The organism is Methylobacterium sp. WL69, from assembly GCF_008039485.1.
Taxonomy (GTDB): Bacteria; Pseudomonadota; Alphaproteobacteria; order Rhizobiales; family Beijerinckiaceae; genus Methylobacterium.
Genome location: NZ_VRUZ01000013.1, coordinates 1 through 55,455, shown reverse-complemented (window position 1 = coordinate 55,455; position 55,455 = coordinate 1). Strand labels below are relative to the sequence as shown.

60 protein-coding genes (1 of these 60 only partly in view) are annotated in these 55,455 nt (G+C 70.0%); 25 read left to right on the top strand and 35 right to left on the bottom strand.

Going from position 1 to position 55,455, the window contains the following annotated elements; translation table 11 throughout:
• From FV218_RS06390 to FV218_RS06345, 10 genes are all read right to left on the bottom strand, one after another.
• A protein-coding gene (locus FV218_RS06390; protein WP_147709110.1) for a DUF1186 domain-containing protein crosses the window boundary here: on the bottom strand, positions 1-232 show its 5' end (the start). The gene continues 608 nt to the left of window position 1, outside the view; 232 of the gene's 840 nt are visible here — the first part of the coding sequence; its start codon is at positions 230-232; its stop codon lies beyond the left edge, outside the window.
• A 23-nt stretch (positions 233-255) separates the two neighbouring features.
• Positions 256-2,679 (bottom strand): phenylalanine--tRNA ligase subunit beta, encoded by a 2,424-nt coding sequence (pheT, locus tag FV218_RS06385; protein ID WP_147709109.1) that lies wholly within the window; start codon positions 2,677-2,679, stop codon positions 256-258.
• Between the two features lie 18 nt (positions 2,680-2,697).
• A complete protein-coding gene (locus FV218_RS06380; protein ID WP_147709108.1) occupies positions 2,698-3,183 on the bottom strand; it encodes a hypothetical protein in 486 nt (161 codons plus the stop codon).
• On the bottom strand, positions 3,183-3,491 hold the full coding sequence (locus tag FV218_RS06375) for a hypothetical protein (protein ID WP_147709107.1): 309 nt from the start codon (positions 3,489-3,491) through the stop codon (positions 3,183-3,185). Before FV218_RS06375 ends, FV218_RS06380 begins: the two co-directional genes overlap by 1 nt.
• A gap of 9 nt (positions 3,492-3,500) precedes the next feature.
• Positions 3,501-4,583: a phenylalanine--tRNA ligase subunit alpha gene (gene pheS / locus FV218_RS06370; RefSeq protein WP_147709106.1), complete on the bottom strand. Its 1,083-nt coding sequence runs from the start codon at positions 4,581-4,583 to the stop codon at positions 3,501-3,503.
• A gap of 211 nt (positions 4,584-4,794) precedes the next feature.
• Positions 4,795-5,169, bottom strand: a complete 375-nt coding sequence (rplT, locus tag FV218_RS06365) for a 50S ribosomal protein L20 (RefSeq protein ID WP_147709105.1) — start codon at positions 5,167-5,169, stop codon at positions 4,795-4,797.
• A gap of 48 nt (positions 5,170-5,217) precedes the next feature.
• Positions 5,218-5,421 carry a 50S ribosomal protein L35 gene (gene rpmI / locus FV218_RS06360; protein ID WP_018044555.1) on the bottom strand — a complete coding sequence of 68 codons (204 nt, stop codon included), beginning with the start codon at positions 5,419-5,421 and terminating at the stop codon, positions 5,218-5,220.
• 175 nt (positions 5,422-5,596) lie between these two features.
• A complete protein-coding gene (locus FV218_RS06355; RefSeq protein WP_246685015.1) occupies positions 5,597-5,905 on the bottom strand; it encodes a hypothetical protein in 309 nt (102 codons plus the stop codon).
• Positions 5,871-6,878 carry a WD40 repeat domain-containing protein gene (locus tag FV218_RS06350; protein WP_147709103.1) on the bottom strand — a complete coding sequence of 336 codons (1,008 nt, stop codon included), beginning with the start codon at positions 6,876-6,878 and terminating at the stop codon, positions 5,871-5,873. Before FV218_RS06350 ends, FV218_RS06355 begins: the two co-directional genes overlap by 35 nt.
• Positions 6,879-6,930: 52 nt before the next feature.
• The gene (locus FV218_RS06345) at positions 6,931-7,599 is read right to left on the bottom strand and encodes a YoaK family protein (RefSeq protein ID WP_147709102.1); all 669 of its coding nucleotides are present in this window, start codon (positions 7,597-7,599) and stop codon (positions 6,931-6,933) included.
• 168 nt (positions 7,600-7,767) lie between these two features.
• On the opposite strand from FV218_RS06345, the gene FV218_RS06340 reads away from it, so the two are divergent.
• The 3 genes from FV218_RS06340 (at position 7,768) to FV218_RS06330 (ending at position 9,819) form a co-directional block, all read left to right on the top strand.
• Positions 7,768-8,211: a response regulator gene (locus FV218_RS06340; protein WP_147709101.1), complete on the top strand. Its 444-nt coding sequence runs from the start codon at positions 7,768-7,770 to the stop codon at positions 8,209-8,211.
• Positions 8,212-8,235: 24 nt separating this feature from the next.
• Positions 8,236-8,598, top strand: a complete 363-nt coding sequence (locus FV218_RS06335; protein ID WP_056087048.1) for a hypothetical protein — start codon at positions 8,236-8,238, stop codon at positions 8,596-8,598.
• 141 nt (positions 8,599-8,739) lie between these two features.
• A complete protein-coding gene (locus FV218_RS06330; RefSeq protein WP_147709100.1) occupies positions 8,740-9,819 on the top strand; it encodes an ROK family protein in 1,080 nt (359 codons plus the stop codon).
• Here FV218_RS06330 and FV218_RS06325 read toward each other — a convergent pair.
• From FV218_RS06325 to FV218_RS06245, 17 genes are all read right to left on the bottom strand, one after another.
• Positions 9,816-10,472, bottom strand: coding sequence for a DUF2939 domain-containing protein (locus FV218_RS06325; protein ID WP_147709099.1), 657 nt, complete (start codon positions 10,470-10,472; stop codon positions 9,816-9,818). The genes FV218_RS06330 and FV218_RS06325 overlap by 4 nt on opposite strands.
• Before the next feature lie 41 nt (positions 10,473-10,513).
• The gene (locus FV218_RS06320) at positions 10,514-11,071 is read right to left on the bottom strand and encodes an RNA pyrophosphohydrolase (RefSeq protein WP_147709098.1); all 558 of its coding nucleotides are present in this window, start codon (positions 11,069-11,071) and stop codon (positions 10,514-10,516) included.
• Between the two features lie 67 nt (positions 11,072-11,138).
• The gene (locus FV218_RS06315) at positions 11,139-12,347 is read right to left on the bottom strand and encodes a divergent polysaccharide deacetylase family protein (protein ID WP_147709097.1); all 1,209 of its coding nucleotides are present in this window, start codon (positions 12,345-12,347) and stop codon (positions 11,139-11,141) included.
• Positions 12,348-12,478: 131 nt separating this feature from the next.
• Positions 12,479-13,798, bottom strand: coding sequence for a S41 family peptidase (locus FV218_RS06310; protein ID WP_056087059.1), 1,320 nt, complete (start codon positions 13,796-13,798; stop codon positions 12,479-12,481).
• On the bottom strand, positions 13,798-15,078 hold the full coding sequence (locus FV218_RS06305; RefSeq protein ID WP_246685016.1) for a peptidoglycan DD-metalloendopeptidase family protein: 1,281 nt from the start codon (positions 15,076-15,078) through the stop codon (positions 13,798-13,800). Before FV218_RS06305 ends, FV218_RS06310 begins: the two co-directional genes overlap by 1 nt.
• Before the next feature lie 89 nt (positions 15,079-15,167).
• Positions 15,168-15,665 (bottom strand): 23S rRNA (pseudouridine(1915)-N(3))-methyltransferase RlmH, encoded by a 498-nt coding sequence (gene rlmH / locus FV218_RS06300; RefSeq protein ID WP_147709095.1) that lies wholly within the window; start codon positions 15,663-15,665, stop codon positions 15,168-15,170.
• Between the two features lie 21 nt (positions 15,666-15,686).
• Complete coding sequence (gene rsfS, locus FV218_RS06295; protein WP_082475944.1) at positions 15,687-16,130, bottom strand: ribosome silencing factor; 444 nt, start codon at positions 16,128-16,130, stop codon at positions 15,687-15,689.
• Between the two features lie 100 nt (positions 16,131-16,230).
• Positions 16,231-16,842 carry a nicotinate-nucleotide adenylyltransferase gene (locus FV218_RS06290; RefSeq protein ID WP_147709094.1) on the bottom strand — a complete coding sequence of 204 codons (612 nt, stop codon included), beginning with the start codon at positions 16,840-16,842 and terminating at the stop codon, positions 16,231-16,233.
• Positions 16,843-16,878: 36 nt separating this feature from the next.
• Complete coding sequence (locus FV218_RS06285; RefSeq protein WP_147709093.1) at positions 16,879-18,174, bottom strand: glutamate-5-semialdehyde dehydrogenase; 1,296 nt, start codon at positions 18,172-18,174, stop codon at positions 16,879-16,881.
• Between the two features lie 108 nt (positions 18,175-18,282).
• Positions 18,283-19,404 (bottom strand): glutamate 5-kinase, encoded by a 1,122-nt coding sequence (gene proB / locus FV218_RS06280; protein ID WP_056091079.1) that lies wholly within the window; start codon positions 19,402-19,404, stop codon positions 18,283-18,285.
• Positions 19,404-19,805, bottom strand: a complete 402-nt coding sequence (locus FV218_RS06275) for a type II toxin-antitoxin system VapC family toxin (protein WP_056087067.1) — start codon at positions 19,803-19,805, stop codon at positions 19,404-19,406. Before FV218_RS06275 ends, proB begins: the two co-directional genes overlap by 1 nt.
• A complete protein-coding gene (locus FV218_RS06270) occupies positions 19,802-20,071 on the bottom strand; it encodes a type II toxin-antitoxin system VapB family antitoxin (protein WP_056087070.1) in 270 nt (89 codons plus the stop codon). Before FV218_RS06270 ends, FV218_RS06275 begins: the two co-directional genes overlap by 4 nt.
• 63 nt (positions 20,072-20,134) lie before the next feature.
• Positions 20,135-21,169, bottom strand: a complete 1,035-nt coding sequence (gene obgE, locus FV218_RS06265) for a GTPase ObgE (RefSeq protein WP_056087071.1) — start codon at positions 21,167-21,169, stop codon at positions 20,135-20,137.
• A gap of 75 nt (positions 21,170-21,244) precedes the next feature.
• Positions 21,245-21,715, bottom strand: a complete 471-nt coding sequence (locus FV218_RS06260) for a hypothetical protein (protein ID WP_056087074.1) — start codon at positions 21,713-21,715, stop codon at positions 21,245-21,247.
• A 203-nt stretch (positions 21,716-21,918) separates the two neighbouring features.
• Entirely contained in the window at positions 21,919-22,185 is a 267-nt protein-coding gene (gene rpmA, locus FV218_RS06255; RefSeq protein WP_056087076.1) for a 50S ribosomal protein L27, read from the bottom strand.
• A gap of 38 nt (positions 22,186-22,223) precedes the next feature.
• Positions 22,224-22,538, bottom strand: coding sequence for a 50S ribosomal protein L21 (rplU, locus tag FV218_RS06250; RefSeq protein ID WP_056087079.1), 315 nt, complete (start codon positions 22,536-22,538; stop codon positions 22,224-22,226).
• A gap of 216 nt (positions 22,539-22,754) precedes the next feature.
• Positions 22,755-24,287: a helicase HerA-like domain-containing protein gene (locus FV218_RS06245; protein WP_056087081.1), complete on the bottom strand. Its 1,533-nt coding sequence runs from the start codon at positions 24,285-24,287 to the stop codon at positions 22,755-22,757.
• A gap of 182 nt (positions 24,288-24,469) precedes the next feature.
• Here FV218_RS06245 and FV218_RS06240 point away from each other — a divergent pair, with 182 nt between their 5' ends.
• The 3 genes from FV218_RS06240 to FV218_RS06230 all read left to right on the top strand — a co-directional run bounded on the left by FV218_RS06240 (position 24,470) and on the right by FV218_RS06230 (position 27,275).
• Positions 24,470-24,856: a hypothetical protein gene (locus tag FV218_RS06240; protein ID WP_056087084.1), complete on the top strand. Its 387-nt coding sequence runs from the start codon at positions 24,470-24,472 to the stop codon at positions 24,854-24,856.
• Positions 24,857-25,056: 200 nt separating this feature from the next.
• On the top strand, positions 25,057-26,085 hold the full coding sequence (locus FV218_RS06235) for a GNAT family N-acetyltransferase (RefSeq protein ID WP_147709092.1): 1,029 nt from the start codon (positions 25,057-25,059) through the stop codon (positions 26,083-26,085).
• A 71-nt stretch (positions 26,086-26,156) separates the two neighbouring features.
• On the top strand, positions 26,157-27,275 hold the full coding sequence (locus FV218_RS06230; RefSeq protein ID WP_162239969.1) for an acyltransferase: 1,119 nt from the start codon (positions 26,157-26,159) through the stop codon (positions 27,273-27,275).
• Here the strand turns inward: FV218_RS06230 and FV218_RS06225 are convergent.
• The 3 genes from FV218_RS06225 to FV218_RS06215 all read right to left on the bottom strand — a co-directional run bounded on the left by FV218_RS06225 (position 27,272) and on the right by FV218_RS06215 (position 30,040).
• The gene (locus tag FV218_RS06225) at positions 27,272-28,144 is read right to left on the bottom strand and encodes an SDR family oxidoreductase (protein ID WP_056087092.1); all 873 of its coding nucleotides are present in this window, start codon (positions 28,142-28,144) and stop codon (positions 27,272-27,274) included. The genes FV218_RS06230 and FV218_RS06225 overlap by 4 nt on opposite strands.
• 19 nt (positions 28,145-28,163) lie before the next feature.
• Entirely contained in the window at positions 28,164-29,282 is a 1,119-nt protein-coding gene (gene queG, locus FV218_RS06220) for a tRNA epoxyqueuosine(34) reductase QueG (protein ID WP_274533105.1), read from the bottom strand.
• Between the two features lie 65 nt (positions 29,283-29,347).
• Positions 29,348-30,040, bottom strand: a complete 693-nt coding sequence (locus FV218_RS06215; protein WP_056087095.1) for a glutathione S-transferase family protein — start codon at positions 30,038-30,040, stop codon at positions 29,348-29,350.
• Positions 30,041-30,287: 247 nt separating this feature from the next.
• On the opposite strand from FV218_RS06215, the gene FV218_RS06210 reads away from it, so the two are divergent.
• The 12 genes from FV218_RS06210 (at position 30,288) to FV218_RS06155 (ending at position 43,318) form a co-directional block, all read left to right on the top strand.
• Complete coding sequence (locus tag FV218_RS06210) at positions 30,288-31,091, top strand: undecaprenyl-diphosphate phosphatase (protein WP_056087097.1); 804 nt, start codon at positions 30,288-30,290, stop codon at positions 31,089-31,091.
• 171 nt (positions 31,092-31,262) lie between these two features.
• Positions 31,263-33,104, top strand: a complete 1,842-nt coding sequence (locus tag FV218_RS06205) for a methylmalonyl-CoA mutase family protein (protein ID WP_147709091.1) — start codon at positions 31,263-31,265, stop codon at positions 33,102-33,104.
• Positions 33,105-33,172: 68 nt separating this feature from the next.
• Positions 33,173-33,550, top strand: a complete 378-nt coding sequence (locus tag FV218_RS06200; RefSeq protein ID WP_056087100.1) for a hypothetical protein — start codon at positions 33,173-33,175, stop codon at positions 33,548-33,550.
• 180 nt (positions 33,551-33,730) lie between these two features.
• Positions 33,731-34,153, top strand: a complete 423-nt coding sequence (locus FV218_RS06195) for a hypothetical protein (RefSeq protein WP_147709090.1) — start codon at positions 33,731-33,733, stop codon at positions 34,151-34,153.
• A gap of 96 nt (positions 34,154-34,249) precedes the next feature.
• The gene (locus FV218_RS06190; RefSeq protein WP_246685014.1) at positions 34,250-35,734 is read left to right on the top strand and encodes a diguanylate cyclase; all 1,485 of its coding nucleotides are present in this window, start codon (positions 34,250-34,252) and stop codon (positions 35,732-35,734) included.
• A 357-nt stretch (positions 35,735-36,091) separates the two neighbouring features.
• Positions 36,092-36,730 (top strand): 2,3-bisphosphoglycerate-dependent phosphoglycerate mutase, encoded by a 639-nt coding sequence (locus FV218_RS06185; RefSeq protein WP_056278302.1) that lies wholly within the window; start codon positions 36,092-36,094, stop codon positions 36,728-36,730.
• 147 nt (positions 36,731-36,877) lie between these two features.
• Positions 36,878-37,975: a putative sulfate exporter family transporter gene (locus FV218_RS06180; RefSeq protein ID WP_200913232.1), complete on the top strand. Its 1,098-nt coding sequence runs from the start codon at positions 36,878-36,880 to the stop codon at positions 37,973-37,975.
• A 101-nt stretch (positions 37,976-38,076) separates the two neighbouring features.
• A complete protein-coding gene (locus FV218_RS06175; RefSeq protein ID WP_056217688.1) occupies positions 38,077-39,216 on the top strand; it encodes an adenylate/guanylate cyclase domain-containing protein in 1,140 nt (379 codons plus the stop codon).
• Positions 39,217-39,412: 196 nt separating this feature from the next.
• Complete coding sequence (locus tag FV218_RS06170; RefSeq protein WP_056217685.1) at positions 39,413-40,636, top strand: molybdopterin-dependent oxidoreductase; 1,224 nt, start codon at positions 39,413-39,415, stop codon at positions 40,634-40,636.
• Positions 40,637-40,647: 11 nt separating this feature from the next.
• Complete coding sequence (locus FV218_RS06165) at positions 40,648-40,986, top strand: cytochrome c (protein ID WP_056160265.1); 339 nt, start codon at positions 40,648-40,650, stop codon at positions 40,984-40,986.
• A 184-nt stretch (positions 40,987-41,170) separates the two neighbouring features.
• Complete coding sequence (locus FV218_RS06160) at positions 41,171-42,154, top strand: beta-propeller fold lactonase family protein (RefSeq protein ID WP_056160267.1); 984 nt, start codon at positions 41,171-41,173, stop codon at positions 42,152-42,154.
• A gap of 78 nt (positions 42,155-42,232) precedes the next feature.
• On the top strand, positions 42,233-43,318 hold the full coding sequence (locus FV218_RS06155; protein WP_147709089.1) for a sulfite oxidase: 1,086 nt from the start codon (positions 42,233-42,235) through the stop codon (positions 43,316-43,318).
• 3 nt (positions 43,319-43,321) lie between these two features.
• Here the strand turns inward: FV218_RS06155 and FV218_RS06150 are convergent, their stop codons facing one another.
• From FV218_RS06150 to FV218_RS06130, 5 genes are read right to left on the bottom strand one after another with little or no spacing between them, the layout of a single operon-like run.
• Positions 43,322-43,693 carry a DUF202 domain-containing protein gene (locus tag FV218_RS06150; protein ID WP_056160273.1) on the bottom strand — a complete coding sequence of 124 codons (372 nt, stop codon included), beginning with the start codon at positions 43,691-43,693 and terminating at the stop codon, positions 43,322-43,324.
• Positions 43,690-44,580: a LysR family transcriptional regulator gene (locus FV218_RS06145; RefSeq protein ID WP_056217684.1), complete on the bottom strand. Its 891-nt coding sequence runs from the start codon at positions 44,578-44,580 to the stop codon at positions 43,690-43,692. Before FV218_RS06145 ends, FV218_RS06150 begins: the two co-directional genes overlap by 4 nt.
• Positions 44,577-45,386, bottom strand: a complete 810-nt coding sequence (locus FV218_RS06140; protein ID WP_056160280.1) for an anti-sigma factor — start codon at positions 45,384-45,386, stop codon at positions 44,577-44,579. Before FV218_RS06140 ends, FV218_RS06145 begins: the two co-directional genes overlap by 4 nt.
• On the bottom strand, positions 45,383-45,892 hold the full coding sequence (locus FV218_RS06135; RefSeq protein WP_056217681.1) for an RNA polymerase sigma factor: 510 nt from the start codon (positions 45,890-45,892) through the stop codon (positions 45,383-45,385). Before FV218_RS06135 ends, FV218_RS06140 begins: the two co-directional genes overlap by 4 nt.
• Positions 45,893-45,905: 13 nt before the next feature.
• Positions 45,906-46,289, bottom strand: coding sequence for a hypothetical protein (locus FV218_RS06130; RefSeq protein ID WP_056160287.1), 384 nt, complete (start codon positions 46,287-46,289; stop codon positions 45,906-45,908).
• A 182-nt stretch (positions 46,290-46,471) separates the two neighbouring features.
• Between FV218_RS06130 and FV218_RS06125 the strand changes: the two genes are divergently transcribed.
• The 7 genes from FV218_RS06125 to FV218_RS06100 form a co-directional block, all read left to right on the top strand.
• Positions 46,472-46,927, top strand: a complete 456-nt coding sequence (locus tag FV218_RS06125; protein ID WP_056160290.1) for a DUF305 domain-containing protein — start codon at positions 46,472-46,474, stop codon at positions 46,925-46,927.
• Positions 46,924-48,360 (top strand): YncE family protein, encoded by a 1,437-nt coding sequence (locus FV218_RS06120; RefSeq protein ID WP_056217678.1) that lies wholly within the window; start codon positions 46,924-46,926, stop codon positions 48,358-48,360. Before FV218_RS06125 ends, FV218_RS06120 begins: the two co-directional genes overlap by 4 nt.
• 545 nt (positions 48,361-48,905) lie before the next feature.
• Positions 48,906-49,460 (top strand): HAD domain-containing protein, encoded by a 555-nt coding sequence (locus FV218_RS06115; RefSeq protein ID WP_147709088.1) that lies wholly within the window; start codon positions 48,906-48,908, stop codon positions 49,458-49,460.
• Positions 49,461-49,647: 187 nt separating this feature from the next.
• On the top strand, positions 49,648-50,394 hold the full coding sequence (locus FV218_RS06110; RefSeq protein ID WP_147709087.1) for a hypothetical protein: 747 nt from the start codon (positions 49,648-49,650) through the stop codon (positions 50,392-50,394).
• 268 nt (positions 50,395-50,662) lie between these two features.
• Positions 50,663-50,797: a hypothetical protein gene (locus FV218_RS23395; protein ID WP_281407800.1), complete on the top strand. Its 135-nt coding sequence runs from the start codon at positions 50,663-50,665 to the stop codon at positions 50,795-50,797.
• 551 nt (positions 50,798-51,348) lie between these two features.
• Positions 51,349-54,429 (top strand): autotransporter domain-containing protein, encoded by a 3,081-nt coding sequence (locus tag FV218_RS06105; protein WP_147709086.1) that lies wholly within the window; start codon positions 51,349-51,351, stop codon positions 54,427-54,429.
• Positions 54,430-54,542: 113 nt separating this feature from the next.
• Positions 54,543-55,455 (top strand): FAD-binding domain-containing protein (locus FV218_RS06100; protein WP_147709085.1); only part of this gene is annotated, 913 nt, incomplete at its 3' end.

The window sequence follows — 55,455 nt, the reverse complement described above, 5'->3', positions numbered from 1 at the left end:
GGCGCACCAGGGGGGCGAACGCGCGGGTGTCGCGGGCGGCGGCGAGAACGTGCAGGCCGTAGAATAACAGGTTGGCGTCGGCCTCCGACACTTCGGCGCCGTCCACGGGCCCGGCCAGCACGCGCAGGACCTCGTCGGCGATGGAGTCCGGCGCCGCGACGGCCTTGCGAAGTTCGGCGGCCGGGAGGTACTCGGCCGCCGAGAGGGCCTCGACGAGGGTGGGGTCGATCATGGCGGGGCTCCGTTGTTCCAGGATCAGGCGCGCAGGGTCGCGCCGGTCTTGCGGCCGACCTCGGCGACGATCTTGGCCGTCACCGCCTCGATCTCCGCATCCGTCAGGGTGCGCTCGACGGGCTGGAGGCGCACGGCGATGGCCACGGACTTCGAGCCCTCCGGAATGCCGACGCCCTCGTAGATGTCGAACACGTCGATGCCGGCGATGAGCTTGCGCTCGGCCGCCTGCGCCGCCTTCACCACCTCGCCCGCCGCCACGTCGCGGGGCACCACGAAGGCGAAGTCCCGCGAGACGGGCTGGAAGTCGGAGAGCGCCAGGGCCGGCTTCACTTTCGTCGGCCGGTACTTCGGCAGGGGTACGCCGTCGAGGGTGATCTCGAAGGCGACGATCTGCCCCTTGAGGTCCAGAGCCTTCATCACGCGCGGGTGGATCTCGCCGAAATACCCGACGGGATTCTTCGGCCCGAACTGCAGGGTGCCGGAGCGGCCGGGATGCAGCCAGTCCGGACCGCCGGCCACCACCTGCAGGCCGCCCGTGGGGATGCCGAAGGCGGCGAGCAGTGCCAGGGCGTCGGCCTTGGCGTCAAACGCATCCACCGGAGCGGCGGCACCATCCCAATGACGTCCGCCGCCGAGATGGCCGGCGGTGGCCCGCCGGATCGCCGTGGCACGGATGGTCTGGCCCTCGGGCTGGTCGCTCTCGAAGCACTGCCCGACCTCGAACAGGGCCGCATCGGCGAGACCGCGGTCGGCGTTGCGCTGGGCGGCGCGCAGGAGGCCGGGCACGAGGCTCGGGCGCATGTCGGACAGATCCGCCGCGATGGGATTGGCGAGAACGAGATCCGCCCGGCCGCCGCCGAACAGCACCGCGTCGTCGTGGGGAATGAACGACCACGTCACCGCCTCGACGAGGCCGCGCGCTGCCAGCGCCCGCTTGGCGAGGCGCGTGCGCTTCTGGATCACCGTCAGCACGGGCTTGCCGACCTGGGCCTCGATGCGCGGGAGGGGCTTCGGCTCGATGCGATCGAGGCCGGCGATGCGGATGATCTCCTCGACGAGGTCGGCCTTGCCCTCGACATCGGCGCGCCAGGACGGGGTGAGCACCTTCACCCGGTCGCCGCTGCCGGCGACGTGAAAGCCCAACGCCTCCAGGGTCACCTTCATCTCGGCCCGCGACAGTTCGAGACCGGCCAGACGCCGGGTCTCTGTCCAGGGGAAATCGATGACCCGCTCGGTCTCGGGCGGCTCACCGACGATGACGGGCTGGCTCGGGGTGCCGCCGCAGATCTCGAGGACGAGGCGGGTGGCGAGATCGAGGCCCGGCAGGGTGAAGGCCGGATCGACGCCGCGCTCGAAGCGGTAGCGCGCATCGGTGATGATCCCGAGGCGCCGCCCGCTCTGGGCGATGTTCACCGGGTCCCACAGGGCGGATTCGATGAGAACGTCTACGGTGCCGGCATCGCAGCCGGAGGCTTCGCCGCCGATGATGCCGCCGATGGATTCCACGCCGTTGCCGTCGGCGATGACGACGGTGTCGTCGGTGAGGGCGTAGGTCTTGCCGTCGAGCGCCTTGAGTTCCTCGCCGTCGCGGGCACGGCGCACGATGAGGCCGCCCACCACCTTGGCGGCGTCGAAGACGTGCAGGGGCCGGCCCCGGTCGAAGGTCAGGTAGTTGGTGATGTCGACGAGGGCGTTGATCGGGCGCAGGCCGATGGCGCGCAGGCGCGCCTGCATCCAGTCCGGCGACGGACCGTTCCGGACGCCGGTGACGCGGCGCAGGGTGAAGTATGGGCACAGGCCGCGATCGGCCGGCTCGAAGTCGAGGGTGACGGTCACCGGACAGGCCCCCTCCCCGCGCACGGGCGGCTGGGCCTTGTGCTTGAGGCCACCGAGGCCGGTGGCGGCGAGATCGCGGGCGATACCGTGGATCGAGGTGCAGTCGGCGCGGTTGGGCGTCAGGTTGATCTCGATGATCGGATCGTCGAGGCCGGCATAGACGGCGTAGGGCTGGCCCGTCGGCGCGTCCTCCGGCAGATCGAGGATGCCGTCGTGATCGTCGCCGAGGCCGAGTTCGGCCCCCGAGCACAGCATGCCCCGGCTCTCGACGCCGCGAATGGTACCGACCGACAGGGTGATGGCCTTGCCGGGCACGTAGGTGCCGGGCGGGGCGAACACCGTCTTCATGCCGGCCCGGGCGTTCGGCGCCCCGCAGACCACCTGTACGGGCTGTCCGTCGCCGGCATCGACGGAGCAGACGCGCAGGCGATCGGCGTTCGGGTGCTGCTCGGCCGTGAGCACGTGGGCGACCACGTAGGCCTTCAGGCTCGCCGCCTTGTCCTCGATGCCCTCGACCTCGAGGCCGATGCGCGTCAGCGTCTCGGAGATGGTGTCGAGGGAGGCCTCGGCGTCGAGGTGATCCTTGAGCCAGGAGAGGGTGAATTTCATGGGTACGACTCTTCGGCCCTAGAGCGGCCGGGTTCTGGCGATCAGGAGAACCGCAAGCTTCTTGCGGTCGAGCGTCGGGAGGGATTCGATCACCGTCACCGTCCGTTCCGCAAGTTCGATCAGGCGCAACGTCTCGTCGTGGCGGACCATCAGAGCCGGCGGCGAATAGTCGGCGGCATTTCGGGCTTCCTGCAAACTCAGGAAATTATTGCCGATATCGGTCACCGATGAGCCGATCAGGTTCGCGTCCCGACTGTTAAGACGTTTCTTTGCCGTTCCATGATCGAGAAGTCGATAGATGGGCTCCAGCACCGCATTCTCCTGGCTCCATCCGATCAGTTCGCTCGCACAGACGAAGCAGAGTGCATGGAAGACTGCGTAGTAGGACCCGCTGATGGCCCTGCGCATGGCTGCTTTACGCAGACTCACACGTCCGCGCGTGTTCGCAAGCGCGCGGGATGTCTCAATCAGATCATAGACGAGCGGATTTCCGAGTCTCGGCATCAGTGCTGGTCCGAAATCTCGTCCGAGGGATCGTCGCTCAGCACTTCGTCATCGGGGTAATCGTAGCGAATATACGGAAACCGCTCCTCGCCCTTGTCGAGGAGTCGCTTGCGCAAAGATGACAGTGCACGCGTGGAAGCCTCTCCGTTGGTTACACCAGCCTGCGGCTTGAAATGCGCCGTCACGTAGAGCGAAGGCTCGCCGTCGAAATCCGGTGCAGGCCGAACCTCGGCATGGGCGAAGCCATGGGGACCGAGCGTTTCGCGAAGAACCTCGTTGGCGATCCGATGAATTTCGTCCCCGGTCATTCCTGCCTCCTACCCAGTCAATCCAGCCACCAAGCTCGGGATATCCAGCGGCCGGAAGCCGTAATGGTCGAGCCAGCGCACGTCGGCCTCGAAGAACGGGCGCAGGTCCGGCATGCCGTATTTGAGCATGGCGATGCGGTCGATGCCCATGCCGAAGGCGAAGCCCTGGACGCTGTCGGGATCGAGGCCGCAATTCCGCAGGACGTTCGGGTGGACCATGCCGCAGCCGAGAATTTCGAGCCAGTCGGTGCCCTCGCCGAAGCGGATCTCGCCGCCTTTTCGCGAGCACTGGATGTCCACCTCCGCCGAGGGTTCGGTGAAGGGGAAGAACGACGGGCGGAAGCGCATCTTCACGGCCTCGACCTCGAAGAAGGTCCGGCAGAACTCCTCCAGCACCCACTTCAGGTTGGCGATGTTGGCCGTCTTGTCGATGACGAGGCCCTCGACCTGATGGAACATCGGCGTGTGGGTCTGGTCGGAATCATGGCGGTAGGTCCGGCCCGGGCAGATCACCCGGATCGGCGGCTGCTGGGCGCGCATGGTGCGGATCTGCACCGGTGAGGTGTGGGTGCGCAGCACCTTGCGCTGGCCGTTGCGGTCGGGGGCCAGGAAGAAGGTGTCGTGCATTTCGCGCGCCGGGTGGCCGGGCGGAAAGTTGAGGGCCGTGAAGTTGTAGTCGTCGGTCTCGATGTCCGGACCTTCGGCGACGGAAAAGCCCATATCGGCGAAGATCGCCGCGATCTCGTCCATGACCTGGCTGATGGGGTGGATGCGCCCGCGTGCCTCCGGCGCCTCGCGCACGGGCAGGGTCACGTCGATGCGCTCGGCGGACAGGCGTGCGGTGAGGGCGGCCTCGGCGAGGGCTTCGCGGCGGGTGGACAGCGCGCCCTGCACTCGATCGCGGAGGCCGTTGATGAGGGGACCGCGCGCCTTGCGCTCGTCGGGCGTCATGGCGCCCAGGGTCTTGAGCAGTTCGGAGACCGAACCCTTCTTGCCGAGCGCCGCCACGCGCACGGCGTCGAGGGAAGCCTCGTCGGACGCGGCCGCGACTTCTGCGAGAAGATCGCCTTCGAGGGTGTCGAGATCGGTCATCGGTTCAACTCACCGGCTGCGGCGCGACCCCGTGAGGGTCAGGCGGTCATGGGCGGGGGTTTTGCGGGTCGGGGCCGCCTTGGCAAGCCGTCGCCCCTCGGAAAAGACCGGGCCCATGTCAGGAAAACGACTGGAAAAACAGAAAGGCGCGGCGCCCATGCGGGGCCGCGCCTTGTCCGTAGGATTCCGACCCGAGGGCCGAACGGCTGGCTCAGGCTGCCTTGGCGACGTCCTGCAGGGAGGCCTTGGCCTTCTCGACCACGGCGGCGAAGGTCGCCGGCTCGTGGATGGCGAGCTCGGACAGGGCCTTGCGGTCGACCTCGATGCCGGACTTGGCGAGCGCGTTGATGAAGCGCGAATAGGTCAGGCCATGCTCGCGGACGGCGGCGTTGAGGCGCTGGATCCAGAGGGCGCGGAACGTGCGCTTCTTGTTCTTACGATCGCGGTAGGCATACTGCATGCCCTTCTCGACCGCCTGCTTGGCGATCCGGATCGTATTCTTGCGGCGACCGTAATAACCACGGGCGGCCTTGAGGACTTTCTTGTGCTTCGCGTGACTGGTCACGCCGCGCTTGACGCGGGCCATATGGAGTCTCCTGGATCAGAAAAAGCAGTTCGGCGGGTGAAAGAAGGCTTACCGGCTGTTCGGCAAAAAATACTTCTTCACGTTGGCGGCATCGCCCTCGAACAGGGTGGTGGTGCCGCGCAGGTTGCGGATCTGCTTCGTCGTCCGCTTGATCATCCCGTGGCGCTTGCCGGCCTGGGCGTACATGACCTTACCGGTGCCGGTGATCTTGAAGCGCTTCTTCGCGCCCGACTTGGTTTTCAGCTTGGGCATTTGGCTCTCCTGAACGCGCACGCACTCCGATCCGGGTGGGATCGAAGGTCATGCGCTCGGTTGATGCTTCTGATGGAGCAGCACGAACCGCCACGGCAGCCCGATCGGCCGGGCGGTTCAACGCGAGGCGGCGTATGACAGAAAAGCGACGCGGTTTCAATCCTGCACGGGATCGTCAATCCCGCGCGAGGGCCCGGACCACGTCGCTTTCCGTCACCTCCGCCATGGGTCTGGTGATCTTCACGGCCCGGGTCGGCCGCCCGGGGGGCATGAGCAAAAGAATCGTCTCCATGCCGGGACAGGCCGGATCGGCGCAGACGATCTCGTTGACCTTGACCACGCCGTCCGCGCCGAGGCCGGCGGCCGCGCGCGCCCAGGCGAGGATGGCCTCCCGCACCGCCCCGTCGGCCGGCAGCGGCCGGCGCCCAAATCCGAACAGGGCCACCCCGTCAGCCCGGAAGGGTGAGGAGGCCGGCGGCGCCATCGGCGCAGCCGAAGCCGAGGCGGGCGCCGCGCGCGTCCCAGGCGAGCGCCGTGACCCCGCTGCCCTTCACGGCCGGGCGTACCAGGAGTTCGGAGCCGTCGGCGAAACGCACGAGCAGGATGCAGCCGTCCTCGTAGCCGATGGCGAGCACGAGGGCCTTCGGGTGGAACGCCACCCGCGAGACCCGGGCCGGGCGCACGCCGCACTCGCGCGGGGCCTTGCCGGTGGGGCCTTCCTTGGAATCGAACGGCCAGATGATGGCGGCTTCCGCCCCCCCCGTGGCGAGCCAGTCGCCGTCGCCGGACCACGCCACGGAGCGGACCTTGCCGGGATAGCCCGACATCCGCATGTGGCCCCGGTCGGGCTGGAGGCGCCAGCCATGCAGGGCGTTCTCCTGCATCGTCGTGACGACGAAGCGGCCGTCCGGCGACCAGGTCACGTCGATATGCGAGCCCTTCCACTCGACGAAGTCGGGCGCGGTTTCGAGGTTCGGGTACCACAGGGTGGCGCCGTTGTAGTGCGAGACGGCGAGGCGATACCCCTTCGGGGCGAAGGAGAGGCCGCGGGCCGTGGACGGCGCGGCGAACACCTTCTCGCGGCCCTTGGCGTCGCGGGCCACGACGTTGCGGCCGGCGCCGTACGCGATGGCGCCGTCGGGATGGAGGGCGAGCGCATCGATCCAGGCCCCGCCTTTGGCGACGGCCACTTCGACGGCATCCCCGTCGGGCGAAGTCGCCACCACGCGGCCGTCGTCCCCCCCGGTGACGATCCGGCGTCCATCGCCGGCGGCGACCAGGATGGCGCCGTCCGGGTGTGATTCGATTCGGCGGACCTCGCCCCGGCCGGCGAGGAGAACGGCGCCGTCGCCGAGCGCCAGGGCCAGGGTGTCCTTCAGCCACACGGCGGCAGTGACGTGGGCCCCGGCCGCGATGGGGGTGACGTGATCGAGGAGGGAGGGGGCGGTCTCGGCCATCCGGCGGGAATCTCTCGTCACACGGTTTCGATGGGCGCGGGGGCCACGGGCCTCACAGGGCGGGCGCGCCGAAGAACGCGCGCCGCGCCGTCAGGATCGTGGCGACGAGCGCCAGGATACCGGCGATGCCGGCGGGAATGGCCAGGGCATACAACGCCAGGCGCCCGTAGGCGACCGTTCCGGCGAGGGACCCGACGAGGAGGGCGAACCACACAACCCCGTCTCCGACCCAGGCGTAGCGGGCCCCGCGCCGGGCGAGGGCCAAAGCGAGCTTCTGGCCGAAGCTGAACAGGGCGCCGGTGACGAAGGTGGTCCCGGCGCGAAAGCCCTGGACGTGGGACAGGACGGCATTCTGCGCGCCCATGGCGAGCGCCAGCATGAGGGATGCGAGCCCCGAATCCGGCGCGGCCACACCGGCCTCGAAGGCGGCGGCGATGATGGCCGCCTCGAAGCCGAGGATCACCGGCGTGCTCCAGCGCGCAGGGGTCAGGGCCGACAGGGCGCCGCCGCAGATCCCCCCGAGGAGGAAGGCGACGATGAGCAGGGCCGGCAACAGGGCGAGGTGGGGCTGGCCGTGCCCGAGGGCCACGGCGAACTGGGTGGTGTTGCCGCTCATGAACGAGGTGTAGAGGCCGCCGAGCCGGATGAAGCCGAGGGCATCGACGTATCCGGCGAGCGCCGTGAGGATCAGGCCGAAGCCGAGATGCCAGGGCCGCGTCACGGGTACCGTCCCTTCGCGTTCACCACCGGGCCGGCAAGGTTAAAGCTTTGAATACCAAGTCCGCGCAATTGGAGTGAACGCACTCGAACATCGCGCCGCCGCGGTCCGTTGGTTGGGTGATCCGGCACGGGACCGCGCGTCCCCCGCCGGGTGAGTAGGAGTTGCGTCATGATCCCGTTCGCCTGCGCCGCCCTTGCCTTGCCCGCCTTCACCCTGCCCACCTTCGGCTCCTGCGGCATCTCCGAGACCGTGCTCGTCGTCGAGGACGAGATCATGGTCTGCGAACTTGCCGCCGAGGCGCTCCTGGAGGAAGGCTATCGCGTTCTCACCGCCTCCGACGCGGACGAAGCGGAGGGCATCCTGGCCCGTGAGCATGTCGATCTGCTCTTCACCGATATCGATCTGGCCCGCAACACGAACGGCATCGCCCTGGCCCACCGCGCGCGGCGGGTTCGCCCCGACCTGCCCGTGGTCTATACCTCGGGCGGACGCGGCCACCTCGCCCATGGCGATGCCGTGACGGACTCGGTGTTCGTGCCCAAGCCCTATCGCCTCAGCGCCCTCGTGGCCCTGGCCAACGACATCCTGCGCTCGCCCGACCACCACGCCTGAGCGCCAGCCCCCGGACCCCGCCCCATGCGCAACCTCCTCGCCGCCCTCGCCCTCCTGACCGTCTGCACGGGCGCCGCTTCCGCGTGCGACGTGAAGGCGGCCAAGCTCGAGGAGGCCATCGCCGCCAAGAGTCAGCTGCGCGAGGCCGCCAACAAGCAGACCGTGCGCGACCTGCGCACCCTGCGCGACGCGGCCATCGTCCTGGAGACCTACCAGTTCGGCTCCGAGTGCGAGCGCCTCGTCGAGATCGTCAAGACGCTGGCCGCCAATCCGGCAAAGACCATCGAGCGCGGCGGCGACACCGACGAGGACAAGGCCGAGGAGGTCCTCGAGACCCGCGAGCCGAAGGCGCCCCCGGCCGAGGCCGCCGCGCCGAAGGCGAACTGATCACCGACGCCCACCGGCCGTCGCGTCCCGTGCGGCGGCCGGGGCGCGACGACCGCGCCACGCACGCTCCTTGCGCCATGGTCCGATCCGTCGGATGGCGCGTTGACGGGCGACCGCACAATTCCAAGGACAGCGCATCGTATGGCCACGGACATCCTCACCCGCGAGGCGGGCATCGCGCATGCCGCCAACCGGCTCCCCTCCGTGATCGTCGACGACTACAACAGCGAATTGAAAGCCGACGACGGGTTCGTCGGTGACAAGGTCTCGAAGAAGGCGTTTCGCGAGATCCTGGAGAGATGGCGGGAGACCCTGCGCAAGGTCGGGCCCGATCCGTTCGGCGACAAGCCGAGCGCCGAGCTCAGCAAGAAGGCCCTCGACCGGGCCCTCGAGGGGACCGATCCCCTGACCTCCGGCCTGATCTTCAGCGCCATCGAGGACTTCGCCCAGGAACTCGCCGGCGTGGTCCGTCGCTTCCTGCGCCAGAAGGGATGGCGCGACACGGAAGGCCTCGTAGTGGGCGGCGGCTTCAGCGACAGCCGCGTCGGCCACCTCGCCATCGCCCGGGCGGGCGTGATCCTGCGGGCGGGCGGTCTCGACCTGACCCTGGAGCCGATCCGTCACCATCCCGACGAAGCCGGCCTCATCGGCTCGGTTCACCTAGCGCCGGCCTGGATCTTTTCGGGCTACGACAGCCTCCTCGCCGTCGATATCGGCGGCAGCAATATCCGTGCGGGCGTGGTGGTGACGAACCTGCGCAAGGCGCCCGACCTGTCCCGCAGCGCCGTCTGGCGCTCGGAGATCTGGCGTCATTGCGACGAGGACCCGGCCCCCAGCCGCGACGCGGCCGTGGACCGGCTCATCGCCATGCTGACGGACCTGATCCGCCGGGCCGAGCGGGCCAACCTCGCCCTGGCGCCCTTCATCGGCATCGGCTGCCCGGGCGTGATCGCGGCCGACGGGACCATCGACCGCGGCGGCCAGAACCTCCCCGGCAACTGGGAAGCCGACCATTTCAACCTCGCCGAGCGCCTCGTCGCGGCGATCCCCCGGGTCGGCGGACACGCCACCATGGTGGTGATGCACAACGACGCCGTCGTGCAGGGCCTGAGCGAGGTACCCCACCGGACCGACCTGACCCGCTGGGGCATCCTCACCATCGGCACCGGGCTCGGCAACGCCCGCTTCACCAACCGGAGCGCGGACGACGTCGGCGCCTAGCGGCCGCGGCCCGCCCGGGCGAGCTTCTGGGCGATCCGCCCCCGCAGGTCCTCGGGCAGTTCGATGTCGACGAGCCGCCACGTCCACCCGCGCAGGCGCAGGCGCAGGCGGAACTGTCGAGCCCGCGTCGCTTCGGGCGGCACCGGAATTACCACCGTGCGAAAGCCGCGCATCTGGGAGGAGAGATAGAACGGCACGAGCCGATGCAGGTTCTCGACGTGCAGTCCGGGCTTCCCGGACTCGCGGCGTTCCGAGGGTGCGACATCGGACGGGGTGACGGGGGGCGCTTCGCCCGAGCCGGCCTCGGGCGGTCCGAGGTCGATGGATTGCGGCCAGCCGTCGTCGAGCAGGTCGACCACCGTCCGGGGCGTCACCAGAGATTCAGCAATGGGGATCGCCAGGGCCACGAGGGCGTCGGTGACACGCTGGCGCTCGCGCGGTTCTGTGCCGTCCGTGTCGCCGCGTGCCTGGGCGGCGGCGGCCACCTGCCGGATCACCGAGAGCCGCAGGGTGCGGAAATTGACGTGGCGTTCGACATAGGCCGCATCGTGCGCCTGCACCGCGCGGGCGAGGTCGTAGAGCGCCCAGAACGGCGTCAGGGTGAACACGAACCAGGCGAGCGCCAGCACGACGGGAATCGACCACCAGCGCATGGGCGGGCGACCTTAGGCGCGAGCCGGAGGAGTGGCGGGGCTCACGCCGGGACACACCAGTCGGTCAGGCCGCCGAACGCCGCGACGACGCCTTCGTAGACCGGCCGCTTGAACGGCACGATGAGGTCCGGCAGTCCGCCCATGGGCTCCCAGCGCCAGGCGTCGAACTCGGAGGGGTGGGCACCCCCGCCGGGCGCGGCCACATCGATCTCGCTGTCTTCGCCGAGGAAGCCGAACGCGAACCACTTCTGGGTCTGCCCGCGGTAGCGGCCCTTCCAGGCCTGCTTCATCACGTCGGGCGGAAGATCGTAGGTGAGCCAGTCGGGGGCTTCGGCGAGCAGCCGGACGGAGCCGGGCGCGACGTTGGTTTCCTCGTAGAGTTCGCGCAGGGCCGCGTCCTGCGGCGCCTCGCCGGGATCGATTCCCCCCTGCGGCATCTGCCAGGCACGCCCATCGGCGACATGCTCCGGGCCGGCATCGGCGCGGCGCCGCCCGATGAACACGAGGCCGGTGCGGGCGATCAACGTGATGCCGACGCAGGCGCGGTACGGCAGGTCGAGGCCGGTGTCGTTCGGAGAGGCTGTCATCGGCGCGACCATAGGGCAGGCCGTCGCCGTGCCGCAACGCACGATGGCGGCACCGCGTGACAATTCGTCCGACGCACCGTCAGGGCGTGGCGCTGGTGAGGCGGGTGCCGGCCGCGCCGCGCAGGGCGACGCTCACGGGGACGAGGCGGACTCCACGCGCTTCCAAGTCCCGCGACCAGCGCGCGATCCGGTCGATGGTCATCGGCAGGGCGGTGGCCGAGACGAGGACGAACCCCTTGGTGCGCGCCTGCGCCTCGGCCCGGGCGAGTTCGCGGTCGATGGCCTCGGGCCGGGGCAGTGCGTCGAGGACGATCTCGGCCCGGGCCGTGGGTACCCGAGCCTTGGCGCCGAGGGGGGCGGCGAGGGACCGCGGCGAGGTGCCGTCGTCGACGTAGCCGAGCCCCCGCGCGGCGACCTCGCGCAGGACCGGCTCGAAGGCGGCGGCATCGCTGGTCAGCTTGGCACCCATGTAGTTGACGATGCCGATGAAACCCGAAAACCGGCTCATGGCCCAGGCGAGGCGGTCGATGTTCTCCGGGGTCCGGGCGGTGGTGAGCAGGGTCTGCGGTCCCGGATCGCTGTCGGGATAGTCGAACGGCTCCATCGGCGCCTGGAGCAGGGCCTCGTGCCCGGCCTCGCGGGCGCGGGCGACGGTGCGCTCGAGGTCGCCGCCATAGGGGGCGAAGGCGAGGCTGACCTCGGGCGGCAGCCGGGTGATGGCGCTGGCGGTGGCGGATTGGCCGATGCCGAGGCCCGACACCAGGATGGCGATGCGGGGGCCGGTGAGACCGGGATCGGGCCGGGCATAGATGTCGAGGGCGCGGACCCGGCCCTCGCCGAGGCGGGGGATGGCGCCATGGCGCCCGCGCTCGACCAGGCGGGGATCGGGGGCGGAGGCCAGCTTCACGGGCGCGGCATCGGGGACACGGATCACCACCGCCTCGCTCGGTGCGTTGCCGCCTCCGGCCCGCACGACGGTGACGCCGGACGCGGTCTCGACCGCATCGGCCGAACGCTGGGCCGCGACGGGTTTTTCGGGTGCCGGGATCGCGGCCACCGGCGCGGGCGACGGTTCCCGCAAGGCGATGGTGGCGATGGCCACGGGCTCGCCCCCCTGCGGATCGCCCGTGGCGACGAGGATGCTGACGCCTGCGACGACGCCGAGGACCAGCAGACCCACCGTCATCCTGGGCGTCGGACGCAGGGCGGCCAGCGCTCGAACCCGCTCACCGGAAGTGGGCTTTGCGCCGAGCGGCCGGGTCAGGATGTCGTCGGAGGCCAAGCTCAGCCGCTTCCCTCAAGGGTGGGGGCGAGATCGGGGGCCGCGTCCCGAACGAGAACGGCCCCCGACGTCGGTTCTGAACCGACATTGGGGGCCGTCATGGTTAACGTTCCCCTAAGGGACGCGTGTCCTCCGGCTCAGTTCGGTACGGCCGCCTTCGGCGTGTTGGCCGCACCCTTCTGGATGCCGCGCAGGAAGTCGAAGGCGGCGGTGAGCTGCTTGTCCTTGGCCGGGTCCGGCGGGACGTAGGCGGAGGACCCGCCGCGCTCCTCCGTATCCTTCTGCTTGAGGTGGCCCTTGAGGCCGGCCTCGCCCTTCGTCTCGTCCTTGCCCTTCAGCTCGTCGGGCACCTCCTGCAGGACCTCCTGGTCCGGCTCGATGCCCTTGGCCTGGATCGAGCGACCCGACGGCGTGTAGTAACGCGCCGTGGTCAGGCGCAGCGCCCCGCTGCCGCCCAGCGGAATGATCGACTGCACGGAGCCCTTTCCGAACGAGCGGGTCCCGAGCACCGTGGCGCGCTTGTGGTCCTGCAGGGCACCGGCCACGATCTCGGACGCCGAGGCCGATCCACCATTCACCAGCACCACGATGGGCTTGCCCTTGGTGAGGTCGCCGGATTTCGCCGAGAACCGCTGGGTCTCGTCGGGGTTGCGGCCGCGCGTCGAGACGATCTCGCCGCGATCGAGGAACGCGTCGGAGACCATCACGGCCTGGTCGAGGAGGCCACCGGGGTTGTTGCGCAGGTCGAGGACGTAGCCCTTGAGCTTGTCGGCGCCGATCTCGGTGTTCAGCTTGTCGATGGCCGCGCGCAGGCCGTCGAAGGTCTGCTCGTTGAACTGGGTCAGGCGGACGTAACCGACATCGCCCTCGGCGCGCGAGCGCACGGGCTTGATCTTGATCACGTCGCGGTTGAGCACGACCTCGATGGGGTCCTTCGACTCCTTGCGGCTGATCTTGAGCTTGACCGGCGAATTCACCGGACCGCGCATCTTGTCGACGGCCTGATTCAGGGTGAGCCCCTGGACCTGATCCTCGTCGATCTGCGTGATCACGTCGTTGGAGAGGATGCCGGCCTTGGAGGCGGGCGTATCGTCGATGGGGGTCACGACCTTGATCAGGCCGTCCTCCATGGTGACCTCGATGCCAAGGCCGCCGAACTCGCCGCGCGTCTGCACCTGCATGTCGCGGAAGCTCTTCGAGTCCATGTAGCTCGAATGCGGATCCAGCGACGTGAGCATGCCGTTCACGGCCGCCTCGATGAGCTTGGCCTCCTCGGGCTTCTCGACGTAGTCGGTGCGAACCTTCTCGAACACGTCGCCGAACAGGCTAAGCTGACGATAGGTTTCAGCGGACGCCGCCACGGCGCTGGTCCCGGACAGCAGGCGGGTCTGGGTCGCGACCATGGAGGACCCGACGCCGAGGAACGCGCCGAGGAGAACGAGTGAAACCTTGCGCATTATCCGCGAACCTTCTCACTGGGGCTTTTGGCCCACCAAGGCTCCGGATCGATGGAGCCGCCGTCTTTTCTGAACTCGACGTATAGCATCGGATCGGTGCCGGCCGGGGCCGCACCCGCGCCGCCCTCGCCCATGGCCGCCACGGGCTCGCCCGCCAGGACGAACTGGCCGACCTCGACGTCGATCTGATCCATCCCGGCCAGCAGCAGATAGTAGCCATCGCCGGCATTGATGATCAAGAGTCGTCCGTACGAGCGAAACTGCCCGGCGAACGACACCCACCCATCGGCCGGAGAGGAAACCACGGCCTTGGGCCGCGTCGTGAGCGAAATGCCGCGGGTGGTCCCGCCGTTCCCGTCCGGTTGATTGAAGCCGCGCGTGAGGGCGCCGCTCACGGGCCGGGGCAGATCGCCGCGCGTATCGACGAACCGGATCTTGGGGGCGAGACGCGCCGGATCGCGGGCGCCGGCGGCGGCGAAACGCTCCTGGGTGGCGCGCGCCTCGCGGGTCTCGGCCGCCCGGGCCTCGTCCGCCGCCCGCCGTGCGGAGGCGACCTCGCCTTCCATCCGGTCCAGCAGTTCCTTGAGGCTCCGGGCCTGGACGCCGAGCTCGGCGGTGCGCATGCGCTCGGTGGCTAGGCCGCCTTCGACCTCCGCCAGGCGCGTGCGCCGGGCGGCGATGAGACCGTTCAGGCGCTGCTGTTCGCGGGCCCAGCCGGCCAGATCGGTCTTTAGGCCCTCGCGATCGGCGGCGATGAGCCCTTTCAGGCGCACGAGTTCGGTGAGATCGGCGGCCAGAGTCTCGGCCTCGCCGCGCAGTTCGGGCACGACGGCGCCCAGCAGCATCGAGGTGCGGATGACGGCGAGCACATCCTCGGGCCGCACCAGCACGGCCGGCGGCGGCCGGCGCCCCATGCGCTGCAGGGCCGCCAGGATCTCGGCGATGACGCCGCGCCGCCCATCGAGAGAGCGCCGGATGGCCGCCTCGGAGGTGCCCAGGGTCTTCAGGCGCTCTTCGAGGCGGGTCATCCGGTCCTCCGTCGCCTGGGCCTGCCGGGCGGCATCGAGGAGGGCGATGTTGAACTTGGCCCGATCACCGCCGATGGAAGCGATCTCGGCCTCCAGCTGAGCCTTCGCGCCCGTGGACGCGGCCAGCGCCTCCTCGATGCGCTTCAGGTTCTCGGCGCGGCGGTTCTTCTCGTCGAGGGCCTTCTGAATCGCGTCCGGCTCGGCGATTGCAGCCTTCGCCCCGGACTCCTGTGCGATCGTGGGCGCGGCCATGGACAGGGTGGCCATGCAGACGCCGGTCAGGACCAGGGCACGCGGACCCCGCCCTCCCGTCTTCGCCGCCGTGCCTGCCCCGCGCGCCGTCATCGTTCGTCGAGATTTCCACGGTGATAGGGGTGGCCGGCCAGGATGGTCAGTGCCCGATACACCTGCTCCAGGGCCAGCACGCGCACAAGGCCGTGCGGCAACGTCGCCGCCCCGAAGGAGAGGGTGAGGTCGGCCCGTGCCCGAACCGTCGGGTCGAGCCCATCCGCGCCGCCGATGACGACGACGAGGCCTGGCCGCGCGGCGTCGCGCCAGGCAGCGACCCTTTCCGCATAGCTCTCGCTGCTGAGGTCGGCACGTCCACGTTCGTCGTAGACGACGAGGGCCGCGCCGTTCGCCTGCGCCAGGAGGGCGGCGCCCTCCTCCGCGCAACGGTCCTGGGGGCGGCGGGCCCGGCTCTCGGGAATCTCGAAAATCTCGCAGGCGGGAAACCCGAGGCCACGCCCGAGCTGGGCCGCCCGTTCGCGGTAGCGTGCGGCGAGATCACGCTCGGGTCCGGCCTTCAGGCGGCCGACGGCGGCGACGAGCAGGCGCACGAACCGCGGCCCGACCCGAACTCACTCGGCGAGGGCGACGCTGGGAAGATCGGCGGCCGGGCGGTCGGCGCCCCACATCTTCTCGAGGTTGTAGAAGCCGCGCACTTCCGGGCGGAAGATGTGGACGATGATGTCGCCGGCATCGATCAGCACCCAGTCACAGGCCGGCATGCCCTCGACCCGGGCGGAACCGAGGCCCTTGGCCTTCATGTCCTGCAGGATGCGGTCGGCGATGGCGCCGACATGACGCTGCGAGCGCCCCGACGTAATGATCATCGTATCGGCGAGCGAGGTTCGGCCCATGAGATCGATCTCGATGGTCTCTTCCGCCTTCATGTCCTCGAGGCAATCGAGGGCGAGTGTTTTCAGGCTGCCGATCTTACGGTCGGCGTCGCTGTCGGAACCCGAAGTTCCGTGGTGGGCCGCGTCGTTCAGCGTCTCGGTTCCTGCAATGGCCATCATCATGGGGTGATCGTACCCCGAAAGTGTGCCGCAGGGAACGTTCCAGTTGCGTGTTCGGTAAATCGCCCCCTCGCACACCCTTACGCCGGCATTTGTTGCCCCCTCAACTTTTGGCACGCAGGGCGGTGGAGGACAGATGGGAGCGTGGACCGTGCAGGAAGACCCAGGCCGGGGGGGTTAGGTCGGCGATGAGCCCGGCATCCGATTCGTCGACGCGCCAGCGGCCGAGCGTCTGCGCGGCGCGGGCGGTCAGACTCTTCAGGGTGAAGCCGGGCCGGTCGATGATGGCGATGGGCATGGTCTCGGCGATTTCGCGGAACCCGGCCCAGCGATGAAATGTCGCGAGGCTGTCGGCCCCCATGATCCAGACGAAGCGCACGGCCGGGTGTCGTTCTTTAAGATACCGCAGGCTCTGCCGGGTGTAGCGGGCGCCGATCCGGCTCTCGAAGGCCGTGACCGCGATGCGCGGATGGGCGGCGATCGCCTGGGCGGCGGCGACGCGGGCGGCGAGGGACGCGAGGTCGGCCCGGTCCTTCAGGGGATTGCCGGGGGTCACCATCCACCAGACCCGATCCAATCCAAGGCGCCGCAGGGCGACGCGGCTGACATGCCGGTGCCCGAGATGGGCCGGGTTGAAGGATCCGCCGTACAGACCGATCCGCAAACCGGGACAGGCCGGGGGCAACCGGACCGGCCCCGATACGTCAAGGCGCATCGAGGCCGGTCGAGGGTGGGCGACCGCCGGGACGGATCAAGGACGCGTCTGCCCGCTGCCGTGGACCCGATACTTGAAGGTGGTGAGCTGCTCGACGCCGACGGGGCCGCGTGCGTGCATCCGGCCGGTGGCGATGCCGATCTCGGCCCCGAACCCGAACTCGCCGCCATCGGCGAACTGCGTCGAGGCGTTGTGCACGACGATGGCCGAATCGACCTCGGCCAGGAACCGCGTCGCCTCGGCGCGGTCGGCGGTGACGATGGAGTCGGTGTGGTGGGAGCCGTAGGTCTCGATATGGGCGATGGCAGCCTCGAGATCGTCGACCACCCGCACGGCGATGATGGCGTCGAGGTATTCGGTGCGCCAGTCGGCCTCGGTGGCGGGCGTCACCCGGGCATCGACGGCCTGCACGTCGGCGTCACCGCGCACGGCGCAGCCGGCCTTGATCAGCATGGCGACGAGGGCCGGAAGATGGGTCCCGGCGCAGGCGCGGTCGACCAGCAGCGTCTCGGCGGCGCCGCAGATGCCCGTGCGGCGCATCTTGCTGTTCAGGACGATGGTGCAGGCCATGTCGAGCTCGGCGCCGGCCGCGACGTAGACGTGGCAGATCCCGTCCAGGTGGGCGAAGACCGGCACCCGGGCCTCGGCATGGACGCGCTCCACGAGGCCGCGTCCGCCGCGCGGCACGATCACGTCGATGCAGCCCTGCAGGCCGGACAGCATGGCGCCGACGGCGGCCCGGTCGCGGGTCGGCACGATCTGGATCGCATCCGCCGGCAGACCGGACTCCTCCAGGCCAGCCCGCATGGCCCGCGCGATGGCCATGGCGGTGCGATGGCTGTCGGACCCCGCCCGCAGGATCGCGGCGTTTCCGGCCTTGAGGCACAGGGCACCGGCATCGGCGGTGACGTTGGGCCGGCTCTCGAAGATCACGCCGATGACGCCGAGCGGCACGGCGATGCGCTCGATGAGGAGGCCGTTGGGGCGTTCGAAGGCGGCCACTTGGCGTCCGACGGGATCGGGCAACGCGCCGATCTTCTCGACGGCGTCGGCGATGGCGCCGAGGCGGGCGGAATCGAGGGTGAGCCGGTCGATCAGGGCCTGGGTCTGGCCGGCGGCGCGGGCCGCCTCCACGTCCCGGGCATTCTCGGCCAGGATCTCGACCTGCGCCCCGCGCAGGCGCTCGGCGATGGCGCGGAGCGCGATATCCTTGGTCTGGGCCGGGGCCAGGGCGATGCCGCGCGCGGCGGCGCGGGCGCGCTGGCCGATGGCCTGCATCTCGCCCGTCAGATCGGGAGCCTGGAAATCGGTACGCAGGTTCAGAACGGGCACGGCCTTCATCCTCGCGGGCCGTCGCGCGATCCGGCGCGCCCGTCTGTTGTCCCGCCCGTCATCGCACGCGGGATACGGGTGAAACAAGCGGGACGCATGACAACCCGGCTATTCACCCACCATGGCGAGGTCGTCGCGGTGCACCATCTCGGCGCGCCCGGGATGGGTCAGGAGATCGGCGATCTCGCGGCTCGGCCGGCCGATGATCCGGACCGCCTGATCGCTGTCGTAGGCTACCAGGCCACGCCCGAGGGTCCGCCCGGCGGCATCGCGGATCACCACGGCATCGCCGCGCCCGAACCCGCCCTGGATTCCGGTGACGCCCACCGGCAGCAGGCTGGCGCCGCCCTGGAGCGCGCGGGCGGCCCCGTCATCGACGATGAGGATGCCGCGCGGCTCGAGGGACCCGGCGATCCAGGCCTTGCGCGCGGCGATCGGGTTGGAGCCCGACAGGAACCAGCTGCAGCGGCCGCCCTTCAGGATGGTGCGCAGGGGATTCTTCTCGCGGCCATCGGCGATGATCATGTGGGTGCCGCCGCTGGCGGCGATCTTGGCCGCCTCGACCTTGGTCCGCATGCCCCCGCGCGAGAGGTCCGACGCCGGCCCGCCGGCCATGGCCTCGATCTCCGGGGTGATGCGCTCGATCACCGGCAGGTGCCGGGCCTGCGGATCGGTATGGGGCGGCGCCGTGTAGAGGCCGTCGATGTCGGAGAACAGCACCAGCACGTCGGCGCCGATCATGGTGGCGACACGGGCGGCGAGGCGGTCGTTGTCGCCGTAGCGGATCTCGCTGGTCGCCACCGTGTCGTTCTCGTTGACCACGGGTACGGCGCGGACTTCGAGGAGCTTGAGCACCGTGGCGCGGGCGTTGAGGTAGCGCCGGCGCTCCTCCGTATCCTGCGGCGTCACCAGGATCTGGCCCGCCGCGATGCCGTGGTGACCGAGGGCCTCCGACCAGTGCCGGGCAAGGGCGATCTGGCCCACGGCCGCCGCCGCCTGGCTCTCCTCCAGGCGCAGGGTGCCGGGCGGATAGCCCAGAACCGTGCGCCCGAGGGCGATGGCACCCGACGAGACCACGAGCACGTCGGCCCCGCGCGCCTGCAGGTCGGCGATGTCCTCGGCCAGGGCCGCGAGCCAGGCATGGCGCAGGCGGCCGCGCGCGCGGTCCACCAGGAGCGCGGAGCCGACCTTGAGGACGATGCGGCGGAAATCCTGGAGGTTGGGTGTCATCACGTCCGGGGCCATGCGGACGTGATGTCGGTTTGTCCGAAATCATCGCCCTTGAACAAGAGCGGGAGGGCAGTGTGTTTTGCCACTGCATACGACATGCAATCGCCGAAGTTGAGCCGTGCCGAATGCCCACGCCCCTTGCGGAAACGGACGAAGGCTTCGCAGGCGCGTTCATACATTTCGATAGCGAAACCTAGTACCGTGATCGCCGGGCGGCTCGCGAACCCACGTAGAAAATCCGTCACCGCATCGGGAATCCGCGATTCGAGAACCATGCGCGCCTCGACCAGGGTCGGCGTTCCGACGACCGCTCTGCGATGCGCGATGAGACGGTTGAAGTCCCACTCCTCGGGCTCGCTCAAGGCGATGGCGACGATCGCCGAGGTGTCGAGGGCGATCATAGGGGCAGGCCGAACTCGTCGTACATATCCCGATGATCGGATGTGGCACCCGGACGTTTGTTGGCGGACGCTTTTCTCGCCAAGGCGCGAAGCGCGTCGAACTCCGCCTGTTGGCTCGGCGTGAGTTCGTCGCGGGGATCGAGCTTGGCACCGAATTCCCGCAGGGCCCGTAGCACGACGTCCGTGACGCTGGTGTCGAGGCGCTCGGCAAAATCCGAGGCCAGAGCATGGGCCTCGTCGCTACGGATGTTCAATTGCTTGGTCACGGCAAGCCTCCGCCTGCTAGCTAAAACGACCGCAATGCTAGCATAACATGGAAGGTCCGTCGTTCAGGGCTGCCACGCCTCGGCCGGCTGCGCCTCGGCTTCGGCGCGCTTATCGTCGTCGATGGAGCGGGTGATCGCTCGCAGGGCGTCCTGCACGCCGAGACCCGTGGCCGAGGACAGGATCAGCGGCGTCTTCTTCGAAGCGCGCTTCAGACGGGCGACCTGCTCCTTGAGCGTATCGGCATCGACCACGTCCGCCTTCGACAGGGCGACGATCTCGGGCTTGTCGATGAGCCCGCCGCCGTAGGCTTCGAGCTCTTTCCGCACGAGCTTGTAGGTCTTGCCCGCATGCTCGTTCGTCGCCTCGACGAGGTGGAGCAGAACGCGGCAGCGCTCGACATGGGCCAGGAACCGGTCGCCGAGGCCGACGCCGTCATGGGCACCCTCGATGAGGCCGGGAATGTCGGCGAGCACGAATTCCCGCTCGTCGGAGCGGACGACACCGAGGCCGGGATGCAGGGTGGTGAAGGGATAGTCGGCGATCTTCGGCTTGGCCGCCGTCACGGTCGCGAGGAAGGTGGACTTGCCCGCGTTGGGCAGGCCGACGAGGCCCGCATCGGCGATGAGCTTCAGGCGCAGCCACACCCACTGCTCGTGCCCCTCCAGGCCCGGATTGGCATGCTTCGGGGCGCGGTTGGTCGACGTGGTGAAGTAGGCGTTGCCGAAGCCGCCATTGCCGCCCTTGGCCAGGCGCACGCGCTGGCCGACATGGGTCATGTCGGCGATGAGGGTCTCGCCGTCCTCGGCGATGATCTCGGTGCCCGCCGGGACCTTGAGCACCACGTCGGCGCCGTTGGCGCCGTGGCGGTTCGAGCCCATGCCGTGCTCGCCCTTCTTGGCCTTGAAGTGCTGCTGATAGCGATAGTCGATGAGGGTGTTGAGCCCATCGACGCACTCGACCCAGACGTCGCCGCCCCGGCCGCCGTCGCCGCCGTTGGGCCCACCGAACTCGATGAACTTTTCGCGCCGGAAGGCCACGCATCCGGCGCCACCGTCGCCGGAGCGGACATAGACCTTGGCTTCGTCGAGGAATTTCACGGTACTGCTCGTCTCACTTGATCGTCTCGGACACGCGAAGCGGCCTCGCGGGTCGGTTCCGGCGGGATGCCGGTGTCAGGTGCCATGGCGACGGCATTGTCCGTCGAGGTTCAGGTACTGGATACTCCGAAGCCCCGCCTCGAACCATGTTTCGGCGGATTTGGCGCCTTCGTATCCGTATAGGACGATGCGGATGGCGTCGTCCGGCGAGATCAGATTGGGCGGGGCTCCCGCCTCCAAGGTCCAACGCGGCGGCGGCGCGTCGTCACCACCGAAGGCGATGCGCGTCCCGTCCGCCTCGATCTGGTTCATCTGAGTGAACGCGGCAGCGTCTCCCGCGCCAGCGACGGCAAACGTGAACCCGACTTTCGGGGCGCGGCCGACGAAGTTGTAGAACTCGCAATACAGCGTCGGCATCGCGGGTCTGGCCGCGACTTCGACGGGTGCGGGCTCGGGGAGAGGGTTCGAGCCAGGCAGCAGCACGAAGGCGGCAAGCGCGGCTGCCGCCAGGGCCGCCGCAAAGGAGACCGCGAGGGTACGCTTCATCGCCTCGACCCCATCGCTGCGGGCGGAGCCTCAGAGTCGCTCACGAAACTCCCGATCACGGCCGGTTCTCGCCTTGAGCGCGACGGCGCAGCGGGGATTTCGTGGGAGACGCCTCGTCCGCCTCAGACGACGAAAGGGAGGATGGATGCCCATCCTCCCCCACGCATATCCCGGTCGGTCGGAAACCGGCCGATCAAAAAACGCTACTCGGCGGCTTCCTGCAGCGGCACGACGGTGACGAAGGCGCGACCGCGCTTCGTCATGAACAGCACGCGGCCATCGGCCTTGGCGAACAGGGTGTGGTCCGTGCCGATGCCGACGTTGGCGCCGGGGTGCCACTTGGTGCCGCGCTGGCGCACGATGATGTTGCCGGCGATGACGGCTTCCGAACCGAACTTCTTCACGCCGAGGCGCTGGCCGGCGGAATCGCGGCCGTTGCGGGACGAGCCGCCTGCTTTTTTATGGGCCATTGTGGCTTACTCCGAAATCTCGAAAAACGATCCGACCGTCAGGCGCTGATGCCGGTGATGCGCACCACCGTGTGGTGCTGGCGGTGGCCCCGCTTGCGGCGCGAGTTCTGACGGCGGCGCTTCTTGAAGGCGATGACCTTCGCGTCGCGGCCATGGCTGACGATCTCGCCGGTGACGCTGATGCCCGAGAGCAGCGGCGCGCCGATCTGGGTGGCTCCGGCGCCGTCGGCGAAGAGCAGCACGTCCCCGAAGGTCACGGTGGAGCCGGCTTCGCCCTCGAGGGTGGCGATCGTGATGGTGTCGTTGGCGGCAACGCGATACTGCTTGCCGCCCGTCTTGATGACTGCGAACATCGTTCTCTTTCGTGTTCTCTGCCGGCCTCCAGTTCACCGTCAGGTGAACCTGGACCGTCTTCTTGTTCAGGTCATCCGCGACACCGGGTCGAGCCGGGCGCGAACGCGAAACGCGCGGACTTCGTCGAGGAAGCCGCGCATTGCGCCGGTGCATAGGCGCCGAAGGGGTGATTTGTCAATGCGATGACGCCTCGGAGCGCAGAACTCGGGGCCGATCTACCGCTTCGTCAGTCCTCCCAGCACATTGCGCAGAATCGCGTTCCCCACTTCCGTGCCGACCTTGCGCGCCATGGAGCGGGCGGCATTGCCGATGACCTGTTCGGCGAGGCTCTGCGGGGGGCGGCGCCCCTTGCCGGCGGGTTTGGACCCGAAAACACCGCCCAGCAGCCCACCGAGCATGCCGGTCAGCCCGCCCTCGGATTGCTGAGCCGCTTCGGCCGGAGCGGCGTCCAGTCCCTTGCGCTTGGCCAGGATCTCGTAGGCGCTCTCGTTGTCCACGGCCGCGTCGTACTTCCCCCGCACCGGACTGTTCGCCATGAGGGCTGCGCGCTCGGCCGGGGTGATGGGGCCGACGCGGCCCTGGGGTGGGGCGATCAGGGCCCGCTCCACGAAGGAAGGCGTCCCCTTTGCCTCCAGAAAACTCACCAGGGCCTCGCCGACGGCGAGTTCGGTGATCGCTTGCGAGACATCGAAGGCCGGGTTCTGGCGGAACGTCTCGGCCGCCGCCTTCACCGCACGCTGGTCGCGGGGTGTGAAGGCGCGAAGCGCATGCTGCACCCGATTGCCGAGTTGGCCGAGGACCGATTCGGGGACGTCCAGCGGGTTCTGGGTCACGAAGTAGACGCCGACGCCCTTGGAGCGGATCAGGCGCACCACCTGCTCGACGGCGTCGAGCAGGGCCTTCGGCGCATCGTCGAACAGCAGGTGCGCCTCATCGAAGAAGAACACCAGCTTGGGCCTGTCGAGGTCTCCGACCTCGGGCAATTGCTCGAACAGCTCCGACAACATCCACAGCAGGAAGGCGGCGTAGAGCCGGGGCCGCTGCATGAGCTTGTCGGCGGCCAGGATGTTGACGATGCCGCGCCCGTCGCGGTCGGTCTTCATGAAGTCGTTGAGGTCGAGGGCCGGCTCGCCGAAGAACTGGTCGGCACCCTGGTTCTCCAGCATCAGGAGCTGGCGCTGGATCGCGCCGACGCTGGCGGCCGACACGTTGCCGTACTGGCCCGAGATCGCCTTCAGGTTCTCGGAGACGTAGAGGAGCAGCGCCCGCAGGTCCTTGAGGTCGAGGACCGGCCATTGGTTGTCGTCGGCGACCCGGAAGGCGATGTTGAGCACGCCCTCCTGGGTGTCGTTGAGTTCGAGCAGCCGGGCCAGGACCAGGGGCCCCATCTCGATCACCGTGGCGCGGATCGGATGCCCCTGGTCGCCGAACAGGTCCCAGAACACCACCGGGAAGCGGTCGGGCTCGTAGGACATCCCCAGTTCCTCGGCGCGCTTGACGAAGTGGGGCTTCGATTCACCCGCCGCCGCCAGTCCCGAGAGATCACCCTTGATGTCGGCGGCGAAGACCGGGACGCCGGCATTGGAGAAGCCCTCGGCCATCACCTGCAGGGTCACGGTCTTGCCGGTGCCGGTGGCGCCCGCCACGAGGCCGTGGCGGTTGGCGAGCCGCAGGGTCAGCGCCTCCGGCTTGGTGCCGCCCCCCTTCAGGAGGCTTTTCCCCACCAGGATTGTGCCGTCGTCCCGCATGATCGCCGCTCCCGAAACTGAAAAGCGGCGTGCCGCCCCGCTCACCTCGGTTATGCCGCCCGGGCGCGGCATTTTCCAGCGACCAGGATTCCCGTGACCGGGACCCGACGCGGGTCCGGCCCTTGATTTACGCGCGGCGAGGCGGGACAGACAAAATCCCGAACGCCCTGGAGCGACCCGAGATGGAAGAGTTGATTGCCCGCGTCACCACCGTGACCGGCCTGGACGCTGCGACGGCCCAGACGGCCATCGGCCACATCCTGGCCTTCCTCCAGAAGGAAGGGCCCGCCACCGAGGTGAGCCAGCTCCTCGCCGCCCTTCCGGGCTCGGAGACCGCCATCGCGGAGTCCAATGCGGGCGAAGGCGGTGGCGGCCTGATGGGCATGCTCGGCGGCATGATGGGCGGCGGCGTGATGGCGCTCGGCCAGAAACTCATGGCGGCGGGCGTGCCCATGGGTCAGATGCAGCCGCTCGGCCGGGAGCTGTTCGCCTACGGCCGCGAGACGGCGGGCGAGGACGTGATGGGACCCATCGTCGGCTCGATCCCCGGCCTGAACCAGTTCGTCTAAGCCCTTCCGGCTTTTCTTCGGCGGCTACCCATGCGGCAGCCGCCGAAAAAGTCCCGGCTAAGTTCCTCAAGTCTCTCTCTCACAACATGAATCCGTGTCATAAAAGCGTGCGCACCGCATGGTGATGTGGCCTCCCGACGGCGCGAGGCCGGGGGCTCCGGGGTGAGCCCGCCTCGCGGTCCCGACAGGCGGATTCGACCATGGTCCCGAACTTCGCGCGAGAGGCGTCCGCGGCGTGGCTCACCGGCTGGGAGACGCATGTCCATGCGCCCTTCGTCCGGATGAAGCAGAAGCGCGGCGAGACCGGCCTGTCGGGACTGCCCGGCTTCAACGGGCGTGCCCTGATCCCGCCCGGCGCCGTGCCGATCCGGTTCAAGCCGCGTCTGAAGAAGCCCCTCCCCGCACCGGGCCTCGATCCGAGCCTGGGACGCATCGGCAACCTCGAAGTGCGGCTGGCCACCTCCGTCTCGGAGATCCGCCGGGCCCAGCGCCTGCGCTACCGGGTATTCTTCGAGGAGATGCAGGCGGTGGCCACCGGCCTGTCCCTGCTGTCCCGCCGCGATATCGACGCCTACGACACGGTGTGCGACCATCTCCTCGTCATCGACCATGCCGCCACGGACGAGACCCCGTTCCGGCGCCCGCGCCCCAAGGTGGTGGGCACCTACCGTCTCCTGCGTCAGGACACGGCCGACCGGCATTTCGGCTTCTACACGGCGGGCGAGTACGACATCGCGCCGCTCCTCGCCGCGCATCCGGGCAAGCGCTTCCTCGAACTCGGCCGCTCCTGCGTGCTGAAGCCGTACCGGACCAAGCGCACGGTGGAACTGCTCTGGGCCGGCATCTGGGCCTACGTGCAGCACCACCGCATCGACGCCATGCTCGGCTGCGCCAGCCTGGAGGGGACGGACCCGGAGCGCCTCGCCCTGCCGCTGAGCTTCCTGCATCACCATGCCCGTGCCCCCGAGGGCTGGGGCGCCCGAGCGCTGCCCGGGCGCTACGTCACCATGGACCGCCTCGCCCGCGAGGCCGTGGACCCGAAGGCGGCCCTCCAGGCCTTGCCGCCCCTGATCAAGGGCTACCTGCGCGTCGGCGCCACCTTCGGCGACGGCGCCGTGGTCGATCGCCAGTTCGGCACCACCGACGTGTTCGTGGTCCTGCCGGTCTCGGCCATCGCGGCACGCTACATCGACCATTTCGGGCCTGCGGCGAACCGTAGGGCGGCGTAGGGCCAGCTTCGGCCACGCGGGCGCCGTATCCCTCCGGCAACCCGATGCCTCGGGCCGGAGGGTGGGGACGGATGCGAGGGTATCGATACGAGGCGCTCGACGGCGTGCGCGGCCTCGCCGCCCAGGCGGTGGTGTTCACCCATGCCGTCGAGATGGCCTTCCTGCCCGCCCACGGGACCGGGGCCGGCGTCACCGGCTGGATCGGCCGGGCCTCGGTGATGCTGTTCTTCGCCCTCAGCGGCTTCGTCATCGCCACGAGCCTCGGCCGCCTGGCGGACCGGGACGGGCGCCACCTCGTGCCCTACGCGGTCCACCGGGTGGCCCGAATCGTCCCGCCCCTCGTCTTCGCCATCATCGTCACCTTCGCGGTCGGTGCCCTCGGGCGGGCGGGCCTGCCGCTCCTGACCCGGTCGGGCGAACCCTACGACATGGGCGTCCTGGCGTTCCTGCGCGGGATCACCCTGACCTTCGCGCCGAGCGACGCGACCTTCGTCATCGACAACCCGCTCTGGTCCCTGCGCCAGGAGGTCTACCTCTACGCCGTGGCGGCCTTCGCCAGCCTCGCCCTCGTCGGGCACGGGGTCCGGCGGGTCCTGGGCGCCGCCCTCGCCGTGGGGCTGATCGTCGTCACGGCGAACCGGTTCTTCTACCTCCAGTCCCTGGCCCTGTTCGGGGCCGGCGCGGCCGCCGCCGGGTTCGGCGGGCATCCGGGCCTGCGCCGGATCGCGGCCTCGCCGGCCCTCCTGCCCGTCGCCGGGCTGGCCCTGGCCGCGCCCCTCGCCTTCGTCGGCCAGCCCGGATTCGTCGACGGCATGAGCGCGTGGGGGCCGTTCCTCGCCTATCAGGCGGCTTTGGGCTTGCCCCTCGGCCTCTGCCTCCTCGGTCTCGCGATCGACGAGAGCTCGATCGCGCGGGGCTTCGCGGCCTGCGCGGGCGCGGCGGCGTTCTCCTACACCCTCTACGTGGTGCACATGCCGATCCTGGTGCTGGTGTTCTCCCTGCGGGCCCATCTCGGCTGGGCGCCGGGCTGGACCGGCAGCGCCGCGACCCTGGCGGTGGCGTGGCTCGGGGCCCAGGTCGTGGCCATCACGGCCGCCCGTTCCCTCGAACGCCCGAAGGCGGCACGTGCCGCCCTGTTCCGTCTGCTCGGCCGAATCGGCTGGACGGGCACGCTGTCGAGGTCGGCCTAGCTCCCGTCGGCGCGCGCATCCGCCACCAGGGCCGCCAAGCCCTCGCGGTAGGTGGGATAGGCCAGATCGACGCCGAGTTCCTCGCGGATGAGCCGGTTCTTCACGCGCTTGTTCTCGCCGTAGAAGCTGCGCGCCATCGGGCTCAGATCGGCCGTCTCGAAGTCGATCTCCGGCGGCAGGGGCAGGCCCGCCAGGGCGGCGGCGTATTCCGTCACCACCTGCGGCGGCGTCGGCGCATCGTCGGTGACGTTGTAGACCGCCCCGGCGCGGGGCCGGTCGAGGGAGGCGAGCAGGGTCGTGGCGATGTCGTCCACGTGGATGCGGTTGAACACCTGCCCCGCCTTGATGATCCGCTGCGACTTGCCCTCGCGCAGCTTGACGATGGGGTTGCGCCCCGGTCCGTAGATTCCGGCGAGGCGGAACACCTGCACGGGCTTGCCGGACGTGCGTCCGAGATCGAACCAGGCCGCCTCGACGGCGAGGCGCCCATGCGAGCGGGCACTGGTCGGGCGCGGCGCCGTGGCCTCGTCGATCCAGGCGCCCTGCTGGTCGCCGTAGACGCCGATGGTCGAGAGGTAGCCGATCCAGCCGATGCGGCTGTTGCCGATCGCGTCCGCGTAGCGGCCCAGCACCGTGTCGCCGTCGCGGCCGGGGGGAGCCGAGACGAGGAGCACGTCGGCGTCGGCGAGGTCAGCGGCGATGCGGTCGTCGTCGCCCTCCGGGCCGAAGGTTCGAAGGGCGACACCGTCGAGGCCGGCGCCGGCCCGCGACGGATCGGTGACCGTGGCGCGGACCTGCGCGAACCGCCCGGAGGCCCGTTCGACGAACCGGCGCGCGGTGAAGCCGAGGCCGAAGACGAAGAGGTTCATGGGTCTGCCAAGTCCTGCCCTAGCCCGGTGCCGCCGGGTGCTGCGCGAGGGCGTTCTGCCACTCCGCACGGACCTCGTCATCCCTTTCGTCCGCACCGCAGCGGGCGAACGCGGCGCGCAGGGACGACGCGTCGAGGAGGCGGCCGACCGCCCAGACGGCGGCGCCGCGCACCAGGGGCGAGGAATCCCCCAGACACCGCGCGGCCTCCGGGGCCAGGGCGAGCGACCCTGAATTGCCGATGGCGACGAGGACGTTGCGCAGGAAGCGGTCGCGGCCCGTGCGCTTGATCGGCGTGCCGGCGAACCGCGTCCGGAAAGCAGCATCGTCCAGACGCGCGAGTTTGGCGAGGGGCGGGGCGGCGAGATCCGCCCGCGCCGCCAGCCGCCCTTCACCCGCGACCGCCGCGAACTTGTTCCAGGGGCAGACGGCGAGGCAGTCGTCGCACCCGAAGATGCGGTTGCCGATGGCGGCGCGGAATTCGCGCGGGATCGGACCCTCGTGCTCAATGGTGAGGTAGGAGATGCAGCGCCTGGCATCGAGCTGGTAGGGCGCCGGAAAGGCACCCGTCGGGCAGATGTCGAGGCAGCGCCGGCACGAGCCGCAATGGTCGGTCTCGGGCGCGTCCGCCACCAGATCGGCCGAAGTGTAGATCGCCCCGAGCAGGAGCCAGTTGCCGTGGGCCCGCGAGATCAGCACCGTGTGCTTGCCCTGCCAGCCGAGGCCGGCGGCTTCGGCCAGCGGTTTCTCCATCACGGGGGCGGTGTCGACGAACACCTTCACCCGCACGTCGCCCTTGGCCGAGAGATAGCCGCCGAGCTCCTTGAGCTTGCCCTTCAGCACCTCGTGATAATCGCGGCGCTGCGCATAGGCCGCGATGGCGCCCCGGTCGCGCCGGTTCAGCACGTCGAGGGGATTTTGGTCCGGCCCATAGGTCATGCCGAGCATGATCACGCTGCGGACGCCCGGCCACAGGGTCGCCGGATCGGCGCGCTGGTCGGCCCGATCCACCATCCACGTCATGTCGCCGTGATGTCCGGCCGCGAGCCAGACCGGCAGGCGTTCGACCAGGGCCGGCACCGCATCGGGCCGGGTCACGCGAATGTCGTCGAAGCCGAGGTGCCGGGCACGGGTCTCCACGGCCCGGCGCAGGTCGTCCCCCGCCAGGATCTTTCGCGGCGGACGAAGCTTCGTCGGGGCGTCGGTCAGAAGTCCAGGTCCGCGTAGTGATCCGCCGGAGCCATGCCCGGCACCCGGTCGGCCAGGAGCGTGCGGAAGCACGGGCGCGACTTCACCCGCGCGTACCAGTCCCGCGCCGTCTCGTCCTCGTCCCATGGCACGTCGCCGAGATAATCCACGCAGGAGAGGTGGGCCGCCGCCGCCAGATCCGCATAGGTCAGATGGTCGCCCGCGATCCATTTGCGGCGGGACATGAGGTAGCCGATGTATTTCAGGTGATAGCGCACGTTGGTGCGCGCCGCCCGGATGGCGTTCATGTCCGGCGGGCCGCCACCGGCGGCGCTGTTCATGAAGCGCTTGAAGATCTTTTCGGTGACGAGGTAGCCCGTCACCTCCGAATCGAACTTGACGAGGAACCAGTCGAGGAGACGACGGACCTCGACCCGGGCCGCCGTGGTCTCGGGCAGGAGGCGACGGCCGCTGAGGCCGAGCCCCCGCGTCTCGTCGAGGTACTCCGCGATGATGCCGGCACCGGGGATCGCCAGTCCCGACTGCTCCACCAGGACCGGCGTGGTGCCGGCCGGGTTGATGATGAGGAAGGCGTCGCGCCGCTCCCACGGGCGTTCCTCCAGCAGGGAGGGCTCCATCCCCATCTCGGCAAGCACGAGGCGGATGAAGCGCGAATGGGGGCAGAAGGGGGAGTGGTGAAGCGTCGCCATCGAGGCCGTTCGGACGGGGGAAGCTGCCGGGGACGAGCCGTATCGGGCCCCTCGCAGAGGGTCGCCTGTCGAGACATATTGCTCGATCGTTGCCGCCTCATTAACACGCTCGACCAAAGGCGGTAACCATCCGTCAACCGACATGGTCGAAGGCTCGGATGAAATCCAAGGCCGTCCCCGGCCTGCGGAACGCGTGGCCGCGCCACGACACGATCCCCCCGACAACGTTCAGCGAGGCGATACGATGATGGATGCGACGAGCATCGCGAAAGCGGTCGTCCTCGCCGTCGTGGAGGGCGCGACGGAATTCATCCCGGTCTCGTCCACGGGGCACCAGCTCCTGGTCGGCCATTTCATCGGCTTCCAGTCGCCCAACAACACCTTCGAGGTGCTGATCCAGCTCGGCGCCATCCTGGCGATCCTGGCGGTCTATTTCGGGCGGCTGCTCGGCATCGCCAGGGCCCTGCCGAGCGATCCCAACGCCCGGCGCTTCGTCCTCGGCATCCTCCTCGCCTTCCTGCCGGCGGCCATCATCGGCGGCCTGTTCTCGAAATACATCAAGTACTATCTCTTCAATCCGTGGATCGTGTGCGCGACCCTGGTGGCGGGCGGCCTCGTCCTCCTCGTCCTCGACGAGACCGACCTCGAGGTGAAGAAGCGCGACGTGTTCGACTTCTCCCTGCCGATGGATTTCAAGATCGGCCTGTTCCAGTGCATCGCCATGATCCCCGGCGTGTCGCGCTCGGGCGCCACCATCGTGGGCGCCATGCTCATGGGCGCGGACAAGCGCTCGGCTACGGAATTCTCGTTCTACCTCGCGATCCCCACCATGGCGGGCGCCTTCGCCAAGGATCTCCTCGACAACTACAAGAACCTCTCCCGGGACGACACCGGCCTCATCGTCATCGGCTTCATCGTGGCGTTCTTCTCCGCCCTGTTCGTGGTCCGCACGGTGCTCGACTACGTCTCCGCCCACGGCTTTCGCCTGTTCGCCTGGTGGCGCATCATCGTCGGGTCCCTCGGCTTCTTCGGGCTGATCGTGTTCGGTTAGGGCGCGGCGTCCCGGCGGGGACCGGAGGACGATTTCCGGACCGGGCCGGCGTATTCCATATCCAGGTTCGGGGGCGATTGCGTCGACGGGCGCCACGGTGCAAGGGCTTTCGGGACATTGTGCTGAGCCCGGCCCCACGTGGCCGGCGTCCCGATCGCGAAGGCCCGAACGATGGAAGACCGTCCCCTCGCCGACCTGTTTCCGCCCGCGACCCGTGAGCGCTGGCTCGGCCTCGTCGAGGGTGTGCTGAAGGGCGGCGACTTCGAGAAGAGGCTCGTCTCGAAGACCGCCGACGGCATCCGCATCGAACCCCTCTACGACCCGGCCGAGCCCGTGGCTCAGCCCATGCGGCAACCCGGCTCCTGGCGGATCGCCCAGCGGGTCGATCATCCGGCGGGCGAGACGGCGCGCGATCTGGCCCTCGCCGACCTCGAAGGCGGGGCGGACGCCCTCACCCTCGTGTTCTCCGGCGCCCCGGCCGCCCGGGGCTTCGGCCTCACCGCCGCCACGGCCGAGGCGCTCGACGCGGCCCTGGCCAGCGTGATGCTGCCGCTCATCGCCATCCGCCTCGATGCCGGCGGCCGTGGGCTGGAGGCGGCCGCCCTGCTCAAGGGCGTGGCCGAGCGGCGCGGCGACGCCCTCGGCGGCCTCGACATCGATCTCGGCCTCGACCCCGTCGGCACCTTCGCGGCGACGGGCCGCCTCGGCGCCGATTTCGGCAAGGACCTCTCCGACGCGCTGGCGACCTTCGACGGAGCGGGCTTCGCCGGGCGGGCCTGCCTCGCCGACGGACGCCCCTATCACGAGGCCGGCGCCAGCGAAGCGGTGGAACTCGCAGCCGTCCTCGCGACGGCGGTCGCCTACCTGCGGGCCCTGGAAGCCGGCGGCCACGACGTCGCCCGCGCCCGCGACGCCGTCGCGGTGCTGCTGGTGGCCGATGCCGACGAGTTCCTCACCATCGCCAAGTTCCGCGCCATGCGCCGGCTCTGGGCCAGGGTCGAGGCGGCCTGCGGCCTCGAGCCCAAGCCCTTGCGCCTGCACGCGGAAACCGCCTGGCGGATGATGAACCGCAACGACCCGTTCGTGAACATCCTGCGCACCTCCATGGCGGCGGGTTCGGCGGGCCTCGGCGGGGCCGACAGCGTCACCGCCCTGCCCTACACCGCGGCCCTGGGCCTCGCCGACGCCTTCGCCCGCCGGGTGGTGCGCAACAGCCAGATCGTTCTCATCGAGGAATCCAACCTCGCCCGGGTCGCCGATCCGGCGGCGGGTGCCGGCAGCTTCGAGACCCTGACGGACGCGCTGACCCGGACCGCGTGGGAGGCGTTCCAGGCCATCGAGGCCGAGGGCGGCATCGTCGCGAGCCTCCGGTCCGGCGCCCTCCAGGCCCGGATCGCCGAGACCGCGAAAACCCGCGAAAAAAACGTCGCCACCCGCCGCGAAGCCCTGACGGGGGCAAGCGAATTCCCGTTCCTGGCCGAGAAGCCGGTGACCACCCTCGACGTCGCGCCGCTGCCGGGCGAGGCCGTTCCGTTCGGCTCCGGCGAGGGCCTCACCTGCGCGCGCCTGCCCTCGCGCCGCCTGGCCGAGCCCTACGAGGCGCTGCGCGAGGCATCCGATGCGCACCTTGCCGAATCGGGCAAGCGCCCTCGGGTGTTCCTGGCCAATCTCGGGGCGGTGGCGGTGTTCAACGCCCGGTCCACCTTCGCCGCCAATGCGTTCGCCGCCGGCGGCATCGAGGCGGTGAACGAGGACGGGTTCGACGCGGCCGACGCCGCGGCGCGGGCCTTCGCGCAATCGGGCGCGCGCATCGCCTGCCTGTGCTCGTCGGACGCGGTCTACGCGACCCATGCGGCGGCGGCGGCGCGGGCCCTCAAGGCGGCGGGCGCGGCGCGGATCTACCTCGCGGGCAAGCCCGACGACGCCTTGCAGGAGGCGGGCGTCGACAGCTTCCTGTATGCCGGCGCCGATCTCCTCGCCCTCCTGGGCGAGGCGCGGGACGCGGCGCGCTGAGGCGGCAACCGAACCGGCGCGGGGCGCGTTTTCCGAGCGTTGCCGTATCACCCCCGGACCGGAAAACCATGCGCTTCCAGATCGTTACCCTCGTGGCTCTCGCGGGCCTCACCGCCCCGGCATCCGCCGCCACCAAGAAGGTCCAGGTGCCGAACCGCTATGACGGGGCCTGGAGCATCGAGGTGGTCACCCTCGACGGTCCCTGCGATCGGGCCTACCGCTACGGCGTCCGGATCAACCGCGGCGAGGCGACCTATGCCGGCGGCGACTTCTCCATCAGCGGCCGGGTCTCCGGCAACGGGGCCGTGCGCGCCGTGATCCGGCGGGGTTCGGACAGCGCCGACGTGGTCGGGCGCCTCGGCCGGCAGGGCACGGGCGGCGGCACCTGGAACACCACGGGGCTCATCGGCTGCAGCGGGCGCTGGAACGCCGAGCGGCGCGGCTGAGGTCGGGCGCGCCGGTCCACCCCACCCCCGCGCCGGGGAATCGCCGGTCCGCCCGTGTGATGCGCCGGTCACAGGACCGTCCAAAACCGCGCGACGGACCGCGAAGGCCCTGTTCCCGCCGGAATTGACGGGGAAGACTCGGTCCGGGTTCGAAGGCGGTTTCGATCGGGGCTTCACGCGATGAAGACATGGTGGCTGGGTGCGCTCGTTCTCGTCACGGGCCTGGGTGCCGAGGCCCAGGGCGCCTCGCGGGTCCCGGGGCGGCCGCACCCGGTGATGTCGCCCCTCGAGACGGCGGCCACGGCGTGCTTCGCCGAGACCATCCTGTCGAATCCCGCCGCCCTGCGGCATGCCCGGGCGGGGCGCTGGTACGAGGCCGCCGGCGTCATCGGGTTCCTGTGCCGTCCCGAGGTGGACGCCATGGTGCGGGCGCATGACGGCCTGCACGGCCGCGGCACCGGCGCGCGCTTCTTCCGCACGGCCTACACCCGGCACCTCGGCGAGGAACTCGCCGGGCGGCTCCAGCCGATGCTGGCGCGCCAGGACGTCGCCAGCGCCGAGCCCGTCGCGGACAAGGCCGAGGCGGACAAGCCGGCCGAGTAGACTCGCGAAGGTTCGGGCGAACCGACCGTTCTGCAGAAGACGTCATCGCCCGCCGGCGGCCTGACGACACCGATCCTTCAGATGCGTGCGATAAGCATGATCCCTTCGTGCGATGCCGCGCGGGTGGAGAGCGCCTTCATGCTGGATGTGCGGCGGCCCGAAGCGCGTCTTCCGGGTGAAGAGGCGCGTCTTCCCGCTGAAGAAGCGTTTCCTGCCGGTGACGAGGCGCCTGTCCCCCACGCCGCCGCGCCGCCGGCCGGCCTCGCAGCGCTCCTCGACGGGTTGTGCCGGGCCCTGGCGGCCGCGGCCGCGGAGATCCGCCTGCCCGACGGATCGGTGGTGTGCAGGGGGGACGGCCGCGACCGCGCGGAGCCGCATCCGTCCGTCGACATCCCCTTGGAGGACGGACCTTCGGGGGACGGGCCGTTCGAGGACGTCCCCCCGGCGGCCGGGGGCCACCTCGGCATCCTGCGCCTGTGGGCGCCGTGGGCGCGGCACCCGTCGGCGGCCCAGGCGGCGGGCCTGTCGGGCTTCGTCCTGGCGGCGCGCTTCGTCCTCGAGCGGCAGCGCGACGCCGCCACCCGGATGCGCCGCGACACCGAGCGGACGGTTCTGTCCGCCATCGTCCGCGACCAGTCCGCCGCCCTCGCCCACCTGCGCGCGACCTTCGAGGCGGCGGGCCGGGTCGCCCGGATCGGCGTGTGGGAATGCGACCTGCGCAGCCAGCGCCTGACCTGGACCGACGCGGTCTACGACCTCTTCGGGTTTCCGCGCGGCAGCCCCCTCGACCGGGACGCGACCCTGCGCTGCTATCCGCCCGGCGCCCGGGAAACCATGGAGGCCCTGCGGGCCCGGGCCATCGCCGAGGGCGGCGGCTTCCACCTCGACACCCAGATCGTCACCGCGGGCGGCCAGCCGCGCTGGATGCGCCTGACCGCCACCGTGGCGTCCACGGACGGCGTGCCCGTGCGCCTCTTCGGCATGAAGCAGGACATCACCGAGGAGCGGCTGCTGGCCGACCGGACCCGGCACCGCGCCGAGACCGACGGGATGACCGGCCTGCCCAACCGCGGCGTGTTCGAGGCGCGGCTCGCCGCCCTGGATGCGTCCGACGCGGACCCGCCGGATTCGCCGTCCCCCGGTGCCCTGCTGCTCATCGACCTCGACGGGTTCAAGGCGGTCAACGACACCTTCGGGCACGCCATGGGCGACACCTGCCTGGGGCAGGCCGCCCGGCGCCTGCGCGACGCCTGCCGGCCCGGCGACTTCGTGGCCCGGATCGGCGGCGACGAGTTCGGCGTCCTGCTCGGCGGCCCCCTGGCCGGATCGGAGCCCGAGGCCTGCGCCGAACGGATCGTCGCCGCCCTCCACACCCGCATCCGCGGCAACGGCCTGAGCGTCCGGCTCGGCGCCTCCGTCGGCATCGCGCGCATCGGCGACTGCGACGCCACCGAATTGTTCGCCCGCGCCGACCGGGCCCTCTACGCCGCCAAGGCCGCGGGCCGCAACACCGTCCGGAGCTTCGGCCCGGCCCTCGCCGGGACCGCCCCGGCCCGGAATCGGCGAGCCGCCTTCCCCTGAGGCGGCGCGCGGGCCGGGGTGGAGCGGACCCGCGAGGGCCGAGCCCCCGCCCGGCGACCGGCACCGGGCGTCCGATGACGGTCCGCCGGAGCCTGGCCGAAGACACTCGACCGCACTCGCGGGCCCGATCCCGGCGGGAGACGGCCGACGCTCGATATCGGAACCGAACGACCGGGTTGGGTGGGAAGCAGCTTGGCTGCTTTCAGTCGCAAGACGTTCATAAGCGGACCTAGGATGACCCGCCGTCTCCGGATGGACGGTCCAACCCATCGCAGGGTCGAAGTTCGTTAAAGTCGGATGCCGACATCATCAGAGGCGATGCGACCAGCACGAAAGTGCTCTGCCTCGGGAGACAGGGTGATTCACGATTGCAAAGCCCCGGTCACGCGACATCTCGTGCTGGTCCGGCATGGCCAGAGCGTAGCCAACCGATCCGGCCTGTTCACGGGATTGCTGGACTCGCCCTTGACCGAGCAGGGCCGGAGGGAAGCCGAGGCAGCCGGCCGGCGTTTGGCAGAGTGCAACTGGCGCTTTTCCGCTGCCTTCACCTCGACGCTAACGCGGGCCGTCGTGAGCGGCCGGCTTATCCTCGATGCGCTCGGGCAACCCGGATTGGTCCCCCAAAGCTTCGCCGCGCTCGACGAGCGAGACTACGGGGACCTCAGCGGGCTCGACAAGATCGCCGCCGATGCGCGCTGGGGGGCGGAGCGGATCGAGACCTGGCGCCGCTCCTACGCAGAGGCGCCGCCGAACGGTGAGAGCCTGCGCGATACCGTCTCCCGTATCGTGCCATGCTACCTCCGAACCATCCAGCCGGCGGTCATGGGCGGAGACGTGCTCGTCGTCGCCTACGGCAATTGCCTGCGGGCCCTTGTGATGGCGCTCGAAGACCTCAGCCCGGCGGAGGTCGAGCACCTCGAACTCGCGACGGGCTCCGTCAGGATCTATGAGCTTGCCGCGGACACGACGATCAAGGCCCACTGGATCGACGGGTGAATCCGCCTGTCGGCCTCTCACAATGGGTCTCCGTGATCTGCGAAGGGGCACTTATTTCATCTATTTCAGTGATGGGAAGCATCTAATCATTCCGTTGGAGTGAATGAAAAGAACATGGGATTCTCCGGCATCACATCGGAGCCACCCATGTCCGCGCCCAGACTTTTCTCCCACGCTCGGTCAATGCGTGCCTTGGCCGGCACGAGAGCCATCCTTCCGGGACTGGGTCTCTGTATGGCGGTCACCGCCGCAGCGGTCGGCTTCGAGGCCGTCGAGGCGCATCTGTTCGGTCGCGCCTGGCTCGAAGCCCTGGTGCTGGCGATCCTGCTCGGGAGCGCGATCCGCACCGCCTGGACCCCGTCGCAACGTTTCTTTCCCGGCATCGCCTTCGGGGCCAAGACCGTACTGGAGATCGCGGTCGTTCTACTCGGGGCCTCGCTCAGCCTCACGACGATCCTCGCCGCCGGTCCGGGTCTGCTTTTCGGCATCGCGGGCGTCGTCGTGGTCGCGATCCTGTCGAGTTACGGCATCGGCCGAGCGCTCGGGCTGCATCCGCGCATGGCGATCCTCGTGGCCTGCGGGAACTCGATCTGCGGCAACTCGGCGATCGCCGCCACGGCACCGGTGATCGGCGCAGACGGCGAGGACGTCGCCGCCTCCATTGCCTTCACTGCGGTGCTAGGCGTGCTGGTGGTGCTCGGCCTGCCGCTGCTGGTGCCGCTGCTCGGCCTGTCGCCGATGCAGTACGGCGTGCTCGCCGGCCTTACCGTCTACGCCGTGCCGCAGGTGCTCGCCGCCACCGCGCCGGTCGCGGCGCTCAGCGTCCAGGTCGGAACCCTGGTGAAGCTCGTCCGGGTGCTGATGCTAGGCCCGATCGTCCTGGTGCTCTCGCTCGGCGCGAGCCGGCTGCGCGAGGAGACCGACGAGGCCGCCCCCGGCGTCACCGCGGGCGACCGCCCGGCCCGCGGCGGCCTCGCGATCCACCGCCTGGTGCCGTGGTTCATCCTCGCCTTCCTTGCGCTCGCGGGCCTTCGCTCGACGGGCCTGATCCCGCCGGTTGCGCTCGCGCCGATGTCGGAGACCGCCAACGTGCTGACCGTGGTCTCGATGGCGGCGCTCGGCCTCGGGGTCGACGTGCGCAGCGTCGCCAAGGCCGGGGCGCGGGTGACCCTCGCGGTGGTCGCCTCGCTCCTCGCCCTCGGCGCCGTCAGCCTCGGCCTGATCCGCGTGCTCGGCCTCGTCTGATCCGCGCTATGGCATCGATCCAACTCCTTGATGAAAGAACTGCCGTGACACGTTCGTCCCAATCTTCGTCCGAGGCGGTCGCGCAGGGGACGGGATGGTTGATGGGGCCGGGTCGCGAAGCGGCGGACGCGGCAGCCCTTCTCGACGGGTTCAGTGCGTGCCTCTCGGGGCTTGGCCTGCCACTGGCCCGCGCCACCACCCACGCGCCGACCCTGCATCCGTCGTTCCGCTGGGTAATGCGCGTCTGGCATCCAGGAGCGTCGAGCCTAGCCTTGCGTCGCCGCCACGGCATCGAGAGTACGCCGACGTTCCACGGCAACACCGTCGAGCGCGTAGTCGAGACCCGTACCCCGTTCCGATGCCGTCTCGACGGGGATGGGCCGCTGCCGTTTCCCGTGCTCGGCGAGCTTCGCACCGAGGGTCTAACCGACTACCTCATCGTGCCGCTGCGCGCCGCGCGTGGACGCATGGGCGCCGCCTCCTGGGCCACGGCGAGACCGGGCGGCTTCACGCCGATCGAGATCTGCACGTTGCTGGCGCTGGTCGAGCCGTTCTCGCTGCTGTTCGAGATCAAGGCGCTCGACGACATGCTAGGCGCGGTGCTGAGCGCCTATGTCGGACGCGACCCGGCGCGGCAAATCCTGACCGGCACGGTGCGGCGCGGCGACGTACGCTTGATGCGGGCCGCGATGATGCTGACCGACCTGCGCGGGTTCGGCGAACTGTCCGACCGGCAAAGCCCCGACCGTGTCGTGGCCGCCCTCAACCGGATGTTCGATGCCATCGTGCCGGCCGTCGAGGCGGAAGGCGGCGAGGTGCTGAAGTACATCGGCGACGGGCTACTGGCCGTGTTCGATGCCGATCGCGACGAGGCCGAGGCGCGCAGTGCCGCCTTGCGTGCCGCCGAGGCCGCGCTTGATGCGCTTGCGACCCTGCGCAACGGTGACAGGGCTGCCTTCGAGGTCGGCGTCGCACTTCATGTCGGGGAGGTCGCCTACGGCAATATCGGCGGCGGCGACCGGGTCGATTTCACGGCGATCGGCCGCGATCTCAACGTGCTCGCCCGCGTCGAGCGCCTGTGCAAGACCTACAACACGCCGCTGATCGCCACCGACACCTTCATCGACGGGTTGGCACATGCCCTTGAACCGCTCGGCACCGTCGCCTTGCGCGGTTTTTCCGAGCGTCACGCCCTGTTCGGGTGTCGCAGGACCGCGCCCGTCGGCGCGCCGGCGGCGTGACGCCGAGACGGCGTCCTTGATCGTCCCATTGGAGATCGAAACTTCTCAAATCATCGCGTTTGGAGATCATTCGTATCGCGAAAGACCGTTGGTGGGAATAAATCGTATCCCGTAGCATCTCCCTGGTCGCGAGGAATCGCCACGGGTCCGATGCCTTCGAACGCATCGACGCCGACATCCTTCAAGGGGAGAGACCATGCACGGACTGGACAGACCGATGAACCGCCGCCTCGTCCTGGGTGGCCTAGGGCTCGGAAGCCTCGGCGCCGCCATACCGGCCTGGGCGGCGGGCTCGGTGAAGCTTCCGCTGCCCGGCGGCCCGGACGAGCGGGCGCTGACCACGGCCTTTCCGGGCAAGGCCGAGATGATCCTCCAGCGCACTCATCCGCCGCTACTGGAGACGCCGTTCTCGGTGTTCGACGAGGGTGTATTCACCCCCAACGACCGCTTCTACGTCCGCTGGCACTGGGCCTCGATCCCGACCGAAGTCGATGCCGGCACCTTCCGGCTCAAGGTCCACGGCCATGTCGAGAAGGAGCTCTCGCTCTCGCTCGACGCCATCGCCGGCCTGCCGCGCTTCGAGATCGCCGCAGTGAACCAGTGCTCGGGCAATTCGCGCGGGTTGTTCGAGCCGCGGGTGACCGGCGCGCAATGGGCAAACGGTTCGATGGGCAACGCCCGCTGGACCGGCGTGCGCCTCAGGGACGTGCTCGAAAAGGCCGGGGTGAAGGCCGGTGCCGTGCAGGTGCGCTTCAACGGCCTCGACGAGCCGGTGGTCGACGACGCGCCCGACTTCAAGAAGTCGCTCGATCTCAAGCACGCCAACAATGGTGAGGTGATGATCGCCTACGCGATGAACGGCGAGCAATTGCCGCTGCTCAATGGTTTCCCGCTCCGGCTCGTGGTGCCGGGCTGGTACTCGACCTACTGGGTCAAGATGCTGTCCGACATCGAAGTGCTGGACAAGCCCGACGACGGGTACTGGATGAAGACCGCTTACCGCATTCCTGACGTGCCGGGCGCTAACATCAAGCCCGGTCAGACCGGCTTCAAGACGGTGCCGATCAACAGGATGGTGCCGCGCTCGTTCGTCACCAACCTGACCGATGGCGCCAAGGTGGCGGCCGGAACGCCGGTGGCGTTGCGCGGCATCGCCTTCGGCGGCGATTGCGGGGTGAAGGCGGTGGACTTCTCAGGCGACGGCGGCGCGACGTGGTTCCCGGCGCAGCTCGGCGCGGACGAAGGCCCCTACAGCTTCCGCCGCTTCGACGGCAGCTTGCCGGCATTGGCTGCCGGCAGCCACACGGTCAGGGTCCGCTGCACCAACACCAACGGCGTCGCGCAGCCCCTGGACCGGGTCTGGAACGGGGCCGGCTTCATGCAGAACGGCATCGAGGCCGTGTCCTTCCAGGCCGCTTGAGGAGAACAGCCATGAACCCGATCCGCCCTGCGGCCCTCATCGCCGCCCTCATACTGTCTCCCCTGGTGGCGTTCGCCGCTTCGGCTCCCGAGCCGATGCGCTTCACCTCGCAATCGATCGAATTCCCGACTTCCGACCGGATCTTCCCGGACGGGCCGGGGGCCGAGGCGGTCAACAACAACTGCCTCGCCTGCCACTCGGCCGGGATGGTGCTGACCCAGCCCAAGCTCACGAAGGCGCAGTGGACCGAGACCGTGAACAAGATGGTTCACGTCTACAAGGCGCCGGTCGATCCGGCCGACGTGCAGACCATCGTCGACTACCTCACGGCGTTGAAGCCGACGCCCTGAACCCCCGAATCCCGAGGCCGCCGCGTTTTTTTCGCCGGCCTCGGGGAATAGACCGCGCCCTCCGGCATCTCCCCAGGGCGATGCACGGCCAAACCGGTCTCGCATCACGCAATCCGAATTAGAACCAGCCCTCACGGCAGGCCCCGGCCGCCGAACGAGCCCGCATGCCAGAGAGACACGCTTCATGACCCACGTCCGCACCAGCCTCCGCGCCCTCCTCGCCGGAGCCGCCTTGCTCCTCGCCCAGGGCCAGCCCGGGTCCGCCGCTGGCTTCGACGGCGCGATCAAGAACAACGCCCTGGCGCTGAACGCCGCTGGGACCGTCGCCGCTGTGTCGAACAGCGAGGAGAGCGCCGTCATCGTCTACGACGTCGCCAAGGGCACGGTGCTGCGCCGCCTCGACGGCTTCGTCACGCCGCGCAACATCGTTTTCGCGCCGGACGGCGCCCGCTTCTACGTCTCCGACAGTGGCACCGGCCGGATCACGGTCTATGAGACCGCCACCGGCAAGGAAGCCGGCGTTCTCGCCGCCGGCCCCGGCGCGTTCGGCACGGTGCTCTCGGCCGACGGGGCCAAGCTCTACGTCAACAACGAGGCCGCGAGCACGCTGACCGTGTTCGACACCAGGACCATGCTCGCCGAGGCCGTGATCCCCGGCTTCGCGCAGCCGCGCCAGGGCGTGAAGCTGTCGCCTGACGGCAAGACCGTGTTCGTCACGAACTTCCTTGGCGACAAGATCACGTTGGTCGATACCGCCACCAACAAGATCACCGGTGAGATCGCCGGGTTCGACAAGCTGCGCGCCATCTCGATCACCAAGGACGGCAAGACGCTTTTTGCCGCCAACAGCGGCCGTAATACCATCGGCGTGGTCGATGTCGCCGCCCATAAGGTCACCTCCGAAGTGGAAGTGGGCAAGGACCCCTACGGCGCCGCACTGACCCCGGACGGGCGCTTCGTCTATTCGGGCAACCTGAAGGACAACTCGCTCTCGGTGATCGACACCGGCACCCTCAAGGTCGTCGCCACGGTGACCGGCCTGAACGAGCCGCGCCAGGCGATCGCGTTCTCGGCCGACAACGCCCATGCCTACGTCCTCAACCGCGACCTCAGCGTCGCCGTAGTGGACCGGGCGAAGAACGCGGTGGTCTCGACGATGAAGCCCTGAGGCGACGCGCGCCGGGGGCCTTATCGCCCCCGGCGCGTTCTCGTCGTCGATACGTCACGAACGCAGGACAAAAACCCCATGCTCGGCCTGTTCCAGCGCAAGGACCGCCTCATCGTGCACGGCGAGGCGCCCTACAATGCCGAGCCGCCGCTCGATCGCCTGCGGGCGGCCTTCCTCACCGACCAGGCCGACTTCTACGTCCGCAGCCACGGCGACATCCCGGACCTCGACGCCGACGGCTACCGCCTGACTGTCGACGGGATGATCGCGACGCCCCTCGAATTGTCCGTCGCCGATCTGAAGGCACGCTTCGCGCACGTCACCGTCACGGCGGTGATGCAATGCGCCGGCAACCGCCGGGCCGACATGCTGGCGGTGGCCCCGGTCGCCGGCGACCCGTGGGCGGCCGGCGCCATCGGCAACGCGGAATGGACTGGGGTGCGGCTCGCCGACGTCCTGCACGCCGCCGGGATCGATGCGGGCAGTCCGCGCCACGTCGCCTTCGAGAGCCACGACCGTATCGCGGGGTCGGACATACGCTTCGGCGCCTCGATCCCGCTCACCAAGGCGCTGGCGCCCGAGACGCTGCTCGCCTTCGCGATGAACGGCGAGCCTCTCGCCCCCGAGCACGGCTATCCGTTGCGCGTGGTGGTGCCGGGATTTGCCGGCATCCGCAGCCCGAAATGGCTCGCCCGCATCACGGTGCAGGACCACCCCTCCGACAACCCGATGCAGGCCGACGACTACAAGCTGTTTCCGCCCGACGTGACCGCCGAGACCGCGGACCCCGCCCACGGCATCACCATCGAGGCGATGCCGCTCAACAGCGCGATCTGCGAGCCCGCCCGCGGCGCAGCGTTGAAGCCCGGCCGGCACGCGATCCGCGGCTACGCCATCGCCAGCGATCGCGCGGTCGCCCGCGTCGACGTCTCGACGGATGGCGGCCGCAGCTGGGCGCAGGCCCGGATCGACCGCGATGCCGACGCGCCCTACGCCTGGACGTTCTGGGAGATCGACCGCGAGCTGACCGCGGGCGAGCACGAACTCGCGGTGCGGGCCTGGGACTCCGCCGGCCAGACCCAGCCGGCCGCGCCCGACGACACCTGGAACTACAAGGGCTACCTCAGCGCCGCCTGGCACCGGGTACGGGTCACTGTGGCCTGACCGTCACGCCCAGAGCAGGGCGGTGGCCGCAAGGCCCGAGATCGCGATCAGCAAGGCCACGATCCCGACGGTGAGGATGCGCGGCATCATCGGGATCTCGGCATCGGCGAGACGCGCCCGGATCGCCCGGTCCCGCCATGCGGCGCCGGCGAACGAGGCAAGCGCGCAGGCGATCAACGTGAGCGACAGCACCTTCAGCGGCCAGACCGCCAGCACCTCCCGCAGGAAGCGCTGCGCGGCCAGGCCGACGCCGAGGAAGGCGAGCCCGGTGCGAAGCCACGCCACGAACGTACGCTCGGCTGCCAGAACCGTCCGGTCCTCGGCGAGCCTCACCCGGGGATCGTCGGGGTGCACGGGTTTCGCAGGATCGCTCATCCGGCATCCGCCGTCGCGATCAGGTCGAGCAACGCGTCGGCGGCCCGGCTGCGGTAGCGCTCCTTGTGGCGCAGCACCCGGAACGGCCGGCTCGGCAGGGCGAACGCCGCCCGCACCAGGGTTCCGGTCCGAAGCGCGGCGGCGACCACGGTCTCGGACAGGACGGCGGCCCCGCCCCCGGCCTCGACGGCGGCGCGCACCGCCTCGTTAGAGGGCAGTTCGAGCGTGACCCGAAGCTGGGCGGCTGCGAGGCCGGCCGCACCCAGGGCCGCCTCGAAGGCCGAGCGGGTTCCCGATCCCGCCTCGCGCAGCACCCAGTCGGCCCCGGCGAGATTTTCGGGTTCGAGGTCGGTCGCCCCGGCGAAGGCATGGCCAGGGGCGACCACGAGGACCAGTTGGTCCTGCGCGATGGTGGTGCTCGCAAGCGTCGGGTCGTCGAGCGCCCCCTCGACGAAGCCGAGTTCGGCCTGCCCGGCGCGCACCGCGTCGGCGGCGTCGGTGGTGTTGCCCACCGCCAACCGGATAGCGATCTCAGGGTAGGCCCGGCGGAAGGCGACGAGGTGGCGAGGCAGCCAGTCGCTGGCGATGGTCTGGCTGGCGTAGAGCGCCAGCGTCCCGCGCCGCAGGCCGCTGAGGTCGGCGAGCACCAGTTCGGCGGCCTCGGCCCGGGCGAGCACGGCGCGGGCCTCGACGAGAAATATGCGCCCCGCCTCAGTCAGCTCGATCCCGCGGCCGACCCGGTGAAAGAGCTTGGTGGCGTGTCGCCCCTCGATGTTGGCGATCGCCGTGCTGACCGCCGACTGGACGAGGTTCAGCGCTTCGGCGGCCCGCGTCACGTGCTGTCGCTCGGCCACCGCCACAAAGATGCGGAGTTGGTCGAGGGTCATGGTTGCCGCTGCGGAACCGGCAGTCCACGGACTTGCGCGTCGACCGACTGCGCGACGATCAACAGCCGCGCCTCGTCGGTGCGACCCGTGACGACGTAGGACATGCCGCCATCGACCCAGGAGAAGGCGGCGATGTCGCCCTCGCGGGCGAAGCGGAACACCGTGCGGCCATCCGCATCGCCTACGCGGCTGTAGAGTGTCAGCCGGGTGCCGTGGTCGTCATCGTACATCAGCATCGCGGCGGATTCGGAACCCGCCGGCAGCAGCCGGCCGCCCATCAGGCGGAAGCCGTACGCCGTAAGGTCGGGGGTGGTCACCGCCCGGCCGAGGCGCTTCGAGAGCCACGTAACAAGGTGCGGCTTCTCGTCGGCGCGCACCTCCACCGGATGCACCGCCTCGACCACGTAGGTGCGGAAGGCCGCCACCGCGTCGTCGGTCGCTGGCTCGGTTCGCGCGAGCGTGACCGTGGGTACCTGCCGCGCGGCATGGCCGAACCAGCCGGCGGCGCCGCCGACCGCGAGGCAGAGCACGGCCGCAGCCGCGACCGGAAGCCAGCGGTAGGTTATCGGGCGATGTCGCGAGCGGATGTTGGCCACCCGGAGCCGCGCCGGAATCGCCTCCTCGGCGATCGGCGCGAGGCGGGCACGCAAGCGCTCGCGTAGGGCGCGATCCGCCGAGACCTCCGCCGCCCGCGCGGGGTTTCCCCTGAGCCATGCCTCGACCAGCGCCTGCCGCTCCGGTTCGAGACGACCGTCGATCAGGCCGTGGAGGTCGTCCTCGCCGACCGGGCGCGGATCCCCGCTCATTTCACCCTCCTCAAGAGTCCGGTCCGGCCAGTTTCCAGAAAACCGCGCATCCGCGTCCGGGCCCGGCTCAACCGCGACATCACCGTGCCGAGCGGTACCCCGAGCACCTGGGCCGCCTCGGCATAAGACAGATCCTCGACCGCGACGAGGAGCAGCACCGAGCGCTGCTCCTCGGGCAGGGTGTCGAGCCCGGTGAGCACGTCGCGTGCCCCCATAGCGGCCTCGGGGTCGGCACCCGGATCGGGCACCTGCTCCAAAGCCTCAGCGCCGACATCGATGCCGCGCCGGCCCCGGCGTCGAACAGTGCCAAGGAACAGGTTGCGCTCGATCGTGAACAGCCAGGCTCGCAGGTCGCCGTCGCGGCGACGTCCGGACCAGGCGGACAACGCCCGCTCCAAAGTGTCCTGGACGAGGTCGTCCGCCGCTTCGCGGTCCCGCAACAGTGCGACTGCGTAGCGCCGCAACGCTGGGATCTGCGGTTCGATGAGGGCGGCGATCTCGTCCACGAGGCTTTACCGATTAGGGCTTGGCGATGTGCCATGCACCGTTGAGGAATCCGTCGCCGGTGATGTCGCCGGGCTTCGTATCCTTGGCGAAGGTGTAGAGCGGCTTGCCCTTGTGGGCCCACTGCATCGTGCCGTCGTCCCGCGTCACCATCGTCCAGTCGCCACTAGCAGCCGAGCCGGAGGCGGCCATCAGTGCCGGCCAGTTGGCGGCGCAGGGGCCGTTGCACATCGACTTGCCGCCCATGTCCTTGTCGAAGGTGTAGAGGGTCATGCTCTTGGAATCGACGAGCGCCGGCCCCTTGGCAGTCTCGGCCGTTATCGCAGGCGCAGCGGCCTGGGCGGCGACGGCGGAGAAGGCGAAGGCCGCAAAGGCGGCGCGGATCAGCATGGTGCGCATGAGTGAGGTCTCCGGCGGTCTACCATGACCGCATCGGGAGAGATGCCGAACGGGCGCGTCTATTCCACTGACATTTGGAAAAGATCGATCACATCGGCAGGGCCACCAATTCGTCCCCGGCCAGGGAATAAAGCCGTTTCTCCGGCATCTCTCCCATCGACAACGAACGAGGAGGACGGCCCATGCGCGGAGCACTGGGATTTGCGCTCACGGCCGCCGTGATGGCCGGCGGCCTCGTCGGCGGCCGGATGATGATGCCCCCGACGCTGGCCGCCGCCGAGCCGCCGGCCATCGTCTCCGCGTCCTTCGACGCGATGATGGCGCAGTCGATGACGCGGATGCATGCCGACATGATGGTCCCGCCCTCGGGCGATCCGGACCGCGACTTCGCTGCGATGATGATCCCGCACCACGCGGGCGCGATCGCGATGGCCCAGGCAGAGCTGCTCTACGGCAAGGATCCGGTCCTGCGCCGCCTCGCGCAGGGGATCATCGTCGAACAGGGCCAGGAGATCGCGGTGATGCGCCGGGCGCTCGCCGATCTCCCTCCCGCGCCGGATTCGTCTGCCGCAGCCACCCACCTTCACCACCATGGCACGGCCCCTGCCGCCGAGATGCCTTCGGAGATCTGCCGATGAAGACCGCCCTCACCCTCCTCGCGCTCGCGATGCTCTCCGGCTCGGCTCTCGCCGGGCAGGCCCCGGGTGCAGCCTTTGCACCGGACGTGCCGGTCAGCGGCAGGGACCGGTTCTATACGTCGGACCAGTTCTCCAACACGGTCTCGGTGGTCGATCCCGCCGCCAACGTCCTGCTCGGCGTGATCCGGCTCGGCGACCCGACGCCGATGAACCTGAGCCCGCTCTATCGCGGCCAGCTCCTCGTCCACGGCATGGGCTTCTCGCCCGACCACAGGACGCTGCTCGCGGTCTCGATCGGCTCGAACTCCGTGAGCTTCATCGACACGGCGACCAACACGGTCCGCCACACCGCCTATGTCGGCCGCGCGCCGCACGAGGCCTTCTTCACGCCGGACGGCCGAGAGGTCTGGGTGAGCGTGCGCGGCGAGGACTACATCGCCGTGCTCGATGCCGCGACCGCCAAGGAGACGCGCCGAATCACCGTGCCGAACGGGCCCGGCATGACGATCTTCTCGCCGGACGGCGCCTACGGCTATGTCTGCTCCAGCTTCAGCCCCGAGACGGTGGTGATCGACACGAAGACCCACTCCATCGTCGGGCGCGTGAAGCAGGAGAGCCCGTTCTGCCCCGACATCGCCGCAACACCGGACGGCAAGCAGGTGTGGTTCACCCTCAAGGATGTCGGCCGGACCCAGGTGTTCTCTGCGACGCCGCCATTCGCGCCGCTGAAGACGATCGAGACCGGGCCGATCACCAACCACGTCAACATCGTCTCGACCAAGGCCGGCCAGTTCGCCTACGTGACGATCGGCGGCCTGAACCAGGTCAAGGTGTTTCGCACCGACGACTTCACCCAGGTCGCCACCATTCCGACCGGCGCCCTACCGCACGGGCTCTGGCCCTCGGGCGACGGCAGCCGCGTCTATGTCGGCCTGGAGAACGCCGACAAGGCGGCGGTGATCGACACCGCGTCGAACACGGTGATCGCCGAGGTGCCGATCGGGCAGGGTCCGCAGGGCGTCGCCTACGTCCCGAACGCCGTGCCGGAGGGCGACGGAATGCAAAACCTCCAAGCGCTGGGCGCAGCCGGCAAGACCAGCGCGCTGACGCTCGCGGGTACCGATGGCAAGCCGGCGACGCAGGTCACCCTGTTCGACCAGGGCGTGTTGCAGACGCTGCAGGCCGCGGTAACGGGACTGCCCTCGAAGATGCCGTTCGTGCTGGCGCTGGCCGCCGATCCGAAGGGGGCCGCAGGCCTGGAGCCGCTCGCCGCCTTCATGACCAACCCGGCCGGCGCGGCCATCGTCAACGCGATCGGCCCGATCCGCCAGATCACCCGCACGGATGCCGGCGCGAGCCGGCGCTACCTCGTGGTGGTCTCGGGCAAGCCCGGTGAACTCGGCGGCGTCGTCCAGATGCAGACTGTGGATTGAACGGGCGGCCTCACGAGCGCGGGAAGTGGGAATCCGAGAGCATGCGTTCGCAGCGCGCGTCCAGCTGCAACGTCTGCTTTCAAGGCCTCCATTGGCTTGCTTCTATGACCGAGTAGGGTCGGATGCGGAACGTCCGCTTACGGACGCAAGGCCGCAGTTCGCTTGCCACCCTCAGCCGAAGTTGCCGGACGGCCGACGAATGGCCGCTTTCAGGAAGAACGCCGGGCAATCCATGCGGCTGGGTTGGGTCGAAAGCCGCCGGTCCGCTTTCGAGGGTTGAGACCGAAGACCGAAAAGCCGTTCCGGAGGCGACGACGCTCCGCCACCACTTGCCTTCGCCACCACTTGCCGCGCCGACGCCGTGCTCGGCGACCGGCCGCCCGTCCCCCCGCCCGAACGTTTGGGTCGGGCGCGAATTCCTCGGATCACCCTCCGCGTGGGCGACGTTCGCCCGTCCGGCGGATGCTGGACGATCGCGGCGGCGCGCGGTAGGCGTCCGCGGCGGCGGCGGGGTTTTCGCGCGGGATGGGATCGGCCCTTTGAACATGCAGACGGGGGCGGACGCGCGGATCATCTACCTCGACGTGGACGGCGTCGTCACCACGGTCGGCTATCAACGGCAGGCCGGTCGGGACCGGCTCAATCCGGTCCAGGTCGCCCGCGTCGCCGCCCTGGTGCGGGAGTTCGACGCGCGGGTGGTCGTTTCCTCGACGTGGCGCGTCGACGATTGCCGTCCGACCCTGATCGAGGCCGGCCTGCCCGAGACCTGCTTCCACCCCGACTGGCGAACGGCCATCCTGCCGATGAGCCGGGATGCCGAGACGGGCGCCATGCGGCCCGCCGAGCAGGCCGGGCGCGGCGACGAGATCAGCGAGCACGCCACCCGGAACCGCATCACCCGCTACCTCATCCTCGACGACGTCGAGGTCGGCCCGGCCCATGCGGGACGACACGTGCGGCCGATGGCGGAGTGCGGCCTCAGCGAGGCGGACGCAATCCTGGCCCGGAGGCTGCTGGCGGGGATGGCGGACGCTCCGCCGCGGATGGGTCGGGCCGGCACGGTCCCGTCATCCGTCGATTTACGGTCTCGTAGGGATTGAACTTTCCCAGAACACGGGCCATTCCATGACGGTGGAGTGACACCCGCGTCACACTGCCCCCGACATCGACAGGGTCGTCTCGACCTTCGCCGGACCTGCCCGTCCGGTCCCTCCTCGACGCCGCACCCGTGCGGCCGCCGGGGGCGCGTCGCGTCGGATCGTCCATCGGCAGGAAGGAGTGGCTGCGATGTTCGGGTTCCGGATTCAGGACAAGGCGTCCAGTCCCTCGCTGGCCGCCCTGGGCATCGTGGAACGGTCGGAGGCGCGGGCCTATGCCGCCCTCATCGCCACCGGCTGGTCCGAGATCGGGTTCGGGTACCACGGCACCGTCCACGCCCATCCCGACCACCCCGACGTCGTCGTGCGCTTCGCCCGCAAGGCCGACGGGTTCGGCGACTATGCGGCCCTGCTCCGCACCGGGTTCGCCGGCTCCGACGGCCCGCACGCGCCGCGCATCCACGACCTGCACGTCAGCCGCTGCGGCGCCCTGATGACCGTGGGCGCACGGCTGAGCGATCCGCCGCGGGATGCCTGGTGGCTGGCCTACGCCCACGCCGTCATCGCCGACCATCCGGGCGTCGCCATGGACGAGGGTGTCCGCGACCGGTTCAGGGTGGCGTGGCCGGGGCACGAGCCGCGGATCGACCATGCGAGCTTCGACGGCATCCGCGAGGCGTTCAGGGCCGCGTGGCCCGGATACGAGGCCTATGTCGCGGCCTTGCGGACCGTGTCGCCGCAGGGGCTCGATCCGAACATCGGCAATGTCCTGGTGGGGATCGACGGCAGTCCCGTGGTGAACGACCCCCTGTGCGACGATGGCTACGGCCTGTGGCGCTCGCCCCTCGCCCGCGGCCTCGCCCGCTACGCCGAGGTCTCCCGTCGACTGGCCGGCGAGGTTTTGGGTCGACTGGGCAGGGCCCCCGTGCCGGTCTGAATCCGCCGGACGCACATCGAGCAGGGCACGCGGCGCGAAGCCGCCGGCCTGCACCTCGACGCGGACGACGGGACCGGCTCGGATGGTCGGACCGGGGCACGGCACGCTCCGCCGGCCCATCACGTCATCTTGCACGTCACTTTGCACGTCATTGTGATTGCAGTCTCGCGGGTGCGCGCCACAAAATCCCCGCACGCCGTGCCGATCCTGGCTGGCATACGGCACACCAACCCATCCGGCCGTTCGTCTCGGAACGTCAGAGCACGGCATGTCTTCTCCCGACAACGCGACCACGGCCCATCTGAAGGCCATCGCGGCGGCGTTGCAGATTCCCCTCGACCAGCTCGTCGAGAACGCCGCGACGTGCGAACTCGACGACGCGAACGAGTGTCTCCGGCTCTGATGCCTGCTCAAGACCACGGAGGGCCGTGGTCGCGCCCTGGCGGCGCTCCGCGCGGTGGCGGACGGCGAAGCGGCCTGAACGCCGAGGGGCCCGACGCCCCCTCTCCGCGAAACTCGGACGCGATCGATCGCTTATCCTCCGCCCTGCGGTGAGCGCGGCCACGTCGTCGGCAGTCGATGGCCTGCGGGGATCTCGGCCGCCGCGCGACGAGCGCCGCCACCGAAGACGAATGGGCGATCCGGCATGCGGACTTTCACGGCGAATTTCAGGGCCTCACCATGAACACTCCGATGATTTTCGGAATTTGAGCTCGTCGCCCTTCCAGATCATGGCCCTATCGATCAACAACATAGGCAATAAGCGGTAGATGTTTATAAATACAAACGATAAATGTCAGTCTTGTTTGTTTGCCGACTACATCTATAGTGTGTTGTTATAAGATCACAACTGACAAAGCAGTGCTTTATGTACGGATTATGACCAAGACTCGCTCCGAGACTTGATTAGGACTGCCCCGTCCGCCGTCTGGAACGGCACGAGAGGGGCGAATCATGGACTTGAAGCAAGGTGTCTCGATCATCGCCGTCATGGTCGCGGCGTATGGATCGACGGGCGCACGGGCGCAGACCGCCACCGTCACGCCCGCCGACACCAACATTCTGAACCTGCTGTCACCGTTCCTCGGTCTGAACGCGACCGAGATCGGCCGGCAGACCCTGCGCGACAATCTCCAGCAGTCGATCGCGACCAACAACGCGGCGACCCCGCAGCAGCAGAAGCTGGCGATCAGCGACAAGTCCGGAATCGTCGCCGAAGGGCTCGGTCCCGTCCTGGGGGGACTCCACACCGCGTCCCTCGCGAGGGACGCGAAAGCGCCGAACAGTCCGATCCGCCAGGTCGACGAGATGATGTCGAAGGCGCTGACACTGTCGGCGTCCGCCGTCACCACGACGAAGAACTACTTCGCCAACGGCGCGGCCATCAATCCCGGCACCGTGACCGCCGGTTACGTGCCCGTCCGGGCCGTCGCGCCCCCCGGCTACAGCCTGCCGACCTTCGGCGATCTGCCGAACGCCAAAGACAGCGTCTACAATCTCGCCTACGGCGTCTCGAACGGGCAGCCGGGCCAGAACGTCTACGGCAACTCGCGGCCGCTGCAGGTCTCGAGCCAGATCAATCGGTTCGACCCGACGGCGATCAACTCCGTCGCCACCAGCTCGGCCTTCCCGAGCGGCCACACCACCTACGCCTACACCTACGGCACCCTGTTCGCGATGCTGGTGCCGGAGCAGTTCCAGGGCGTCCTGTCGCGCGCCGCCGAGTTCTCCAAGAGCCGCGTCGTCCTGGGCGTGCACTACCCGCTCGACCTCGCCGCCGGCCGGTCCCTGTCGCTCTACAGCCTGTCCCAGGCCCTCACCAACCCGCTCTACATCAACAACGCGGCGACGACCGGCACGGCGCTCAACCTGCCGAGCCTGTTCACGGCGGTGCAGGCTCCGTACCGGGGCAGCCTCGCGGCCCAATGCGGCGACACCGTCGCGGCCTGCGCCGCGAGCGCCGCCAACACGGCCAACAACCCGTATGCGGCTTCGGCGGCGAACCAGGCGGCCTACCGGCAGGGTCTCACCTTCGGCCTGCCGACGCTGACCTTCGCGCAAGCCCCGCGCGAGGCGGCGCCGGCCGGCGGGCCCGATCCGTCGATCCTGCTCGCGACCCTCTACGGCGGCAGCACCGCCGCCGCGCGGACGATCGCCCCGAACGGCGGCCTCCACGGCCAGCTGGCGACGGACACGATCCAGCAGATCGTGGTCAACACCCAGACCAACGCCCTCGCGGCCCTCTACGGCACGCCCTGGAGCTACTGGAGCCGCCTCGACCTCTATTCGGCCGCCGGCTATTTCGGGAACGTCACCGGAACGCTCCGCATGGACGGCGCGGATCGGCTGACGACGAACGCCACCATCGGCAGCGGCGGCGCCCTCTACGCCAACGGCACCATCACGGGCCTCGCCACCGTGGGCTCCGGCGGCCTCCTCGGCGGCACCGGCACGGTCGGCGGCGTCACTGCCCTGTCCGGCGGCACCGTCGCCCCGGGCAACTCCATCGGCACCCTGTCGGTCGCCGGCAACGTCGCCTTCGCGGCCGGGTCGACCTACCAGGTCGAGGCGAACGCGGCCGGCCGGTCCGACCGGATCGCGGCCTCCGGCGCCGCGGCCCTCAGCGGCGGCACCGTGCAGGTGCTGGCCGCCGGCGGGACCTACGATCCCCGCACCCAATACACGATCCTCGACGCGGCGTCGGGCGTGTCCGGCCAGTTCGCCGGCGTGACCGCCAACCTCGCCTTCCTCAGCCCGAGCCTGCGCTACCGGCCGAACGCCGTCGACCTGACCCTGACCCGCAACGACCTGGCGTTCGCCACCGTCGCGCAGACCCGCAACCAGGCCGCGGTGGCGACGGCGATCCAGGCCGGCGGGGCCGGCACCGGCTCCTACGACCGCACCGTGGGGCTCACCACGCCGGAGGCCGTCGGCGCGTTCCAGGCGCTCACCGGCGACATCCACGCCAGCGCGATCACGGCCGAATTCGAGACAGCGTTCTTCGTGCGCGAGGCGATCCTCGGCCGGATGCGCCGGGGCGCGCGCCCCGGTGACGGCGAGGCCACCGATTACGGCCGTCTGCCGGCCGCCTACACGGCGGATCTTCCGGGCCGCCGGGCGGCGCCGGTCCCGGTGCCGGTCCGCGTCCTCGACCCGCGGGTGTTCGGCGTCTGGGGCCAGGGCTTCGGCAGCTTCGGCCAGGCCCGGAGCGACGGCAACGCGGCGAGCCTGTCGCGCCAGACCTCGGGCTTCATCCTCGGCGCCGACGCGCGCGTCGCGGGCGGCGTCCGCTTCGGTCTCGCCGGCGGCTACACCGTGACGAACCTCGACACCGCCGGCCGGCTGCAGTCGGGCGTGATCGAGAGCGGGTTCGGCGGCGTCTACGGCGGCTACGAGCACGGGCCGGTCTCCCTGCGCCTCGGCGCGGTCTATGCCGACAACGCGGCGCGCCTGCGCCGCACGGTGCTGTTCGCCGGGGTCACCGACACCGCGGCCGCGCGGACCGGCGGCGCGACGATCCAGGGGTTCGGCGAACTCGGCTACAAGGTGTTCCTCGGCGGCGGCGCGCCGTCCGGCGGGGAAACCGGGCCGGCACCCGTGACGACGCCGTCCTACATCGAGCCCTTCGTCGGCGGCGCCTACGTCTCCATCCGCCGCGACCGGTTCGCCGAGACCGGGGGTGTGGCGGCCCTGACCGGGTTCGCCCGCGATTACGACCTCGGCACGGCCACGGCCGGCCTGCGGGCGCAGGCCAGCCTCGACCTCGGCCTCGGGGTTCCGGTCTCCGTCCACGGCCTGCTCGGCTATCGCCGCGCCTTCGGCGACGTGGTTCCGACGGCCCTGCTCGCCTTCGGTGCCACCGGGCCGACCTTCCTGACGGCCGGCATCCCCATCGACCGCGACGCCCTCGTGGCCGAAGCCGGCCTCGACCTCCGGGTCTCGGCCAACGCGACCCTCGGCGTGGCCTATACCGGCCAGGCCGGCCGCCGCGCCGAGGACCACGCGGTGAAGGGCAACTTCACCTATCGGTTCTGAGCCGATCCGGTGCCCGGCCGGGAGATCGGCCGGGCGCCCACACTTACGGTACACGCTGAATCCGGGGAAAGCGCCGCACCGGCCGCCCGCCCCCACCGCCCTACCTGGGGCGGATGGATCGCAGCTTCCCCCTCACCCGCGCCGCCGGGCTCGACCGCCTGACCGAGTTCCTCGCCGGCGCCGGCGCCGCCTATGCGGGCGACCGCAACACCGACCGGGGCCCCGGGCAGCGCCCGACCACCTCGACGCTCTCGCCGTACCTGCGCCGGCGCCTCGTCACCGAGGCCGAGGTGGTGGAGGCCGCCGGGCGGGCGTTCGGCGACGGCGGTGCCGACAAGTTCGTGTCCGAGGTGTTCTGGCGGACCTACTTCAAGGGCCACCTCGAGACCCATCCCGCCGCCTGGACCGACTATCTGGCCCAGGCCGCCGCCGGCCACGACCGCCTCGCCGCCGAGCCCGGCCTGCGCCGGACCCATGCGGCGGCCATCGAGGGCCGCACCGGCTTCGACGGCTTCGACGACTGGGCCCGCGAGCTCGTCGAGACCGGCTGGCTCCACAACCACGCCCGGATGTGGTTCGCCTCGATCTGGATCTTCACCCTGCGCCTGCCCTGGGCGCTGGGCGCCGACTTCTTCCTGCGCCACCTCGTCGACGGCGACCCGGCGAGCAACACCCTGTCCTGGCGCTGGGTGGCGGGCCTGCACACCCGCGGCAAGCACTACGTCGCCCGTGCGGAGAACATCCGGCGCTACACCGAGGGGCGCTTCGACCCCGTCGGCCTCGACGAGTACCCGGACGCCCTCGACGAGGCGATGCCGCCCCGTGAGGTCGCCCTGCCGGAGGCCGACGCGGCGCCGGCGGGCGACGTCGCCCTGCTGCTGCACCTCGACGACCTGCATCCGGAGAGCCTGCCCCTCGGCGGGGCCCGCGTGGTCCGGGTCGGCGGCCTGATCGCCCATGCGGCGGGGGCGTCGGACCGCGTCAGGGCGGCGGACGCGGCCGCCATGGCGGACGCCCTGGCGCGGG

Bases quoted from the DNA above. Each gene is read 5' to 3' on its own strand.
- pheT (WP_147709109.1), bottom strand. From the start codon at position 2,679: ATGAAATTCACCCTCTCCTGGCTCAAGGATCACCTCGACGCCGAGGCC.
- FV218_RS06380 (WP_147709108.1), bottom strand. From the start codon at position 3,183: ATGCCGAGACTCGGAAATCCGCTCGTCTATGATCTGATTGAGACATCC.
- FV218_RS06375 (WP_147709107.1), bottom strand. From the start codon at position 3,491: ATGACCGGGGACGAAATTCATCGGATCGCCAACGAGGTTCTTCGCGAA.
- pheS (WP_147709106.1), bottom strand. From the start codon at position 4,583: ATGACCGATCTCGACACCCTCGAAGGCGATCTTCTCGCAGAAGTCGCG.
- rplT (WP_147709105.1), bottom strand. From the start codon at position 5,169: ATGGCCCGCGTCAAGCGCGGCGTGACCAGTCACGCGAAGCACAAGAAA.
- rpmI (WP_018044555.1), bottom strand. From the start codon at position 5,421: ATGCCCAAGCTGAAAACCAAGTCGGGCGCGAAGAAGCGCTTCAAGATC.
- FV218_RS06355 (WP_246685015.1), bottom strand. From the start codon at position 5,905: ATGGCGCCGCCGGCCTCCTCACCCTTCCGGGCTGACGGGGTGGCCCTG.
- FV218_RS06350 (WP_147709103.1), bottom strand. From the start codon at position 6,878: ATGGCCGAGACCGCCCCCTCCCTCCTCGATCACGTCACCCCCATCGCG.
- FV218_RS06340 (WP_147709101.1), top strand. From the start codon at position 7,768: ATGATCCCGTTCGCCTGCGCCGCCCTTGCCTTGCCCGCCTTCACCCTG.
- FV218_RS06335 (WP_056087048.1), top strand. From the start codon at position 8,236: ATGCGCAACCTCCTCGCCGCCCTCGCCCTCCTGACCGTCTGCACGGGC.
- FV218_RS06330 (WP_147709100.1), top strand. From the start codon at position 8,740: ATGGCCACGGACATCCTCACCCGCGAGGCGGGCATCGCGCATGCCGCC.
- FV218_RS06325 (WP_147709099.1), bottom strand. From the start codon at position 10,472: ATGCGCTGGTGGTCGATTCCCGTCGTGCTGGCGCTCGCCTGGTTCGTG.
- FV218_RS06320 (WP_147709098.1), bottom strand. From the start codon at position 11,071: ATGGTCGCGCCGATGACAGCCTCTCCGAACGACACCGGCCTCGACCTG.
- FV218_RS06310 (WP_056087059.1), bottom strand. From the start codon at position 13,798: ATGCGCAAGGTTTCACTCGTTCTCCTCGGCGCGTTCCTCGGCGTCGGG.
- FV218_RS06305 (WP_246685016.1), bottom strand. From the start codon at position 15,078: ATGGCCGCGCCCACGATCGCACAGGAGTCCGGGGCGAAGGCTGCAATC.
- rsfS (WP_082475944.1), bottom strand. From the start codon at position 16,130: ATGATGATGGCCATTGCAGGAACCGAGACGCTGAACGACGCGGCCCAC.
- FV218_RS06290 (WP_147709094.1), bottom strand. From the start codon at position 16,842: ATGCGCCTTGACGTATCGGGGCCGGTCCGGTTGCCCCCGGCCTGTCCC.
- proB (WP_056091079.1), bottom strand. From the start codon at position 19,404: ATGACACCCAACCTCCAGGATTTCCGCCGCATCGTCCTCAAGGTCGGC.
- FV218_RS06275 (WP_056087067.1), bottom strand. From the start codon at position 19,805: ATGATCGCCCTCGACACCTCGGCGATCGTCGCCATCGCCTTGAGCGAG.
- FV218_RS06260 (WP_056087074.1), bottom strand. From the start codon at position 21,715: ATGAAGCGTACCCTCGCGGTCTCCTTTGCGGCGGCCCTGGCGGCAGCC.
- rpmA (WP_056087076.1), bottom strand. From the start codon at position 22,185: ATGGCCCATAAAAAAGCAGGCGGCTCGTCCCGCAACGGCCGCGATTCC.
- rplU (WP_056087079.1), bottom strand. From the start codon at position 22,538: ATGTTCGCAGTCATCAAGACGGGCGGCAAGCAGTATCGCGTTGCCGCC.
- FV218_RS06245 (WP_056087081.1), bottom strand. From the start codon at position 24,287: ATGCGGGACGACGGCACAATCCTGGTGGGGAAAAGCCTCCTGAAGGGG.
- FV218_RS06240 (WP_056087084.1), top strand. From the start codon at position 24,470: ATGGAAGAGTTGATTGCCCGCGTCACCACCGTGACCGGCCTGGACGCT.
- FV218_RS06235 (WP_147709092.1), top strand. From the start codon at position 25,057: ATGGTCCCGAACTTCGCGCGAGAGGCGTCCGCGGCGTGGCTCACCGGC.
- FV218_RS06230 (WP_162239969.1), top strand. From the start codon at position 26,157: ATGCGAGGGTATCGATACGAGGCGCTCGACGGCGTGCGCGGCCTCGCC.
- FV218_RS06225 (WP_056087092.1), bottom strand. From the start codon at position 28,144: ATGAACCTCTTCGTCTTCGGCCTCGGCTTCACCGCGCGCCGGTTCGTC.
- FV218_RS06215 (WP_056087095.1), bottom strand. From the start codon at position 30,040: ATGGCGACGCTTCACCACTCCCCCTTCTGCCCCCATTCGCGCTTCATC.
- FV218_RS06210 (WP_056087097.1), top strand. From the start codon at position 30,288: ATGGATGCGACGAGCATCGCGAAAGCGGTCGTCCTCGCCGTCGTGGAG.
- FV218_RS06205 (WP_147709091.1), top strand. From the start codon at position 31,263: ATGGAAGACCGTCCCCTCGCCGACCTGTTTCCGCCCGCGACCCGTGAG.
- FV218_RS06200 (WP_056087100.1), top strand. From the start codon at position 33,173: ATGCGCTTCCAGATCGTTACCCTCGTGGCTCTCGCGGGCCTCACCGCC.
- FV218_RS06195 (WP_147709090.1), top strand. From the start codon at position 33,731: ATGAAGACATGGTGGCTGGGTGCGCTCGTTCTCGTCACGGGCCTGGGT.
- FV218_RS06190 (WP_246685014.1), top strand. From the start codon at position 34,250: ATGATCCCTTCGTGCGATGCCGCGCGGGTGGAGAGCGCCTTCATGCTG.
- FV218_RS06180 (WP_200913232.1), top strand. From the start codon at position 36,878: ATGTCCGCGCCCAGACTTTTCTCCCACGCTCGGTCAATGCGTGCCTTG.
- FV218_RS06175 (WP_056217688.1), top strand. From the start codon at position 38,077: ATGGGGCCGGGTCGCGAAGCGGCGGACGCGGCAGCCCTTCTCGACGGG.
- FV218_RS06170 (WP_056217685.1), top strand. From the start codon at position 39,413: ATGCACGGACTGGACAGACCGATGAACCGCCGCCTCGTCCTGGGTGGC.
- FV218_RS06165 (WP_056160265.1), top strand. From the start codon at position 40,648: ATGAACCCGATCCGCCCTGCGGCCCTCATCGCCGCCCTCATACTGTCT.
- FV218_RS06160 (WP_056160267.1), top strand. From the start codon at position 41,171: ATGACCCACGTCCGCACCAGCCTCCGCGCCCTCCTCGCCGGAGCCGCC.
- FV218_RS06155 (WP_147709089.1), top strand. From the start codon at position 42,233: ATGCTCGGCCTGTTCCAGCGCAAGGACCGCCTCATCGTGCACGGCGAG.
- FV218_RS06150 (WP_056160273.1), bottom strand. From the start codon at position 43,693: ATGAGCGATCCTGCGAAACCCGTGCACCCCGACGATCCCCGGGTGAGG.
- FV218_RS06145 (WP_056217684.1), bottom strand. From the start codon at position 44,580: ATGACCCTCGACCAACTCCGCATCTTTGTGGCGGTGGCCGAGCGACAG.
- FV218_RS06140 (WP_056160280.1), bottom strand. From the start codon at position 45,386: ATGAGCGGGGATCCGCGCCCGGTCGGCGAGGACGACCTCCACGGCCTG.
- FV218_RS06130 (WP_056160287.1), bottom strand. From the start codon at position 46,289: ATGCGCACCATGCTGATCCGCGCCGCCTTTGCGGCCTTCGCCTTCTCC.
- FV218_RS06125 (WP_056160290.1), top strand. From the start codon at position 46,472: ATGCGCGGAGCACTGGGATTTGCGCTCACGGCCGCCGTGATGGCCGGC.
- FV218_RS06120 (WP_056217678.1), top strand. From the start codon at position 46,924: ATGAAGACCGCCCTCACCCTCCTCGCGCTCGCGATGCTCTCCGGCTCG.
- FV218_RS06115 (WP_147709088.1), top strand. From the start codon at position 48,906: ATGCAGACGGGGGCGGACGCGCGGATCATCTACCTCGACGTGGACGGC.
- FV218_RS06110 (WP_147709087.1), top strand. From the start codon at position 49,648: ATGTTCGGGTTCCGGATTCAGGACAAGGCGTCCAGTCCCTCGCTGGCC.
- FV218_RS23395 (WP_281407800.1), top strand. From the start codon at position 50,663: ATGTCTTCTCCCGACAACGCGACCACGGCCCATCTGAAGGCCATCGCG.
- FV218_RS06105 (WP_147709086.1), top strand. From the start codon at position 51,349: ATGGACTTGAAGCAAGGTGTCTCGATCATCGCCGTCATGGTCGCGGCG.